We start from the raw sequence: 56583 nt of genomic DNA, 5'->3' as shown, positions 1-56583 counted from the left end.
GTGTGCCTCGCGCTTGTAGCCTTCGACCAGCACGATATCCGACGGCGCTAGCCGCGACAGGATCGCGTCCAGCGTCGGCTCGTCCTCGCCGCGCAATTCGTGCATCAGTGCCCAGCGCTTGCCCGACACGATCGCGACCTCCGTGGCTCCCGCCTGCCGGTGGCGAAAGCTGTCCGCCCCTGGCTTGTCGATGTCGAAATCATGATGGGCGTGTTTTACCGTCGACACTTTCCAGCCGCGCCGGACAAGTTCGGCGACCAGTCTTTCGGTCAGTGTCGTCTTGCCGGAATTCTTCCAGCCGGTAATGCCGAAGACGTGTCTGTTTGTCATGGCGCGATGTCCTGCAACAGACGCTCGGCCACCGCAAGGTCTTGAGGGGTATTGATGTTGAAGAACGGATCTATCTCCTGCGTTCCGGATTTCAGCATCGGAAACTCCACCTCGGCAAAGTCGTGCCGGTCGATGAAGGCAGAAACCCGCCTGATGTCCTCGTCGACCAAAAAGCGGCGCAAGGCGTCGTGAATGTCTGTTGGCCAGTGCGCGAAGGTCGGATGCCGCTTGCCGTTGGAACAGGCGACGGCGATCGCACCGGGGCGCGCGTCGACTGCCGCAACCAGCCGCTCGACAAGGTCCGGTGGCAGGAAAGGCGTGTCGCCGGCAACCGTCACCACCGCATTGCAGGCCATGGACGCCCATTCGAGGCCGGTGAGAATGCCGGCAAGCGGCCCGGCAAAACCTTCCACCGTGTCTGCGAGTACGGGCAGTCCAAAGCCGGCAAACCGTGCCGGATCGCCATTGGCGCTGAGCGCCAGCGGTCCGACCTGCGGGGCAAGGCGGGCAACGATATGGTCCAGCAGGCGGCCGCGGCCAAGCATAAGCAGGGTCTTGTCGCCGCCGCCCATTCGTCGCGACTGGCCGCCGGCCAGAATGATCCCTGCAACGTCTCGGCGCATCGCTCTATATGCCGTCCGGCGCCATGTCCGGTCCAGCGCTTTCGGCGGCGGTTTTTCGCCGGCCAACGATCCGCTCGCGGTAGAGCGCGTAGAGGCCGGAGCCGACGATGACCGTGGCGCCGATGATCATCGGCAGGTCGGGGACGTCGCCAAAGATGAACAGACCGAGCAGGATCGACCACAGCAGGGCCGTATAGCGGAACGGCGCGATGAACGAGATGTCGCCCACCCGCATCGCCATGATGATGAACTGGTAACCGATGAGCACCAGCACCGCTGCCAGCGCCAGCAGCGCCGTGTCTTTTCCGGTCATTGGCGTCCAGCCGCCCATTGGCGAAAGCAGTGCCGCGCCCAGCACCGTCATCGCAAGGGCGGTGGCGGTCGAAACCAGCAATGTCGGAATGGCCTGGGGTATCCGCTTGGTGGCGAGGTCGCGCACCGCACAACATGCGACGCTGGTCAGCGCCAGCAGCGAATAGACGCTGAAACCCTCGAAGCCTGGCCGCACGATGATCAGCACGCCGGCAAAGCCGATGGCGATGGCCAGCCAGCGCCGCCAGCCGACGCCCTCGTTGAACACAAGTGCTGCACCCATCGTCACCGCCAGCGGCAGCGCCTGCAGTACGGCCGAGACGTTGGCGATCGGCAAGTGGGCAAGCGCGACAAGAAAACTCACCGTGGCACCGGCTTCGGCGATCACACGGATCGCCACCAGCGGCTGCAGCATCGAGGCCGGGCGGGCAAGCGCGCCGCGCTGCCAGGCGAGCAGGCCGACGAAAAGCGAAGCAAAGGCGCCCCTGATCAGCATGACCTGCGCCATGTTCATCGATTCAGACGAGAATTTGGTGATCGCGTCGTTGAGGGTGAAGCCGACCATCGCCACGATCATGAACAGCGCGCCGCGAAGGTTTGGGGAAAGAGGCAATGGCGTTTACCGGTTTTGCATTGGACCAATGCCTGTAGCAGCCGGTCGCCAGACAGCAACGCCAAAGGGCTGGGCCACAGCATTTGTGGACCAGCCCTTTCCGCCTGCAACAGCGGCAGGGCTTATTTGGGCGTCAGCACTTCGGTGCCGTTACCGTCCTTGCCGGCGATCGTCCACAAACCTTGCAACGAACCGTCCTCCTTCACCTTGTAGACGACAAGGCCGATGTCCTTGCCCATCACATAGCCCGCGGAGAAGGCATCGTCGTTGCGCATGCAAATGCCGTCCGAGGACGATCCGCCCGTTTCCCAGTGGATCGTACAGGTCGTCTTGCTGGTCAGCGTGATGGTGGCTTCGCCGCCATAGGGCGATCCATCGAAATTGGTGCCGGCGACGGTGTAGGTGCCGCCGATCGACTGGGCTGCCGCCGGCACGGCCGCGAGGCCAAGCAATGCAAGAGAAAGAATGAGTTTGCGCATGGTGTATCCCCCTGTGAGCGACGATTCCGCTGCAGGGAAAGCTAGGCCGGAACATGCTGACGGTAAATCCGGCAACCGTTTGCGGGCAAGACTTTTTCCGGGGTGTGACCGAAAAATGCTCATGGTCCCTTGAGGCTGCCGGCGATCGGCCCGACCAAAGGGTCATATTTCGATTTCAGGGCCGGCGGGTAATCGATCCAGACGGTGTGGATGACGCCATCCCTGCCGAACAGGCGCCGCTCGTAGAAGATGTCCCCATCCTTCGAACCCGACAGCACCGCCCAGTCCTTGCCGGTCTTGCTGTAGGTGATCTCGTAACCTGGCTCGTTGCTCGCCTTCTCGGCCGCAACAAAACCCTTCGGCGTGTCGTCGTCGATGTTGAGAATGCCCGAGCAGGTCAGGCTGGCCCCGTCCGCGCTGAGCCATTCCTGGCCGTCGCCATTGTCCGGCTCGGGCTGGCGATCGGTAAACACCTCGTCGGGAAAGGTGCAGACCGTGCCGAAACGGTCGTTGGTATAGGTGAATGGCGCGGCGACAGCGGTGGTTGTTGCGATCACGACAGCCAACGCCAGGGTCGGGAAAAGACGTTTCATGCCATGCCTCCAGCCAACGACGGAGGCGATCTTGCACGAGATCGGCGATAAAATCAGCCGCCGGTGACGCTCATATGCCGCGACACCGAAGGGCGACTTGTGCGGCGGTCGATGATGAAATCATGGCCCTTCGGCTTGCGGCCGATGGCTTCATCGATAGCGTCGGCGACCAGTTCGTTGCCTTCGGACGCACGCAGCGGCGCGCGCAGGTCGGCGGCATCTTCCTGGCCGAGGCACATATAGAGCGTGCCGGTACAGGTCAGCCGGACGCGGTTGCAGCTTTCGCAGAAATTGTGGGTCATCGGCGTAATGAAGCCGAGCCGCCCACCAGTCTCGGCGACGTGGACATAGCGGGCAGGGCCGCCGGTCTTGTAGGGGATGTCGGTCAGCGTGAACTGGCGCTCGAGCGAAGCGCGCAGCAGCGACAGCGGCAGGTACTGGTCAGTGCGGTCGGCATCGATCTCGCCCATCGGCATGGTTTCGATGACCGTCAGGTCCATGCCGCGGCCATGCGCCCAGCGCATCATCTCAGGCAGTTCGGCGTCGTTGAAATCCTTCAGCGCCACCGCGTTCAGTTTCACTTTCAATCCAGCCGCCTGCGCCGCGTCGATACCTTCCATGACCTTGCCGAGATGACCCCAGCGGGTGATGGCGTGGAACTTGTCGGCATCGAGGGTGTCCAGCGAGACGTTGATGCGCCTGACCCCGCAATCGGCGAGCTCGGCGGCAAAGCGCGAAAGCTGCGAACCGTTGGTGGTCAGCGTCAGTTCTTCCAGCGCACCGCTTTTCAGATGCCGCGAAATCTGGCGCACCAGATGCATGATGTTCTTGCGCACCAGCGGTTCGCCGCCGGTGAGACGCAGCTTCCGCACACCCTTCTCGATGAACACGGTGCAGAGCCGGTCCAATTCCTCGAGCGACAACAAATCCTTCTTGGGCAGGAAGGCCATGTCCTCAGCCATGCAGTAGGTGCAACGGAAATCGCAGCGGTCGGTAACCGACACGCGCAAATAGCTGATTGTGCGACCGAATGGGTCGATCATGTTCATGCTTATGCGTTTCCCGTGGCCGCGAACGGCATCGTTATATACCGCTATGTGATACGATCCGGCCTGCCATTCAAGATAGACCGTCTCGATCTTTGGTAACATTCCGCCACCGACACATCCGTGTCGGAAGCGTTAAAGCGCCTTTTCCCACTGCGCGAAGCAGCGTAGGGAAGGGCGGATCGATGCGGGGTCTACCACCATGACGGCACCAAAGGAACTCAGGGTCTCGAAGGACCGCAGGCTGCTCTCCGTCACCTTTCCGGATCATCAGCCGTTCGAACTGCCGGCGGAACTTCTGCGCGTCGCCTCGCCGTCGGCCGAAGTGCAGGGCCATTCGCCCGAACAGCGCGTCACCGTTCCCGGCAAGCGCGACGTCGCCATCCTGAAGATCGAGCCGGTCGGCAACTATGCTGTGCGCATCACTTTCGACGATTTCCACGACACCGGCATTTTCACCTGGAACTACCTGCACACGCTGGGTCATGAGAAGGACGCGCGCTGGGACGCTTATCTCGCCGAGCTTGCGGAAAAGGGCCTGAGCCGCGATCGTTAGTCTTGAGCTACCGCTGTCGTCAAAACGTCACGGATAGGGAATAGCGGCGGTGAGTATTCGGAGACAAAAAGATGTCCGTCATCACTACGGTCGAACAGCTCGAAGCCCTCTACGGCCTGCCCGGCGAGGCGTCGGTGGTCAAGGAACTCGACCATATCATTCCCGAATATGCCGCCTTCATCGAGGCCTCGCCCTTTGTCGCGCTGGCGACCAGCGGGCCGGAAGGGCTGGACTGCTCGCCGCGCGGCGATCTCGCCGGCTTCGTGCGCATTCATGACCCGAAAACCCTGATGATGCCGGACCGGCGCGGCAACAACCGTGCCGATTCGCTGAAAAACATCATCAGGGATTCGCGTGTCGGTCTGCTGTTCCTGGTTCCGGGCTCCGGCACGACGCTGCGCGTCAACGGCCGCGCCCACATCTCAACCGATGCCGCCCTTTGCGCGTCCTTCACCGTCGAAGGCAAGCCGGCCCGCTCGGTCACCGTCATCGATGTCGATTCGGTCTACTTCCAGTGCGCCCGCGCCATCGTTCGCTCCGAGCTGTGGAATCCGGCCAGGCATGTCGACCCGAAATCATTGCCGACGCCGGGGCAGATCCTGGAAATCACCAGCCGCAAGAACATCGACGGCGAGACCTACGACAAGGAATGGCCGGAGCGGGCGAAAAAATCGATGTGGTGAGCCGGCAAGCCTGCTTAGGCTTCCTTCAGCACGTCGGTAACCCTGCGCATCTGCTCACCAATCATGTCGCATTGTTCCGGTGTCGATTGGCTCATCGCCTTCTCGATCAGCGCCATGTGGACCTTCAGCGCCTGCATCAAAAGGTCCGTGCCGGTTTCGGTCAGGGTCAGCCGCAGCACCCGCTTGTCCTTCTCATCGCCCTCGCGGCGTAGCAGGCCGCGGCCCTCGAGCTGCGGCAACAGCATGGTGATGTTTGAGCGGCCGACCAGCAGGCGGCGGGCCAGATCGTGCTGCGACATGCCGGGATGGCGATAGAGGTTCATCAACACATCGAGCTGTGCCGGCTTCAGGTCCAGCGGCGCCAGCTTTACCGCCAGCGCACGCTCCAGTGCATGGCAGGCGCGCGCCACCGCGACCCAGTTGCGAAAACGCGGGCTATCCCAGGGTAGCTCTTGCTTAATGTTCATGTTTGAACTATTATGTTCATGCTTGAACGGAATGGATGGATCGCCACTATGGCATCATTTGGACTGAAGGTCATCCGGGGGGTGTTTGCTGCCGCCGAGCATGTGGCGCCCCGCCTGAGCGGTCGCGCGGCGTTCGAATTGTTCTGCCGCACGCCCAATGTGAAGGCGCTCAGCGACGGCGAACGGCGCGCCGTCGAGCGCGCCGCCGATTTCATGGCCGAGGCGCGTCACCATCGGCTGAAGACCAAAACCGGCTGCATCATGGTGCACGAATTCCGGCCCGAGCCGGGCAGGGCGGTTGCCGGGACGGTGCTCGTCATCCATGGCTGGCGCTCACGCACAGAATATATGCGTGCGCTGGTCGAAGGGTATCGCACCGCCGGCTACAAGGTCGTCTCGCTTGACCTGCCGGGCCACGGCCAGTCGCAGGGGCGCCGGCTGAACGTGGTCAATGCGGTCGATGCCGTGCGAATCGTCGGCGAATGGTTCGGCCCGTTCGCGGCAGCGGTCGGCCATTCCTTCGGTGGTGCCGTCGCTGCCAATGCAGTCGCCGGCTCGGTCAGGAACATCCCGCCGCTGGCGGCGGAGCGGCTGGTGCTGATCGCGGCACCGAGTTCCTTGCCGGCGATCCTTGCCGACTTCAGCCGCATGCTCAATGTCGGTCCGCGCTCGCAGGCCGCGATGGCCGACCGGGTCGAACGCATCGCCGGAAGGCCGCTGCACGAATTCACCGGCGACCGTCAGCTTGCCCACAAACCGGTGCCGACTCTGGTCATCCACGCGCCGGACGATCGCGAAGTCTCCGCCGATCATGCAAGGCTCTATGCCGGCGCCGGCAACCATGTGCGGCTTTTCTGGGCCGACGGCCTCGGCCATCGCCGCATTCTCGCCGACAAGAGCGTGGTCGAGCGTGCCATCGGCTTTGTTGCCGGCCACAGGGAACCGGTATCGGTCCATTGACCTGAAGGTCTTATTTCTTTTTCTCGCCTGGCTCGACCGGCAGTCCGGCCGTTTTCCAGGCGGTAAAGCCGCCGAGAATGTGCTTCACCGGTGAAAGCCCCATATCCTGTGCCGTCTTGGTGGCAAGTGCCGAGCGCCAGCCGCCGGCGCAGAAGAAGACAAAGCTCTTCCCCGAGGCAAAGAACGGCTTGTGATACGGGCTTTCCGGGTCGATCCAGAATTCCAGCATGCCGCGGGTGACATGCCGGGCACCGGGGATCTTGCCGTCGCGCTCCACTTCGCGCGGGTCGCGCAGATCGACGAAGATGGTCTCTTCGTCGTCGAGCAGCCCCGCCGCTTCCTCCGGCGACACCACCTCGATCTCGGCATTCGCCTCGTCGAGCAACTCGCGATATCCCCTTTTCACCGACGCATTCCTCCCGGCCATGCGTTTTGCTGGCCGCTTGGATTTCCAGCACAACGGTCGGGTTTTGTCACGCCCGCGTCGGTGGCTGCCATCGCTTGCCACGCCGCCATGGGCCCGCCACGGTCGAGCAAAATCGCTTCGGCCGTCACGATGTTGTGAAACCGTTCGGCAACAGGCCCGCCGAAATTTATGAAAGCTTAACGAAATCGGTATGAATCAGTATAGTCACGCCTTACATCCGCCATGCGGTGGGCGAGACCGTCTAGCGGCGCGGAACGGGAACCGGTTTCAACCGGAGCGGGTGATTATTCATGAAATTCCTCGGAAACAAAGCCACCGTGATGCCGCTTGCTGTAGCGGCAACGCTGGCCTTCAGCGCGCCGCATGCCGGCGCGCAGGGGCTCTTCGACATGCTTTTCGGTGGCGGCGTGAGGCATCAGCCGCAAGGCGAATTTCCACCGCCGCCCAAGTACAAGCCGAAGCCCAATGTGTCGGCTGGCGGTGGTGGCGGCGTCAGGATCAGCAGTCCGTCCTACTACACCTACAAGGCCGACCGGCTCGTGCGCGTCGATTTCTCGGCGCTCGAAGTCGCGCCTCCCCAGGTGGCAACAGCGCAGGACGCCGCCTTTGTGCCGTCGGCGACGGGTACGGCCTTCCGCGAGGCGATTGCCGGTCTCGGCGACTATGAACTCTATGCCGAACCTGACATCGCCAAGGCGCTGATCGCTTACTACTCGGCCAATCCGGATTTCATCTGGGTGAGCGGAACCAGTCTCAACAGCCGCGCGCAGGACGCAGTGCGGGTGCTTGGCGAGGCCGCTAGCTATGGCCTTACGCCTGCCGACTACATGGTCGAAGTGCCGACCGCCAACGCACCGCCTGGCGATACCGGTGCTCACTTGAAAGAACTCGTCCGCTTCGAGATGGCACTGTCGGCGCGGGTCCTGCGCTACGCCCATGACTCTCAAAGCGGCCGCGTCGATCCCAACCGCATGACCGGCTACTATGATTTTCCAGCCAAGCCGCTGGACATGGAAGGCGTGCTGAAAACGCTGGCGCACACCCAGCAGGTGCGCACCTATCTCGAATCGCGACACCCGCAGAATCCCGAATATCAGGCGCTGCGCGTCGAGCTGGAAACGCTGCAGGCCAGTGCCGAAAACGAAATCGTCGTCGACCCCAAGTTGCTGCTGAAGCCCGGCGAGAGCAGTCCCGAACTGCCGAAGCTGCTGACGCTGATCGCACGCAATCTCGACGACGAGATGGGCGGCGACTATGGCGAGATCCTGGCCAGGCTCGGCACCAGCGAGGTCTATGGTCCGGAGTTGGTACCGGTCATCAAGGCGGTGCAGAAGAAAGCCGGCATGAAAGGCGACGGTGTCATCGGGCCGCGCACGGTCGCGTCGCTGGCCGGAACGTCCAAGGCCGACAAGCTGCAGAAAGTGCAGGTCGCGCTGGAAGAGTTGCGCTGGCTGCCTTCCGATCTCGGCAGCCCGCGGGTCTTCATCAATCAGCCGGCCTTCACGGCAAGCTACATCGACAATGGCCAGGAGAAGCTCAAGACCCGTGTCGTCGTCGGCAAGACCACGAATCAGACCGCTTTCTTCTACGACCAGATCAAGCAGGTCGATTTCCACCCCTATTGGGGGGTGCCGCAGTCGATCCTCGTCAACGAAATGCTGCCCCGGCTGCGCCGGGATCCGGGCTATCTCGACCGCGCCGGCTACGAGGTGGTCGATGCGCGGGGCAAGCGCATTCCCTCTTCCTCGGTCAACTGGGGCGCCTATGGCTCGAAAATACCTTACGGCGTGCGCCAGCAGCCGAGCGAAGCCAATGCGCTGGGCGAACTGAAGATACTGTTCCCCAACAAGCATGCCATCTACATGCATGACACGCCGCAGAAGTCGTTTTTCCAACGCGACATGCGCGCACTCAGCCATGGCTGCGTTCGCCTGCAGGATCCACGCGGCATGGCCGCCGCCGTGCTCGGCACCTCGGTCGACTACATTGCCGAGAAGCTGAAGCATGGACATTCGAGCGAAGAAGTGACGCGAACGATTCCGGTCTACGTCGCCTATTTCACCGCCTGGCCTGATATGTCCGGCAAAGTCGAATATTTCAACGACGTCTACGACCGCGATACGCGGCTGATGCAGGCGCTGGATGCGACGGCAGCGGTGCGCTCGCCCGCCAGCTAGGCTCGATCAAACCGCTGAATGAGCGGGCGACGAAAGCCGGCTTCGCGCCCGGCGATCAGCCAATAGACCAGGCCTGCGACAAGGCCGGCGGCGGCGATAATGACCATATCGGCCCAGCGCTCCGGAGCCTCGGGCACGCTCGGCCAGAGCATGGCGAAGCCGCCCGCCGCCGCCGCGGCGCCAAACAGCATGTGCATCAGGAAATTGCGCAGCGAGAAGAACTCGGCGATCAGCGCAAAGATCAGCGTCTGCAAGGCTGTCACTACGATCGTCACGAAATATATGATCATTGCGGCCGGCGGCAGGAACAACAGCGCGATGGGCGTGACGCCCACGGCGCTGAAATAGCCGGGAGCGTTGGGCAGCGAACTGAGTGCGCCGTAGATTGCCACCACCGCGACAAGCCCGACCAGCACGCTGACGAAATAGCCGGCGAGCATCATCAGGATGCGCTTCAACACGTGCTTCGCCGTTGCCATGCCCACCCCCGTGCGGCGCTGTATGGCGCGCAGTCAGCCATCAAAGATTATCTAGCGCAAGGGTATGTGGAAAACTTGGGGGCGCGGCAGCGACGCTATTTCGGCTCGGCGGTCACAGGATCGTAGCTGATTTCGACTTTCGCCTTGTCGGCCGTGTAGTAGGTGACGGTGTAGCCGCCGCTGTCCCAATCGATCTCTTTCACATAACGAAAGTCGTCGCGCTGCTCGACCTTGGCAATGATTTCCGAGAGCTTCTTGGCATTTGGCGGCGGCAGCGGTGTTTCATCGGCTGCAAAAGCCGGTTCACCGACGAGAAGAATTGCAACGCTGGTCACCAGAACGAGACTACGCATGACTGCCCTCATTTCAAGTTGGCATGGATTGCAGTGGAAACTCGCTTCCATGCGGCTTTGTTCCGCCACGGCGAAGGTGCGGCCGGCTCGTTGCACCACCGCTGTTTGGATGGCGATCCAGGATAATCCCCAACCATGGCCAATCGCTGCAACTGAAATCTGAGAAAGTCTTTTAGTTTCAACACGTAAGGACGAAAAAATCATACGCAATCTCGGGTAACCAACAGCTAACCATGGACGCTTGCGTGCTCTGCGGTCCATTAGCTGAACGTGGTAGAGCTTTTGCCAAGACCCTGCTAGACTCTGGTTCTGGCAGGGTGGCAACGGCTCGCCGGACCTGCCCGTAAATTCTCTCAGCAAAGCGGCGAAGTGTTCAAGAGCGGGTCGTTGCCTGGGCTGGACCAGAACCAGAAGGGACCGGGGCTCGAACATGGCTGAACGGAACTACACCCGTCAGCTGGCGACAATCATTTCCATCGATGCCGTCGGATTCTCACGGCTGATGGGTATCGATGACGAATCCGCTGTTGCCGCGTTTGAAGAGCGACGCGACATTATCGCTGATAGCTGTGGCACATTTGGCGGCCGCACGTTCGGCGATGCCGGTGACAGCATCATGGCCGAATTCGGCAATCCGATCGAAGCTCTGCGCGCTGCCTTCGATTTCCAGGGGCGGATCGTCGCGCTCAATGCATCGGTTGCCGAAGACATGCGGATGCCCTTTCGTGCCGGCATCAACACCGGCGACGTCATCGTTCGCCAAGGCCGTCTCTACGGCGATGACGTCAACATCGCCGCCAGAGTCCAGGAGTTTGCACCGCGCGATGGTCTCGCCGTTTCAGAGACGACATGGCACCATGTGAAAGACAAGACGGCGGCCGAGTTCACCGATCTCGGCGAGTTCATGCTGAAGAACATTGCGCTGCCGGTGCGTGTTCTGATCGCTGGCCGCAGCAGCAATGGGTCGTCGCCTGCGATGTCAGTCGCGGCCATTCCTCAATTCCATGGTCAGCAGACACCGTCGGCCAAAGGTCCGCCGGCGATCGCCGTCCTGCCGTTCCAGGGGCACGGAGGCGAGCCTGACGTCGGCTATATGGCAGACGGTATCGCCGAGGACATTATCTACGGTCTTTCCAACACAAGATGGCTCTCGGTCATCGCCAAGAGTTCCAGCTTCCAGTTTCGCGACGACACGCTGGGAACACGGGTGATCGGCAACGCACTCGGTGCGCGCTACATCGTCAGCGGCACGTTGATGCGCAACGGCGGAAAGATCCGTCTGAACACGTCGCTTGCCGATGCCTCAAACGGGCGACTGGTCTGGTCCCAGCGGTTCGATCGCGATCTGGTCGATATCTTCAGCCTGCGCGACCAGATCGGCGCAGAGATCGTTTCGATCCTCGACAAGGAGGTCGATCGGGCAGAGCAGGTGCGGACGTTCCAGGTGCCGTGGGAAAGCCTCGAAACCTGGCAATTGGTACGGCGCGGGCGCTGGCATATGAACCGGCGCACACGCGGCGACACGGAAATCGCGCTGGAATTTTTCGAGAAGGGCTACCGGGAAGATCCAAACTCGAGTGCCGTGCTAAACGAACTGGCGTGGTGGTATTTCTGGCGGGCGTGGCTGCGTTTCGGCGACGGTAGCGATTTGAACATGGTCGAGCAGTACGCGCGCAAGGCGCTGCTGATGGACAGTCTGGATGCGCGTCCGCACGCCCATCTCGGCGCCGTCGCTATCATGAGGGGAGAACCGAGATCCGCGGCCGAGCATCTTGAGGAGGCGATCCACATCAATCCGAGCTTTGCTTTTGCGCGCTCGGCAATGGGCAGTGCGCAGCTGCTGCTTGGCAACGCCGGCAGCGCGATTCCGTTCTTTCTCGATGCCGAGCGCTTGAGCCCCTTCGACCTCTACCGCTTCCACAATCTGGGAGAATTGACCGCAGCCTACTGTTTCGTCGAGGACTGGCCGTCTGCGATCGCTACCGCCGACCGCTCGCTTAGCCTGTCGCCCGGCTATTTCTACGCCCGGTTTTTGAAGATCGGTGCCTTGATGAAAAGCGGGCGGCAGCAAGAAGCCAAGCGGGAGCTGGCCATTTTTGCCACACGGCATCCTGATTTCTCCGAGCAGCGGGTTCGCTGGATACCTTTCGCGGACAAGGCGGCAAACGAATTCCTCGTCACCAATTTTGAACTGGCCAAGTGAAGTGGGTCTTTGGCTGGCCGAACGCCGACAATTGTGAAAACATTCACATACGCGCAGCCGATGCAAACCTAGGCCTTTGAGGAGCCGGCATCGCAATGACGTGGACAGCCGGGGGGCTTGAACGCGCATGATCAAGATCAAGTATTTCGATGCAGTTCGCGCGGCCCAGAAAAGCCAGCGCCCACTGTCGGAAATGCCACCGTTTGACCTTGGGCGTCTCCGCTCCAACGGTCTTGCATCGCGCATCGCCGGTTTCTTGTTCAAAGACCCACGCTGGGCGCTGGCGCTGCTGCGTCGGTTCTGGCCGAACCTGGCCTTTGGCAATTTCCTGCTGGTCACCAGGAATGCCGATGTTCGCGACATACTGGAGCGCGGTGACGAGTTCCAGACCCCTTACGGGCCGGAGATGACCGAACTGGCGCGAGGATCGAACTTCATCCTCGGCATGCAGGATGGCGAGGACTACCGGCGCATGAAATCGTCGGTGCTGGGGGCTTTCCCGCCGGCGGAGGTCGAAGCAGCCGTCAGGCCGATCGCCGCGCGCCATTCACGAGAGATCATGCAGCGCGCCAGGCCGGGCTTCGACGCGATCGCCGAATTGATGAAGATCGTGCCGGTGCGCATCTGCCGCGATTATTTCGGCCTCGAGATCGATGATGAGTCCGAATTCGCCGATTGGTCGATAGCATTGAGTGCGTTGTTCTTTTCGGATCCAACGGCGAACGCGACCACGCGCGAACTCGCGGTGGTGGCCGGCGATCGGCTGATCAGGACCATCGACCGTTCCATTGCAGCGATCAGAAATAGGCAGCCCAAGGGCGAGCAGCCGCTGCCCAGATTGGTCGCCTTGCTGGATGAGGGGCGCCTGTCGCTACCCGACCTTCATTCGATCATGCTCGGCATGATCACCGGCTTTGTTCCGACCAATGTGCTTGCCGGCGGCAATTGCCTCGATGTGGTCCTGTCGCGGCCCGACGCGCGGCAGGCCGTCGACGCGGCGCTGGCAGAAGACGATACCAAAAAGCTGGACCGGGTCATCCTGGAAGCCATGCGCTTCAGGCCCATCTGGGTCGGCCCATGGCGCTACACCGCCCGCGACGCAACGATCGCCAGGGGCACGCGACGCGAACGCCTGGTGAAGGCGGGAACGGTGGTGATGCCGGCAACGCTGTCGGCGATGTTCGACCCCGAAGCCGTGCAAAACCCAAATGATTTCGACGCATCGCGCCCACATCGCGATTATCTGGTTTTCGGCCACGGCATTCACCTGTGCATCGGCGCCGAAATCGCCAGGGTCCAGATCGGCGAGTGCGTGCGCGCTTTGTTCAACAAGCAGAAACTGCGCCGCGCGCGCGGCAGGGCTGGCCGGATGACCAATATCGGCGCCTATCCGGAAAGCCTCAAGGTCGACTTCGAACGCTCGGCGCTCTGCCGCACGGTCGATCAGTCCATGGTGACCGTGGTTTGCCCGATCACCCGCGCGGCGTCTCTGGACGCCGTACGCGACAAGGTTGCCGCGCTCGGCAATCCGGCAATCGACGAGCTCGAAAGCGCGCTCGACACGGCGGGCTCAATCCACTTCACCAGCCTGGCTGTCGCCGCCCTCGGCAAGGACGAGAAATCGGGCGTCGAGACCGGGGCGCTCGTGTTCGAAATCTCCGGCGACGGCAGCACCGACGACGTCATTGGTGCCGTCGCGCGTGTCATCGGCCACCGGCTGCGGCCGATCCTCACGGATGCGTGCGGCATGCCCGACGGCGAGGCGCTGGAGGACTTCCTGCGCAAGCACAACATCGAGATTTCGCCGTCCTTCGGCAGCGCGGCCGGTCTGGTGTTTTCCGGGACTCCGGGGCACTCGGTCGCGCGCATCAAGGCCGAGCAGGAGCTATTCGAAGCCGTACGCGGCATCGTAGAGCGGCCACGCAAGGGCACCGGCAACGCTCCCGCCGTGCTCGCTGAAGCTCGCCAGCATGTCCAGTCATTGGGAACGTTTGCCTGGGCGTTCGAACCGGCCGAAAGCCTGCTGGAAAGGCCGCCAGGCAATTGGGGCCGTGCCCTCATGACAACCTTGCTGGTGCCGCCGGTTTTCGCGACGGTGGCGGTCGTCTGGGCTGCCTGCTGGTACATGACATACAGTGTGGTGTTCGGCAGATCTATCGACATCAGTTCCTCGGAAATCTCCTTCACCGCTATAGCCGTAGCCGTCACTTCGCTTCTGTTGTCAGGACTTGGAGTGTTGGTAGCGGCGGCGGCGCTGGTGTTTTCGTGCTTGCTTGCGCTGCGACGCCGCGAGGACAAGGATCGGCCGGAAAGCACATCGATCGGCATATCTGCATTGAACGAGATCCTCGGCAAAGAGGATCACGCGGCGCAAAACCATCTGACCGCGATTTCGACGATGAAGGCCGGCATCTTGCGGCGGCTGGCGCTCAGGTTTGCCTTCTACCTGATTTCGATAGCTGCGCAGAAGGTATTCAAGCCAGGTTTTCTCAACACCATCAACACCATCCATTTCGCCCGTTGGGTGCTGCTGCCGGGCTCCAACAGACTGATGTTCTTGTCCAACTACGGCGGCAGTTGGGAAAGCTATCTCGAAGACTTCATTGCCAAGGCATCCGCCGGCCTGACAGGCGTGTGGAGCAACACCGAGGGCTATCCACGTACACGCTGGCTCTTCCTTGACGGCGCGCGCGACGGCGATCGTTTCAAGCGCTGGGCGCGGCGCCAGCAGGTGCCGACGCTGTTCTGGTATTCAGCCTATCCCCATCTCAACACCACGCGCATCCGGATCAACTCCCGGATCAGGCGCGGCATTGCTTCCGCCGTCGGCAACGAGACGCGCGACTGGATGAGCCTGTTCGGTTCGCTACCGCGTCCGGTAAGCGAGAGAACCACCGTTCAAAAGACCACCTCGCTGGTGGCCAACATCAGCTCAGCCTTTCCGGCGCCTCTCGAGCAGCAGCTGGAAACCGGCGAGATCCAGTCCATCTTCTTCGGTCCGTTCGGCCCGCTTGGCTATGCGCATATGATTGCGATCCGAGTGCCGGAAAAATTGCCGGCGTCCAAACGCAGGGCCTGGCTCGATTTCGTCATCGAGCAGACGAGTTTCGGCGAAGGCAAGCCTTCCGGGCGAGCCATGACAGTGGCCTTTGGTCCAGGCGGTCTGCGCCAGCTTGGGCTCGACGAGGGGGTGGAGGACGATCCACTAGACACATTCCCGATCGCCTTTCGCCACGGCATGGGCAATCCCGAGCGTGGGCGCATCCTGAACGACCAAGGCCGCGACGCACCGGACGAATGGGAGTGGGGCTCGTTGAAGAAGCCTGTGGACCTGGTCATCGTCTGCTATGCGGAAGAACCGGGAAGGTTGGAGACCGAGATCGCCACCGTGAAACGAAAGACGACCGGCGCAGGCATGAAGGTTGTCGCCGATCTGCCGCTCGTCGTAAATCGGGATCCAACCAACACGAACACGAAATCGCCGGATGCGGCAAAGGGTGACGATAAGTCGGAACGTCGGCCGGCATATGAGCATTTCGGCTTCGCCGACGGGATTTCGCAGCCGATTGTCCGGGGCACGACCCGTGCAAGCAGGGGTGCCGCGCCCATGCACCTGGTCGCGCCCGGCGAGTTCCTGTTCGGCTATCGTGACGAGCATGGGTTCTATCCGTCCTCGCCGTCGGTAAGCGCATCACGCGATCGGACCGGAATCCTGTCGCAGGTGCGCCGTAGCCGGCTGATTCCAGGCCTGCCGCCACCGCCGCGCGATTTCGGCCGCAACGGCTCATTCCTCGTCGTTCGCCAGTTCGAGCAGCATGTCGACATCTTCAACGAGTATTGCAAAAAGGCCGCGGCGTTGGCCGCGAGCCAAGTCGGCAACCCGGCCATCACGCAAGATTGGGTTGCCGCCAAGATGCTCGGACGTTGGCAGAACGGTAGCTCGCTGGTGCGCAACCCCGACCAACCGGGACGCGTCGTCGACAATAACTTCGCCATTGGCGCCGAGGATCCGCAAGGGCATCGCTGCCCGCTCGGTGCCCACATACGCCGTTCCAACCCGCGCGATTCGCTAGGCGAGGACCGCGAGACGCAGATCAATATCGGCAAGCGCCACCGTATCCTGCGGGTCGGCCGCACCTATGAGAAGCAGGACAGCAAGAATGGAAAGGTCGAGAAGGGGCTGCTCTTCATGTGCCTCAACGCCGACATCGAGCGTCAGTACGAATTCATCCAGCAGACCTGGGTCTCGTCGACTTCGTTCCAGGGCCTCGTCGGCGAGAAGGATCCGACGATCGGCTCGCGTGACGGCGGCGCCCGGTTCTCGATTCCGTCATGGGAGAAAGTCACGCTGCTTCAAGACATGCCGCAATTCGTCACCACGAAGGGCGGCGGCTATTTCTTCATGCCGAGCCGGTCCGCGCTGCGCTACCTGATATCGCGGCTCTGATTCGCCCGGCGGTCGCTCAGTCATCATCCTGCGAGTCGGCAATCTGGTTGAGTGCCGCAGCGTTGGTGATGCGCAGGCCGCCACGCTTGATGGCGATGATCGAGCGGCTGCGCCAGTCGTTGAGCGTCTTGTTGACCGACTCGCGTGTAGCCCCGAGGAATTCCCCCAGTTCGGACTGAGAGATCGGTATCCATCCTGCACTGTCCGCCATCACTTCGGCCAGAAAGACCAGCCGCTTCGCCAGCCTGGCCTCGATGCCGAAGAATGCCTGATCCCCGAGTTCGCCACTGACCCAGCGCAGCCGCGCACACAACAGTTCGATCATGGCGCGCGCCAACGGTGGATTTTTTTCAATGCGATCAAAGAGTTGCGTTCGGCTTAGCGAGACCAGCTCGCAGCCGGTAAGGCAAATGGCGGTGGCGGTGCGCGGGCGCCCGTCGAGCGCGCCGATCTCGCCCACAAGACTGCGGGACAGCTCGATATTGGCCACCAGCTTCTGGCCGCCCGGCGAATAGATCGAGATCTCCACCGTGCCGTTCATCACACCGTAGATGCGGTCGGCGGCATCCTCCTGAACGAAGAGATGCTGGCCGGCGGCGTAGCGTTCGACTTTGCAGCCACTGAAAAGAAGATCGAACAGGAGCGGATCAATCCGCGCAAGGCGCGGCAGATCATTGCTGTCGTTCGCGCTGGCGGAAGCCATGTTGATTTCCCATTTGCCGCAATCGCTCAAGTTTACGGCAAGAGGGGGTGAACATCAAAGCCCTGGCGTTCATTCACGCCGCCGCTGCTGCGGGCGGCGCTTTTCGCCACCCTGGAGTTCGATATTTTTCGAGCCGCAAGATTGGTGAAAGGCCGTCTGCACGCACGGTGGGAGGTGCCGAGAAGCGTGCAGACGGCCGTTGTGAAAATGACTAGGTGATCAAAAATTCTTGCACTCACCGGGTGACGCGTTTGACGCCCGGGATGGCCAACGAATTTATCAAAGACGCCAGGAGACCGATCGAAATCGAAATGTCGGCTTCCGCAGGAACCATATGTCTGCGCAACCCTCTCCACCGTCTGTGAAGGAGGTCACAGAGGCGGCGGTCAAAGGGCGCGATGGTCCGAGCTCGCGCGACGACATGTGACTTCAAACGCACGAGCTTGTTGACTTGCTTGCCGCTCGGCATTGCTTCAGTCTGAAACGGCACCGCAGTTTTCTACTTTGACAGTTCAGGAAAGTGGGGTCATGCCATGGCAGCAACAACGGGGCTCCTGATCAAGGTTCGTGGTGACGGTGCAGGCTTTGCAGCAAGCAGCCGGTCGCTTCGCCTCGGAGCGGTCGAAGTCGAGCCGATCCTGACCGTGCCGCCAAGCGCTTCCCGCGGCGATTTTGGCGCCGGTGCCGATCGCGGCGCGACCTGGCTCAAGCTCGGCGCGAAACAATCGGACAATCCGTGGGATGACGCCCACGCTCTTGTCGGCCGCGGCGAGGCTTTCGCGGCAGCCGGCGGTTCCGAGATTCTGGCCATCGAGCCCGACCTCGTTCAACAGTGGGACTACAGGGACAGCAACGGCGACCGCGGCATGGCAGCAAGCGCCAGTCCGGTCTGCGCCTTCGATGACCAGAATCCAAGCGGCGGCCAGGCCACAGTGCCCGGCGTTGTCGCCTGGAATGCGGGGGTGGCCTTCAGCCAGTTCGCGGCCGCCCGTGCCAAGGTCGGCGCCAAGCAGGCCAAAATCACCATCGCCCATCTCGATACCGGCTTCGATCCTGCGCACCGCACCTTGCCCGCCGGGCTCGTCGCGGCGCTGCAGCGCAATTTCGTCAATGACGGCACCGGGCCGAACAACGCAACCGATCACGCCCCGGCAGGCGGCCTCGCCAGCAATCGCGGCCACGGCACCGGCACGCTCAGCCTGCTCGCCGGCAACAGACTGGACGGCACATCGCCGCACTGGTCGGGTTTTACCGATTTCGTCGGCGCCGCTCCGCAAGCAAGGATCATCCCGGTGCGCATTGCCGACTGGGTGGTTCGTCTGACCACCGGCACGATGGTGCAAGGCATCGACTATGCCCGTTCCAAAGGCGCCCAGGTCCTGTCGATGAGCATGGGTGGCCTCACCTCCGAAGCGCTGGTCGACGCGGTCAATCTTGCCTACGACAACGGCGTCGTCATGGTCACCGCCGCCGGCAACAACTACACGATCACACCAAGCAGCATCGTCTTTCCGGCTCGCTACAACCGCGTGCTGGCAGCCTGTGGTGTGATGGGCGACGGTCGTGCCTACTCCGGCCTCAGCTTCGGCACCATGCAGGGCAATTTCGGGCCGGCTTCGAAGATGACGACCGCGCTTGGCGCCTACACGCCGAATGTGCCGTGGGCTGAGATCGACTGTGCCAAGATCGTCGATATGGACGGTTCCGGCACGTCCGCGGCAACGCCGCAGATCGCCGCTGCGGCAGCGCTTTGGCTGGCCGAGCACTGGGATGTCGTGAAGAACTATTCGCAAGCCTGGATGCGCATCGAAGCTGTCCGTTTCGCGCTGTTTTCCAAGGCGGCCAAGTCGACGGCCAAAATGGGAGCCGCCGAGACGCTGCAGAAGATCGGGCAGGGCGTGGTCCGGGCGGGTGCCGCGCTGTCGGTGATGCCACGGGCGGAGAACCAGCTGACGAAACTGCCGCCGGCGCAATCCTCCTGGGGCTGGCTCGATTTCATCACCGGCGGCGGCAATTCCGCGGCGCCGCTGTCGCCTGCAGCTCGCCAGCGGCGAAAGATGCTGACGCTGGAACTGACGCAGATGGCGCAGCGTGCCGCCTCGGTCGACCGGGCGATCGCCGACCCCGATGGCGATCCAGCCGCCATCTCGGCCGCAGCACGCAATCGCTATCTGGAAGCAGCACTTGACGAAGGCAATCCATCGAAACCGCTGCGCGTCTTTCTTGAAAACATGCTGGGGAGGGCAGGTGCCAGACCGGTCACCGCCACGCAGACGACGCCGGCATCGCCGGTCAAGCGCAAGCCACGCCCTTTGCCGCCGCCCAAACGGCGGCTGCGCATCTATGCGCTCGATCCGTCAGTGGCCAAGCGCCTCGATTCCGTCTCCGTCTTCCAGGCCACGCTTTCCGTTCCGTGGGACGACAAGCCGTCGACGGCCAACGCGTTGATGCCCGGTCCGGTTGGAGAATATCTCGAGATCGTCGATGTCGATCCGGCGTCCAACCGTGTCTACGATCCGGTCGATCTCAACGACAAGATCTTGCTGGCGCAGGACGGCTTCCCGCCATCGGAAGGCAATCCGCAGTTCCACCAGCAGATGGTCTATGCCGTGGCCATGACCACGATCGGGCATTTCGAGCGCGCATTGGGCCGCCGCGCGCTATGGGCTCCGCACTATCCCGCCGGTCGCAGCGGCGACATGACAATGAAGGCTCATGAAGTGCCGCGGCTGCGCATCTATCCGCATGCGCTGCGCACTGACAATGCCTATTACAGCCCGGACAAGAAGGCCTTGCTGTTCGGCTATTTCCCCGCCGGGAGCAAGGCGGGCGACGTCACCACGCCGGGCACGACGGTGTTTTCCTGCCTGTCGAGCGACATCGTCGCCCATGAAATGTCGCATGCGCTGCTCGACGGGCTGCACCGCCGTTTCCAGGAAGCGTCCAACCCGGACGTGCCGGCTTTCCATGAGGCCTTTGCCGACATCGTCGCCCTGTTCCAGCACTTTACCCTCAAGGAGCTGGTCAGCTTCGAGATTGCCAAGGCGAGGGGCGATGTCTCTGCGGCCACGCTGCTGTCCGGCATCGGCAGGCAGTTCGGCGAAGGCAGCGGCCGCGCCGGACCGCTGCGCGACTACGGCGGTGCCGCCATGGCCGACCTCGACTATGACAAGACGTTCGAGCCGCATGACCGCGGCTCGATCCTGGTCTTCGCCGTCTACCAGGCGTTCCTGGCCATCGCCGACCGCCGCACCGACGACCTGATACAACTGGCCACCGGTGGAACCGGCGTGCTGCCCGCCGGCACCTTGCACCCCAGCCTGGTCGAGCGCCTCACCGACGAGACCGCCAAGATCGCGCAGCAGATGCTGACCATGTGCATTCGCGCGCTCGACTACTGCCCGGCCGTCGACATCACCTTCGGCGAGTATCTGCGCGCGCTGATCACGGCCGACATCGACGCTTTCCCCGACGACCCGCTGCACTATCGTCTCGCCTTCATGGAATCCTTCCGCAAATGGAAGCTGTTGCCGCGCGACGTGCGCACGATATCGGAGGAGACGCTTGCCTGGAGCGCGCCCGACGATCCTTCGCCCGGCTGGCTGAACGGCTTGCTGCGCGACGTCGATCTGAGCTGGAACCAGAAACTCAATCGCTCCGAAATCTTCGCCCTCAACGAGAAGAACCGGCACACGCTTTGGAAGGCGATGCGGAAGGCCTTTGTTGCCAATCCCGATCTCTACAAGCAGTTCGGCCTGCTGCCTGACCTGCCGCGCTATGACCAGCATGGTGGGTTGCTCCGCAAGGCGCGCAAGGGCGAGACCACCTTCGACATCTTCGGCGTGCGCGCGACCCGCCGCGTCGAGCCCGACGGCTCGTTCCGCACAGAGGTGATCGCCGTCATCCAGCAACGCATTCCGGTCCAACTCGACGGCACGCCGGCACTGAGCGGCGTGAAGGCCGGCGACGGCTTTTTCTGGTTCCGCGGCGGCGCCACCGTCATCATCGACCCGCGCAAGGGGCAGGAAGAAATCCGCTACTCGATCATCAAGAACACCGGCAGTACCGACCGGCAGAAGCGCCAGTCGCAGACCGCGACCGCGAATTACCTGTCGCCGCTGCGGGCGCTCTATTTCGGCAGCGAGATTTCCGAGCCCTTCGCCATGCTGCATGCCAGCCATGGAGACGACGATGTCTAGAAGACCGGCAACCCGCAGAACACCTCGACCTGCCAGTCCTGCTGCGGCCCCCAAGCCGGCTGTCACCGTGCGGCATTATTGCCAGGGCATTGGTGACTGCCATCTCCTGAGCTTTCCCAAAGCGGACGGCTCGCTGTTTCGCATGCTCATCGATTGCGGCATCCACACATCGGTCAAGGGCGGCCCGGCTCTCATCGGCGACATCGTCGCCGACATCAAGGCCGAGACGGGTGGCAAGATCGACGTTCTCGTCGTTACCCACGAACATTGGGACCATGTTTCAGGCTTCCTCACCTCGGACGACTTGTTCAAGGATTTTTCCGTCGGCGAAGTGTGGATGGGCTGGACCGAAAACCCAGTTGATCTCGAAGCGATCGAGCTCGACAAATCCAGGGCTCAGGCCTTGAGGGTGCTGCAGGGGGCAAGCCGCAGGCTCGACGCCGAGCGCGGCCTGAGCCCGCATCTGTCGGGAGTCCGCGACGGGCTGCAATCCGTCCTCGGTTTCCAGTTCGGGGCCAAGGGCGAACGGGTTCGCGCGGCGCGCGACGCTGCCATCAAACTTTCGGCAAAGCAGCCTCCTGCCTATTTCGAGCCCGGCGCGGCGCCGCTGTCGATTGCCGCGCTGCCCAATCTGCGCATCTATGTGCTCGGTCCGCCGCGCGACAAGGCAGCGCTGCGTCTGGAGGAAAGGACGAGCGAAATGTATCCGCTTGGCCCCGGCGGACCGTTCGCGCGGGCGCTCAGTGCTGGCCTGGCGGTGAACGAAACCGGCGACGGAACCTGGCTGGACGAGCTCAGCCCCTTCGAGCGCAGCGTCGGCACTGAACTGTCGGCGGTGTTGAGCGGCAGCGCCAGCGATACGCAAGGCGACATCGGCGCCTTTGTCTGGAAGCATTATTCCGGCCAGGTAGCCGAGGCTCGACCGGAAGAGGATCCCGACCAGTCCTGGCGCCGCATCGACGCCGACTGGCTCGGCATCGCCGCCGATCTTGCCATGCAGCTCGACCGCGGCGTCAACAACACCAGCCTCGTGCTGGCCTTCGAATTCATCGACACCGGCAGGGTCTTCCTGTTCCCGGGCGATGCGCAGATCGGCAACTGGCTGAGCTGGAAGGATTTGAAATGGCCAGTGGGGCAGGGGACCGTGACGGCGGCCGACCTCATGGCGGGCACCGTCTATCTGAAGGTCGCCCATCACGGCAGCCACAACGCGACGCCGCAAAGGCAGGGCCTCGAGCTGATGACCAATGCCGATCTTTCCGCCTTCATTCCCACCAACGAGCACGACGCCGGGAAGGTACGTTGGCGCGAAATGCCCTACGACGCCATCCTGACCGCACTTGCCGACAGGACCAACGGCCGCGTCATCCGCGCCGACGATGCCTGGCTCGCAAACAAGAACGGAAAGCCGGCATTTGCTTCGCCTTCCGGCTCGATCCTGGCGGTTCGCAATGCGCCGCGCGATGCGTCTCGTGGCCCAGGTGGCCTCTGGGTCGAAGTAGACCTTGCTTGAGAAGCGCCAAAATCGACGCATCTCCGGGGTTCTTTATGCGCGTGCAGCAGTCGCTTGCGCTCGTGGCCAACAGACACTTTGCGGTCGTTGGTTAGCGTGAGACCTGTTACGCCTACCAAATTTGGCCGTAATGTAGGTGGTTTTTTCCCAATTTATCTTAAGCCTCGGGAAATGCAGGCCTTTCAGGCCTGTCTAACGGTCTTCTCAACATCGCGAAGATGCCCCAGCCGGGTGCAGAAAAGGTCAAATCATCGGCGTAGCGAGTGTATACGACCTTGTCTTGCAACGGCCGCCGAGACAGCTTTATCGAACTCATAAGGCAGCGCATTGGAGACGAAGGGAGACGATGGTGCGCCTATCGCTAGCCGCAGCCCCACCCCTTTTTTGGGTCTCTGGCAGATGAGCAAGCTAGTAAGCCTGATATCATCGCGATCAGGACCCACGGCGGCAAACGCACAAGCGCGTCGATGTGATATAAGCTGAGTGTCTCTACCGTTGGAGGTAGTAAGCTTGGCCAATTTCGAATGGACGGTCCTAATCCCGCTTGTCTCGGGCATGGTCGGCACATTGGTAGGCGGCGGCATCAGCTACGTTGCGCAAAGCCGAGCCCGAGAGGCAGAACTCTCTTGGCGACGAAAGTCTTTGGCTCAAGCGCTAGCAGCCGAAATTGTGGCCTTCCAGAGGATTGTCGCTAGACGGGATCTCCCCGGCCGGTGCAAAGCGGCGGCCGACTCCGCGAGGGCGGGGGACGAAATCGCCGTTCGGGAGTGGTTAAGCGAACAGGACGGGAAGATGGAAGTCCTCCCGATCTACCACTCGAATTTGGGCAATATCGGCCTTCTTGGTCCTGCTTGTGTGGACTTAGTGACCTTTGTTGGTCAAGTCGAGGCCATCTTGACCACGATCCGGGGGGTTCACGACGGGCTCTATGGCAATCTAAATGGTGGGCAGCTTGCCAATCTATTTGAGGGTGAACTTGAGTTGTGGCGTGTATCGGAAAAATTGGCCACGAAGGTAGTTGCCGATTTGAGAGCTATCACCTGACCGGAACCGTCAGCAAATAACTGATTGATATATGAAATTTGGTGGGCGATGCAGGGATTGAACCTGCGACCCCACCCGTGTGAAGGGTGTGCTCTCCCGCTGAGCTAATCGCCCGCTCGTTGCCCGAAGGCCAAGCGCGCCGCGATATAAGGGAGGCTGGCGGGCGAAGTCAAGGCGATGTCCGACGTTCCGCGGGCCGGAAGGCAACCCCGCCGGCAGCGTGCGGCCGTCTTGGCCAATCAGCGTCCTGCGGCCGCTTTGATCAGCCGTTCCGCCAGATCGAGTGTCAGCGCATCGAAATGCGAGATCACCGCCGACGGTTCGAATTCGCGTACATGGCGGTCGGTGTAGCCGAAATCGACGGCGACCACCGGGATTCCAGCAGCTTTGGCCGTATCGATGTCGGTCTGCGAATCGCCAACCATCAGCGCGCGATGCGGATCGCCGCCGGCCAACGCGATGGTTTCGATGAGATGGCGCGGATCGGGCTTGCGGAAAGCGAATGTGTCCTGCCCGGCTATTGCCGCAAAATGTTTCGACAGGCCGAGCGCCTCGATCAACGCCACCGAGTTGGCCTCGTATTTGTTGGTGCAGACGGCCAAGAGATAGCCGGCCGCCTCGAACCGCGCGATCGCCTCGACAACGCCGGGATAGGGGCGCGACTTGCCGGGGATGTTGTCGGTGTAGTGATCGAGAAACAGTTTCAGCAGCCGGTCGTGTTCCTCGCTCTGCAGCGATCTTTGCTGCGCGGCGTGCGCCCGCTCGATCATCACCCGGCCGCCATGGCCGACGAAGCGCTTGAAGCCGGCTTCATCGACGGCCGCCAGTTGACCGGCGGCAAGACTGTGGTTGAGGCTGTCGAGCAGGTCCGGCGCTGTATCGACCAGCGTCCCGTCGAGGTCGAACACGATGATCGGTCGGGTCATGGCCAGTCCTGTGAGGATTGCGTTGCCGGCAGGCGATAGCCGCTGCAGGCCTTTCAGGCAAGCGGGCTTGCTCGGTCCACAGCCTTTGACCGGGCCGGCAAAAATGCTAGGAGCGCCCGACCAATCGGAATCCGGGGCAACACACGGCATGGATGCGAGGCAACTGAAGGTCGAGGCCGCACGGGCAGCACTGACCCACGTGACGGATGGCATGCGACTCGGCATCGGCACCGGCACGACGGCCGAGGAATTCGTGCGGCTGCTCGCCGAGAAAATTGCCACCGGCCTGACCGTCGTCGGCGTACCGACCTCCGAGCGCACCGCCATCCTTTGCCGCGAGCTTGGCGTGCCGCTGTCGACGCTGGAGGAAACGCCCGAGCTCGACCTCACCATCGATGGTGCCGACGAGGTCGACCCGGCGCTGACCCTGATCAAGGGCGGCGGCGGTGCGCTGCTGCGCGAAAAGATCGTCGCGGCGGCTTCGGCGCGCATGATCGTCATTGCCGACCGCTCAAAAATGGTCGAGACGCTCGGTCGCTTTCCGCTGCCGATCGAAGTCAATAAATTCGGCTTGCGCGCGACCGAAATCGCGGTTCGCGCGGCGGCTGAAAAGCTCGGTCTTTCCGGCCCCGCCACATTGAGGATGACGGGGGGCCACCCTTTTGTTACAGACGGCGGCCATTTTATCCTCGATGCATCTTTTGGCCGCATTCCGGATACAAGAGCGCTTTCGAATGCTCTCCACGCCATTCCTGGCGTGGTCGAGCATGGTCTTTTCATCGGGCTGGCGTCAGCGGCCATCATCGCCGGCGGCGACGGCATCCAAACCGTCCATGCCGCCCGAAAACCAGGGAGTTCTACCGATCATGATGTTGCATAACCGGGTTCGCAGCCTTTCCGCCGTTCTGGTGGCTTCTGCTGTCTTTGCGTTTTCGTCGCCGGCGTTCTCGCAGGACGTCACTGACGCGCATCTTAAGGCTGCGCGCGCTGCGGTGACGGCGATCCACGCGACGGACCCGTTCGACAACATCCTGCCGCAGGCGGCTGCCGCACTCGAGCAGCAGCTGATCCAGAAGAACCCCGATATGCAAGAACTCATCGGCAAGACCATCAACGAGAAGGCCCTGGCGCTGGCCTCGCGCCGCGCCGATCTGGAAAAGGAAGCGGCTCTTGCCTACGCCAAGGTGTTCTCCGAAAAGGAACTCACTGAGATCGCCGCTTTCTACAGTTCCGATTCCGGCAAGAAACTGCTCGACAATGGCCCAATCGTGACGCGTGAACTGGTGAAGGCCGCTGACATCTGGCAGAACGGCCTCGCCCGCGATCTTGCAGAGCAGGTTGGCGAAACGCTGGCCGCCGCGGCCAAAGCCAAGGCGCCGGCGCCGGCTGATGCCGCTGCCCCCGCGGACGCCGCTGCCCCTGCTGATGGCTCGGCTCCCGCTGATGCCACGCAGCCGGAAGCACCGAAGAACTAATCAAAATTTTCGGCGCGGCGCGCATCGCCGCTGGACCAGAAAGCCCGGCTTCCCCCGGGCTTTTCTTTTGATGGTTTGCAGCCTACCTGTGGCGCAAGTTCATATGCTTCAGGAGCCTCATCATGGCTGGATACGACTACGATCTTTTCGTCATCGGCGGCGGCTCCGGCGGGGTGAGGGCGGCGCGCGTCGCGGCAGCACTCGGCAAACGCGTCGGTATCGCCGAGGAGTACCGATATGGCGGCACCTGCGTCATCCGCGGCTGCGTGCCGAAAAAGCTCTATGTCTATGCCTCGCAGTTTCCCGAGCATTTCACTGATGCCGCCGGATATGGCTGGACGGTGCCCGAGGCGAGCTTCGACTGGCAGACGCTGGTCGCCAACAAGGACCGCGAGATCAGCCGGCTGGAGGCGATCTACGAGAAGAACGTGCAGGGGGCCGGCGGCGAGACTTTCCATTCGCGCGCCATGCTGGTCGACAAGCATGTGGTGCATCTTCTGGGGGAGGATCGCACCGTCACCGCCGACCAGATTCTCATCGCCACCGGCGGTCGCCCGGCACCGCATCCGGCACTCCCGGGCCATGAACACTGCATCTTTTCCAACGAAGCGTTCGACCTCAAGCAGCTGCCTAAGGCAATCATGATCGAGGGTGGCGGCTATATCGCCGTCGAGTTCGCCAACATCTTTCATGGCCTGGGCGTCGACACCACGCTGGTCTATCGCGGCAAGGACATACTCTCCCGCTTCGATATGGACCTGCGGCGCATGCTGCACGACACGATGGAAAAGAAGGGGATCAAGATCCTCTGCCACGCCGTGTCCGAATGGATCCGCAAGCGGCCGGACGGACGGCTCGACGCGTTGGTCACTGGCGGCAAGATACTGACGATCGATCAGGTCATGCTCGCCATCGGCCGCATTCCCAACACCGAGAACATGGGCCTAGAGGGCGTCGGTATCGAACTTGGCAAGACCGGTGCGATCAATGTCGACAAATATTCCCGCACCAACATCGACAACATCTGGGCGATCGGCGACGTCACCAACCGCGTGCAATTGACGCCGGTGGCGATCCACGAGGCGATGTGTTTCATCGAGACCGCCTTCAAGGGCAATCCGACCGCGCCCGACCATGACACGATCGCCACCGCAGTTTTCTCGCAGCCGGAGATCGGCACGGTCGGTCTGTCGGAGGACGAGGCCGTCAAGCGCTTTGCCGACATCGAAATCTATCGCGCCACCTTCCGGCCGATGCGCCACACACTGTCCGGCCGCGATGAAAGGATGCTGGTGAAGCTGGTGGTCGATGGCGCCTCGAAAAAGGTGCTCGGCGCCCACATCCTCGGACCGGATGCCGGCGAGATGGCGCAGCTTCTCGCCATCCCTCTCAAGGCGGGGCTGACCAAGGACGATTTCGACCGCACCATGGCCGTGCATCCGACGGCGGCGGAAGAACTCGTCACCATGTACAAGCCGACCTATCGGGTAAAGGATGGCCTGCGAGTGGAGTAGGATCACTCATCGTTTTATACGGCCAGGGAGCGCATCGATGAGGTTCGGAATCATTCTTGCCGTGTCCGGTCTGCTCGCTGCCGACGCCGCACATGCGGAAGACAAACTCTACTGCAACAGCATCTCAGATGACGAAGATCTGTCGGATATATCACTAGGCGTCATCACCGGCCGCAAGGTCAACTTTCTCGCCAATGAGTACGAACACGCCGGGTGCCCATCGGCGGACCCGTCCTGCAAGAAACCAGCCTTTGTTCGGGCCAAGGACAAGGTCGTCTACGACACCGATGTTGTTGCGGGCGGTTATGTCTGTGCGGCCTTCGTCGATGGCCGAGGCAACGAGACCGATGGCTGGCTGCCGGCGGCGAGTATCAAGCCAGTCACCGCAGCACCGCACTGGATCGGCACCTGGAAGCGCGACACGTCCGCCGAAATCGACATCACGCTGAAAGCCCACAACAAGGCCGAGGTCAGCGGTAGCGCAACCCACGGGACGGGCGCTGCGACCCACGAGGGCAGTATCGGAGGCGTCATCGACCGGAAGCAGGCGGTGCAAGGGTTCGCTACAGACGGCGACAAGCAAGTCGCCTATGAGGCGGCTGGCGAGTACGATTGCGCAGTAAAGCTGCGCCAGCTTGGCCGTTATCTTTTCGTCGCCGACAACCGCAATTGTGGTGGCGCCAACGTTTCCTTCTCTGGTGTTTACGTGAAGCGCTAAACCGTCAGGCCATCGCCGGCAACTGGCATTGCCGGCGATGGTGGAGATGAGCGCCGACTAAAGCAGCGTTCCGCGCAGGATCACCAGCGCCACCGAAAAATAGATCACCAGTCCGGTGACATCGACCAGCGTGGCGACGAACGGCGCCGACGCGCTGGCAGGGTCGAAGCCGATCCGCTTCAGCGCAAACGGCAACATCGATCCCGACAGCGAACCGAAGGTGACGATGCCGACCAGCGCTACACCGACCGTTGTGGCGATCAGCGGCCAGTGCGGACCGTAGTCGTAGAAGCCCAGATACTGCCAAAGCGCGATGCGGCAGACGCCAACGACGCCAAGCATCGATCCGAGCACCAGGCCGGTCGGCAGTTCGCGCAAGGCGACCCGCCACCAGTCGCCAAGGCCGATCTCGCGCAGCGCCAGCGCCCGGATGACCAGCGACGTCGCCTGCGAGCCGGAATTGCCGCCGGAACTCATGATCAACGGGATGAACAGGGTGAGCACGATCGCCTTTTCGAGTTCGCCTTCGTAGCTTTGCATCGCGTTGGCAGTCAGCATCTCGCTGATGAACAGCGCGCAGAGCCAACCCCCGCGTTTCTGGATCATGGCGAGAAAACTCATCTTCATGTAGGGCTCGTCCAGAGCCTCCATGCCGCCGAAACGATGCACGTCCTCCGTCGTCTCCTCGATCATCGCATCGATGATGTCGTCGATGGTGACAATGCCGAGAATCTTACCGTGGTCCACGACCGGAACGGCGAGCAGGTCGTATTTGGAGATCATCTGCGCCACTTTCTCGCGGTCGGTCAGCGGTGAAACCGTGACCGGCACGCGATCCAGTGCAACGTCCATCACCAGGTCGTCCGGCTCGCCGGTGATCAGCCGGCGCAGGCCGGTCGAGCGCACCAGCATGTGCGTCTCCGGATCGATGATGTAGATCGCGTAGACGGTCTCGCGCGTCCGTTCTACCTTGCGGATGTAATCCAGCGTGCGGCCGACGGTCCAGTCCGAGGGCACGCTGACAAACTCCGTCGTCATGATCGAGGCGGCGCTGCCTTCGGGATAGCCGAGAATGGCAAGCAGCGTCGCGCGCAGCGGTGGCGCGAGGCCGCCGAGCAACTCCGAGCGTGCCGGCTCTTCCAGATCGCGCAGCAGGTCGGCGGCACGGTCGACCGACATGGCGGCGAGCAGCTTGCCTGCCTTGGCGCGGGGCAGCGCTTCGACAAGCTCCGATGCGCCGTCGAGTTCGGGCTGGTCGAAGATCTCGACCAGCCGCTCGAAAGGCACTTCACAGAGCAGTTCCGTCGCTGTTTCGCGAGGCTCGCGGTTCAGCGCCTCGACGACGTCGGCAACATGATCGTTTGCAAGAATGCGGGCGATCGCGACTGCATCGTCGCCCGCTATGGGGGAAAATTCGTTCATGGTTCACTCCTTGCCATCCGGCAGGACGTGAACCGGTCAGGTCACGTCTAGGCGGACGGCGATTGCGTTCGACTGTGACTGTCGCCAGGCATGGCGCGGTGACCTTTCTGCTCGCGGGTTAGCGCATGACCCCGAAAATCGGTTTCGATTTTCGGAAAGGATCATGCGCAAATTCTAAGTTTCTACGGCGTCCTTTGCGCGTCTGAAGTGACGCGCGGCGCTGTAGGTTGGAATTCTGCGAGCCGGCGCAACATAGGAGCGCGCCTTACCGAGTCAATCGTGAGCACGGCTGAAAATGGCGGCAGATGCGTCAAATCGCGAGACTGTGATCGCTGTCGGGTGTGTTGCAGTCACTCAGGGAGCGCGCGGGGCAGCCAAGGCCTTTGGCGTTGCTGCTATTTCTGCTTCAGCCGGCGCGAGAAACGCAGCCATTTGTCCTCGACCGGCCTCGGCTGCGCCAGGATGGTGGTGAGTTCGCGGGGCAGGCTCGGGACCAGTGGCTTCTTGGTCGCGACACCGTCGGCGATCGAAACCACGCTGTGGTAGAATTCGGCGCCCGTAAGCGATCTTGGCGGCACGGCCTCGTGCATGATGCTGATCACAGTGACGTCAGGGCAATTGTCCTTGATCGCCTGGTGGAAGGCGATCTTGCCTTCGGGGTCAAGCGCGCCTGTCGCTTCGTCGAGGAACAGCAGCCCCGGCTGCTGCAGGACGATGCGGGCGACCACCAGCTTCTGTTTCTGGCCGCCCGAAAGAACCTGGTCCCAGTTCTTTCCTTCGCGGTTTTCGTCGGCCATATGTTCGATGAAATCGCCAAGGCCGGCCCTGTGCAATGCGGACGCGACCTGCGCATCGCCAAAATCGTGCTCGGAGCCTGGCAGGCAAACCAATTGCTTCAGCGAGACCTGCTGCAGCTTGACCTCCTGAGCGGCATAAAAACTGCTGACGCCCTCTGGAAAGACGATGGTGCCGCGGCCATAGGGCCACAGGCCGTTGATGGCCTTGACCAGCGAGGTTTTGCCGCAACCGGATTCGCCCTTCAGGAACGTCCACTCGCCGCGCCGGAAGCGCAAATTCGCCGCACTCAGGAAAGGCGTCGCGTCCTCGCCCTGATGCGCCAGTTCCAGCTTCTGGATGGTTAGGCCGAAAACCGGGTTCTGGCGATCATAGCGGAAATCGGAGTGGCCGGTCTGGCTGTAGAACTCCTGGGGATGCTGGACGTTTTCGATCGCGTTGGCGAGTTCGGTGACGCGCTGGCTGTTGGCGCGCAGCGTGGCGATGTTCGGCATGACATGGATGAACCAGGAGCATTGACTGATCAGCGAATTGACCATCTCGGATCCGGTTATGTAACCCTTGAGATCGAAGCCGTTATGGATGAAGGGCACAAGGCCCGGCCCATAGGCGACAATGCGGGCACCAATGAAATTATAGATCAGCTCGAACGAATTGTAGCCTGTGTTGACGATGTTCAGCCGCGCCCAGGTGCGGTCGATGTCGACATAGAGCCGGTTGTGCATCGTCTTTTGCACATTCTCGCCCTGCGAGGCCGCGACATGGAAGCTGCGACGCAGGAAAGTGGTCAGCTCGCCCCGGTAACTGCCTTCGGATTGCTGCATTCTGACGTTGAGGCGCTCCAGCAGGCGGCCCAGCTTGACCGCGATCCAAGTGTTCAGCGGGACGTAGGTGGCGACTGCCAGGAAAGCCAGAACCGCGCTGCCATAGCTGCCAAGGAACTCCAGCCCTTTCACCTCCGCCGAATTTTCCAGCAGTTTCTGGCCGACGAAAAAAAGCGACGTGGCGACAGCCAGAACACCCATGGCGAGACCGATGGCTCCGCCGGTCATGTCCTTGATGGATTCCTGGACGCGCTGGTCGATATTGTCAGGGGCGGCATTGCCGGACGAACCGTGCTGGGCGTGGAAATGCGTATGATTGGCGTCTAGCAGCGCTTCGTTGAACCGGCTGTCCAGCCAGCCACGCCATTTGCGATGCAACGTCGTTGACACGAGGCTGCGTATGCCGGTGAAGCCCGCGTCCTTGAGCACGACCAGAGCCACGAGAATGCCGGCGTTGGTCAGCAGCGACTTGAGCGGCGTGGTGTTTGCGGCATCGTGGAAGAAGGCGATCGAATTGACCAGCTCTCCGGAGGCCTCGGCGAACCAGACGCCGGACTTGCTGGACAGCGCCGTGAGCAGCGCAATCACCAGCGTCAATGTCCAGGCTTCTTTCCAGTGATCCGAAAACCAGTAGGCCCGCATGAGCCCCCAGAAGCTGCGCATCGACGAAACCGGCGTCAGGGGCGACGGCCCTGCGGCCCCGCTAGTCATTTTTTCCGATATTGAACGTCGTGGTCTATCGACCCGAATCACGATCCCGCCCAAACCTTTTTTCTTTTGTTACGGATAGTAACACCAATTGATCATTTTCTATTAATTTTCTCCCGCCGACTGTGAACAGGCCCACGCAACGTTGCCATGAAGCAACAGGTCGAGGTGCGGAATCGGCACCTGGAAAGCGGCTTATTTCTAATGATTTCAATCTGTTGAGAAGCTACGGCGGCGATCGAATTTACCTTCCCTTAGGGAAGCTTTTCACACGATTTTGTGAACCTTTCCGCCTTGCCAGCCGGCCGATTTTCCTACCGAGGACCGGTTGGCCGGCCCCAGAATCGGCTGCCCCCGGGCACCCCGGGCTTGCCGCCGTGATCGCTCGCGGCAGTCGATTCGTCTCGACGGAAGGTGCCTGAAAGCGCCTTGGAGCGAACGCCAGCTCGTGCCTATTGAGGTGCACGCAAACCGGGTTTGACAACGCACGCGTCCGGATCGAACCTGATCCGGCGGATTTGGCTTAGAGGGTCTTTCATGTTTGCACGAGCATTTTCGGTCGCCATGCTAGCGACCTTCGCCTTGCTGCCTCAGGCACATGCTGGCAGCCAGACAATCCCGGCGAACGCCGAAGGGCAGTTCGAGTTCAACACTCCGTCCGGCAATATCGGCTGCATCTACACACCGAAAGGCGGCACCAGCACCTACCAGCCGCAGGACGGCGGCCCGGAACTGAGTTGCTCCCGCGTCGAGCCGAGCTACATCACCATTATCCTGGGGCCGCAGGGGCCAGCAACATTAATCAAGAACCCCGGCGAGCAGGGCTGCTGTAGCGATGCTGCCAAGCTGTCTTACGGAAGCAGCTGGAGCGAGGGGCCTTTCTCCTGCAAATCGTCAACCAAGGGCCTGACCTGCACCGGCAGCAACGGCCATGGATTTTTCGTCAGCAAGGCCAAGGTGACCGTAAAATAGATCAGCCTACCTTTTCCAACTCGCCCTTGGCCTTGGCTGCTGCAACCTGGCGAATGGCGTCGGCGAGCGTGTCGGCGTCCTGAGCTCCCATCACCGCATATTTGCCTTCAAGCAGGAAGCACGGCACACCTGATATGCCCATGCGCGAGGCGGTGGCGATTTCGGTGCGTACCGCCTCTACATCGGCGTCGGTCGGCAGAAGCGTTTCGACCACGGAGGCATCCATGCCGGCCTCGCGGGCGGCTTCGATCAGCACGGCATGGTCGCCGAGATTGGCGCCTTCCTCGAAATTCAGCTGGAACAGGCGGCGCACCAGCCGGTTCTGCACGGCTTCACCGGCGGCACCCGCCCAGCGGATGACGCGGTGTGCGTCCAGCGTGTTGGGCGCGACCTTGATGGCATCGAAGGCAAAGTTGATCCCCTCTGCTTCGCCCAGCGGTTCGATGCGGGCATGGATTTCGCGAATGCGTTGCTCGCTGCCGAATTTGGCCAGCATGTATTCGCGGCGGTCCTTGCCTTCGGGCGGGATGGTCGGATCGAGCTGGAACGGCCGCCAGCGAATGTGCACGGCGACGTCGCCGGCAGCCGCGATCGCCTTGTCCAGCCGCTTCTGGCCGATGAAGCACCATGGGCAGACTACATCGGACACGACATCGACGGTGACGGAGTTCAGCTCGTCCATTTTGATCTCCTGTCCCGATGTTCAGTTCGCCTTGCGCCACCAGGTTGGCAGTTCATAGCCAGATAAGGACGTTTTTTGCGGATGTTCCAGATAGTTCCAGTAGGCAATCCATTGCTGCGTGTTGTGCTGCATCGGCACCACATAGTTGCCCGAGATCAGCAACCTGTCGAGGACACGGACGGCCGCGACATAATCTTCGCGGCTGCGGGCATTGAGCATAGCCTCGAGCGCGGCGTCCACCGCCGGATCGGCAACGCCGGCAAGGTTGAAGGAGCCTTCCGCCTTGGCGTAAGAGGATCCCCAGCGCCCGAGCTGTTCGATGCCGGGCGACAGCGAGTTGTTGAAGCCGCCCGAGCCAATCAAGACCTCGAAGTCGAAACGCTGTTTGCGCGACTGGATCTGGTCGCCCTCGAGGCTGCGGATGGTGACGTCGATGCCGATCTTCTCCAGCGCGCGCTGGTAGATGGCGGCTAGGCGTTCCTCGTCCTGCGAGGCCGTCAGTATCTCGAAAGCGAAGGGCTTTCCCTCGGGATCGAGCATTACGCCGTCCTGCACGGTGTAGCCCGCACGCTTCAGCAGATCGAAGGCTGCCTTAAGCACCTTCCGGTCCTGGCCCGAGCCGTCGGTGACGGGCGGCCGCCACGTGCCGTCCATGACATCGGCGGGTACGCGGCCGGGATAGGGCGCCAGAAGGGCCTTTTCACGTTCGTCGGCCGGGTGGCCGAGCGCGGAAAGTTCGGAATTCTGCCAGAAACTCATGGTGCGCGTGTATTTGCCGCCGAACAGGTTCTTGTTGGCCCATTCGAAGTCGTAGAGCATGCCGAGCGCGCGCCGAACGACCGGGTTGGAAAACTTCTGCAGCCTTGTGTTGAACAGGAACCCGGTCACCACAGGCGGGATGCCACTGTCGAAGGTTTCGGCGACCACATCGCCCTTGTGGAAGGCCGGAAAATTGAGATCGCGCTCGCGCTTGACCGGATCGCTTTCGTCGTCGATGGCGCAGATGCCCTTTTTGAACGCTTCGAGCTTGGCATTGGCATTGAGGAAATATTCGATGGTGATCTGGTCGTAATTGTCGAAGCCGCGCTTGGAGGGGATATCCTTGCCCCAGTAATTTGGGTTGCGCTTGAACACGATGCGCTGGCCGGGCGCCACTTGCGCCACCGTGTAGGGGCCGCTGCCGATCAAGGGTTTCAGCGTGGTCCTGTCGAAAGTCTCCTTGTCGAAGGCATGCTTCGGCAGAATCGGCGTCAGCGCGATGATCAAAGGGGTCTCGCGATTGGCCTTGTCGTTGAAGGTAAAGCGCACGCTGCGATCACCGGTCTTTTCGAGTTTGGCGATCATGCTCATGCGAGCGCTGTAGGGTGGGCGGCCCTTGTCCGTGTAGACGTCATAGGTGAACAGCACATCCTCCGGCGTCACCGGCTGGCCGTCCGACCATTTCGCCTTGGGATCGAGGTGGAATTCGATGCTCTTGCGCTCGGGATCCATGTCGGCGGTGTCGGCGAGCAGGCCGTAGAGGCTGAAGGCCTCATCGTCGTTGCGTTTCATCAAGGGCTCGAAGACGAGATTGCCGTAATTCTGATCCATCATACCGCGTGCCGTGGTGCGCAGGCTTTTCAGGATGAACGGGTTGAGATTGTCGAAACTGCCGACAACGCAATAGGTGATGTTGCCACCCTTCGGCGCGTCGGGATTGACGTAGTTGAAATGCGTATAGTCGGCGGGCAGCGCCGGATCGCCATGCATGGCGATCGCGTGCTTCGGTTCTGATGCGGCCGGCTGAAGCGAAAGGGTGAGAAACGAGATTGCGGCGATCAGCCAAACAAGAACGCGGTCCATGACCGTCTCCTTACTGGGCGGCTTGATGATTCGCAGTGCACCCTAGAGCAAAGGATGTCCAAGTTGAACCATTCCGCCGCCCGATCCCACCGCCAAGAATCGCAGGCGGCGGGCTGGATTCGGCTGCCCATGCAGTGTAACACGCCGTCCGAAGTCATCCTGTTGCCTCATTTCGGCAACAGGTAGCTGGACCACACGGCGCGAAGAAGCCGGTCCCGGGATCATTTGAGAGGAAGTGCACGACATGACGAGCCTGAACAGCAACGCGTACCGCCTTTCGGTCATGGCCGCAGGCGTGGTCGGCTTTCTGGGCGCCGAACTTCCGGCTGCTTCCGCGCAGCAGCAGCAAATTCCGCAAGGCTGGTTCAAGGCCTGCACCAAGCAGGAAGATGTCGACATCTGCAATGTCCAGAACATCACCACCGCCGGCAACGGCCAGCTCATCACCGGCATCAGCCTGATCGAACTGAAGGGCAAGGTAAACCGCAAGGTGTTCCAGGTGACGGTTCCGACGGGCCGTCTGGTGCCTCCCGGCATCGGCCTTCAGATCGACACCGGCAAGGCGCAGAAGCTCGACTATGTGATCTGCTTCCCCGACCGCTGCGTGGCCGAAGTGCCGTTGACCGACCAGCTGGTCGCGTCCTTCAAGAAGGGCTCCTCGCTGACGCTCACCTCGGTCAATTTCCAGAATCAGCCAAACCCGATCAAGATCGCCTTGACCGGCTTCAGCGGCGCCTTCGACGGCCCGCCGCTGCAGCAGTCCGATATCGAGGACCGGCAGAAGAAGCTTCAGGACTTCGTTGCCAAGAACAACCAGGACTTCGCCAAGAAGCTCAAGGAAGAGCAGGACAAGGCGAAGGCCGCCAACTGATCGGCCGACCGTCTCGGAATTTAGAAAAAAGCGGGGTCATGCCCCGCTTTTTTCGTTACTGTCTCGTCAGTGTCTGGCCATATCAATGCCTGGACTGGCGTTTCGGCTCGTAGTGCCCATCAGGTTTCTTGTCGAACATCTCGCCGATCTGTGGATGCCGGACCGGTTCGCCCGACTGGTCCTCAAGCAGGTTCTGCTCGGATACATAGGCGATGTATTCCGTTTCCGAATTCTCGGCGAGCAAATGGTAGAAGGGCTGGTCCTTGCGTGGCCGCACGTCCTCCGGGATCGCCTCGTACCATTCGTCGGTATTGGCGAATTGCGGGTCGACATCGAAGATGATGCCGCGGAACGGAAACAGCCTGTGGCGAACCACCTGTCCGATCGAGAATTTGGCCGTCTTCATCTTACTCACCACCTAAGTTCCTAGAGCGCCGCGCGTCTTTGGAAGAGGCATGGACGCTCTAAGACCTTGAATTTACGCACTACGCAGCCAAAAATCGAGCCCGACTTTAGGTTTGATCCCTAGCTCTATTTGGCGCAGACGCCACATCAATTCAATCCCGAGGCGCTTGCCGCCTCTGTGAAGCTACGCACCGAACGGATCGAAAGTTTTGGCGCAGGCCTGCTACCGCCGGGCTGGCCTTCGCAAGCCGCCGGCGAACGCTGCAAAGCCGCTGCCGGGCCGAAGCCCCTCGCGCATGAAGAAGGCGCGCAGCGGCGCGAAACTGCCGAGCACGCCGAGGCCGGCGCTGCGCGCCATCTGGGCCGGAAGCATGTCCGACAACAGCGACATGTTGAGCAGATTGACCGCGCTGCTGCGCGCCAATATGTCAGGCCGCCGCTTGAAATCATAAGCTGCGAGCGCCTTGGCAGATCCCGGATCATCGCGATTTTCTCTAGCGATTCCAATTAGATCGTCGATATCCCTGATGCCGAGATTGAGACCTTGCGCGCCAATCGGCGGAAACACATGGGCGGCTTCGCCGACCAGCGCAACCCGGTTCTGCGCAAAGCGCCCGGGCGACGCCGCTGAAAGCGGGTAGATCTGCCGGCCGGGCTCAACGGACACCCGGCCCAGCATGGATTGCATCTGTTGTTCGACCTGCTGCGAAAGCGTGACATCGTCGAGTGCTGCGAGTTCCTTCGCCGTCTCCGGCCTCACCACCCAGACAAGGCTGGAGCGATTGCCGGGCAGCGGCACCTGCGTGAACGGACCGGTTTCGGTGTGGAACTCGGTCGAGGTGAAGGCATGGTCGCTGCGGTGGCCGAAATTCAGCACCAGCGCCGCCTGCGGATATGACCTGACGGATGCCGGAATGCCTGCCGCCTCCCGCGCCGGTGACAGGCGGCCATCGGCTGCGACCGCCAGCGATGCCGTCACATCGCTGCCGTCGGCCAGGACAGCATGCGCGTGGCCAGCGTCGAGGCGCCATGTCTCCACCATCGATTTTCGCCATTCGATGCCGGAATGCGCATTGGCAGCCTTGGCAAGCGTGGGATTAAGCGCACTGTTGGGCAAATTCAGCCCGAATTGCTCTTCGTCGATTTCGCTGGCGCGAAAGGTGACCACCGGGCTGCGGATCAGCCGTCTGGTCGCATCGACGATGCGCATAACCTTCAACGGTGCAGCCTTGGGCCTGAGGTCGTCGAGGACGCCCAACCGCTCGAGGATTTTCAGGGCAGGGTTCATCAAGGCCGTGGTGCGGCCATCCGGGCCGCCTGCCTCAGGCCCGACAAGGGTCACGGGAAAGCCTGCGTCGGCAAAACCGAGCGCCGCGATCAGCCCCGCCGGGCCGCTGCCGGCAACCAGTATCCGTGCTGTTTTCTGGTGCTCCAAACTCGGCTTCCAGTTTGCGATGCAAGGCGATGGGTCCGACCTGCCGGTACAGCAGCATATAGGTCAGGTCATGCGGCTTGATCAACGCGGCGATTCGGCCCATTCGATTGTCATGACCGGCAAGGATCATGATTTCAGCCATCTCGACCAAGCCGGCCGCGCCACAGCAAGCGTCGCCCGCAGTCCCCGGCTGACGGTGAACATCGTCGTCGGTGCGGGCATCCTGCTTGCCTGGCTGCTTCTCGGCGCGATGGCGATCCGCGGCGCCGAAAGCCGGGCCCCAGGCATCGACGCACCCGGCGATTCGATACTCAGATACCTGCCCCCCTTGCCGCTGCCGGATTTTCTCGACCGGTTCTTCGCGCTCTGCCTCACCCCGGTGCCGCTCGACGGAACCATCGGCGTGCAGGCCCTGGCGCTCATCGCGATGTGGTTCCTGATGGCGGTGGCGACCATGCTGCCATCCGCGGCGCCGATGGTCCGCACCTATTGCGAGATTGCCGACACGGCGCGGATCAAGGGCGAACCGGTTGTCCATCCTTTGGTTCTGGTCGCCGGCTACCTCGGCATCTGGCTCGCCGCTTCGGCGGTGTTTGCGGTATTGACGCTAACGGTCCATGCGTTCGCTTCGGGGCAAGTGCTCGACCCGCTGGTTGGATTTGCCGGTGCGGCCGCGCTGCTGGTTGCCGGGCTCTACCAGTTCAGCGGCCTGAAAGAGGCCTGCCTGACAAAATGCAAAAACCCGTTCTCGATCCTGTTTGCGAACTGGAGCACAAGACCCGTTCGCATTTTCCGGCTTGGCCTGGAGCAAGGTGTGTGGTGCCTCGGCTGCTGCTGGGCGCTGATGCTGGTGATGTTCGCCGTCGGCGTAATGAACGTGTTCTGGATGGCGCTCATAGGACTTTTCACCCTGATCGAAAAACAAACGGCGAGCAGGCTTTCAACCCGACTGGCCGGTGCGATACTGCTTGTCTGGGCAGCCGCCCTCCTAGTAGTCTCGGCATGAGGGGGAGAGAATTCGATGGCAGATCAACGCTGGGCAATGAAGGGAGAGCTCGTACTCTCCTGCAATTGCACGGTCTTTTGCCCTTGTGTGCTGTCGCTCGGCAACCATCCACCCACCGAAGGCTATTGCCAGACCTGGGCGGGTTTCCGCGTCGACGCCGGCCATTTCGGCGAGGTCGACCTGTCTGGCCTCAAACTTGGGCTGATCATGGAAATTCCCGGCTATATGAGCCGCGGCAACTGGACCGCCGGCCTGTTCATCGACAAGCGCGCCTCGGTCTATGCTGTGAAGGCGCTGACCAGGATTTTCACCGGCAAGGCCGGTGGAACCACGTCCTTGCTTTCCATCCTCGTCGGAAAATTCCTCGGCGTCGAACAGGTACCGATCACCTATGAGACACGTGACAAGACGCGTATCTTCCAGATACCGAAGATCATAGACGGGGCGGTGACGCCGATTCCCGGCAAGGATCGCGAGAAGGATACGGTGATCAGCAACTCCGAATACTGGATCGCGCCGGAGATCATCGTGGCCAGGTCCGACAAGAGCAAGATGCGGGCTTTCGGCCGCAACTGGAACTTTGCCGGCCGTTCGGCCGAAATCTGCAAGCTGGACTGGCGGGGCCCGTGAAGATCACCGACCGGATTCCAAGGCCGAAGAAGAAAGTCACATGGCCGCAGGCGCGCGCGTTCTCGGTCCATCTCCTGACCGCATCAGGCTCGTTCCTGGCGTTCCTGTCGCTAGTGGCGGCGAGCGAGCAGCGCTGGACGGCAATGTTCTGGTGGCTGGGACTGGCGCTGTTCGTCGACGGCATCGACGGGCCGATCGCCAGAAAACTCGAGGTCAAGGAAATCCTCCCGACATGGTCGGGCGAGCTCCTCGACAACATCATCGACTACGTGACCTACGTACTGATCCCGGCATTCGCGCTCTACCAGCGCGGTTTCATGGGCGAGGGCCTGTCGTTCCTGTCGGCGGCCATCATTGTCGTGTCGAGCGCGATCTACTACGCCGACACCGGCATGAAGACGAAGGAGAACTTCTTCAAGGGGTTTCCGGTGGTCTGGAACATGGTGGTGTTCACGCTATTCGTCATCGAACCGGGACAATGGGTTTCCTTCGCCGTGGTCGTGGCAGCCGGCATCCTGACCTTCGTGCCGATCAATTTCATCCATCCGGTGCGGGTGGTGCGGCTGCGGCCGATCAATCTCGGCATGACATTGCTGTGGTGTGCTTTCGGCGCGCTGGCGCTGGCGCAGGCGGCACTTGCCGCCTTCTACGACCAGATCGGCGTGCTGGGCGAGCAGGTCAGTGTTTTCACCAAGGTCGGCATCACCGTCACCGGACTTTACCTGGCTTGCATCGGCGGTATCATGCAGTTCTTCCCGACGCTCGGCGCCAAGAAGCCCGACCCCGATAAAGCCTGATCCCAAGAGAACCGAAAATGTCCAAAGCGATCCGTATCCACGCCCATGGCGGTCCGGAAGTTCTGACCTATGAGGACGCCGAACCGGGACAGCCGGGCTCCGGGCAAATCCTGGTCCGGCACGCCGCGATCGGCCTCAACTTCATCGATGTCTACCACCGTTTGGGCAACTATCCGCCGCCGGGCGGGTTCCCGTTGATACCCGGTGGCGAGGCAGCCGGGGTGGTTCTCGAAGTCGGCGCGGACGTCGACTGGCTGAGGCCGGGCGACCGCATCGCTTACGCCGTGAATGTCGGAGCTTATGCCGAACAGCGCGTGATTGCCGCCGACCGCGTGGTGAAAGTGCCGGATGGCATCAGCGACGAACAGGCGGCGGCCATGATGCTGAAAGGCATGACCGCCGAGTACTTGTTGCGCCGTACCTTCAAGGTCAAAGCAGGCGACACCGTCCTGTTTCACGCCGCTGCCGGCGGCGTCGGGCTGATCCTCGGCCAATGGGCCAAGCATCTCGGCGCGACCGTGATCGGCACCGCTGGTACCACCGACAAGATCGAACTCGCCAAGGCGCATGGCTTCGACCATGTCATCAATTATCGCGAGCAGGATTTTGTCGCCGGCGTCGCTGCCATCACTGGCGGCAAGAAATGCGATGTCGTCTACGATTCAGTCGGCAACGACACCTTCCCGGCGTCGCTCGACTGCCTGAAGCCGCTTGGCATGTTCGTCAGCTTTGGCCAGTCATCGGGGCCGATACCGCCATTCAGCATGTCGCTGCTGGCGCAAAAAGGCTCGCTATTCGTCACCCGGCCGACGCTGTTCGTCTACAACGCCAAACGCGAGGACCTCGAAGCCTCCGCCAAGGCATTGTTCGATATCGTGCTCAGCGGTGCGGTCAAGATAAAGATCAACCAGCGCTACGCACTCAAGGATGCCGGCAAGGCGCATTCAGACCTTGAAGGCCGCAGGACGACGGGAACAACCATTCTTATTCCCTGAGCCTTCCCGCTACTTGAGCTTGCTATCCCATCAGTTTCCGCTGAAATTCTTGAAGCTCTTTCAAGTCGCGTGCCGCTTTCCGATGGGAGCCGGCAGCGCATACCATGCTTGCGGGAACACAGAACATATCTGGCAAACCAGATGGGAGGCACTGTGAGTGCAAATCATGACGGCGCAAACCTGCTCGAGGTTCGCGGTCTCACCAAGATATTCGGCACGCTGACGGCGTGCGACCATGTCGATCTGAACATCGCCAGGGGTGAAATCCACGCGCTGCTCGGCGAGAACGGCGCCGGCAAGTCGACGCTGGTCAAGATGCTGTTCGGATCGCTTGAGCCCAATTCAGGCGAGATCTTCTGGAACGGACAAGCGGTCAGGATCACCAGTCCGGGTTATGCAAAAAAGCTCGGCATTGGCATGGTCTTCCAGCATTTCTCGCTGTTCGAGGCGCTGACGGCGGCCGAGAACATCGCGCTGTCGCTGGATGACGGTTCGCCGATCAGCACCATCGCCGCAAAGGCGAGGGCGCTGTCGTTCAGCTACGGCCTGCCGCTCGATCCGGAATCGCTGGTCGGCGACCTGTCGGTCGGCGAGCGCCAGCGCATCGAGATCATCCGCTGCCTTCTGCAGACACCGCAGCTCATCATCCTTGACGAGCCGACATCGGTGCTGACGCCGCAAGAAGCCGACAAACTGTTCGAGACGCTCGAACGTTTGCGCTCGGAAGGAAAGTCCATCCTCTACATTTCGCACCGGCTGGAAGAGGTCAAACGCATCTGCGACCGCGCCACCGTGCTGCGTCACGGCAAGGTGGTCGGCCATTGCAACCCGCGTCAGGAAACCGCGGCGTCGTTGGCGCGCATGATGGTCGGCAACGAGGTGCAGGCCGTGGTGCGGGCGCCAGCCGAAGGCATCGAGACGGCCCAGTCGCTGCTTGAAATCCGGGCGCTGAGCCGCAAGCCGGCAACGCCATTCTCCATTCCACTGAAAAACATCAACTTGAATGTGCGCGCCGGCGAGGTGATCGGCATTGCCGGCGTCGCCGGCAATGGGCAAGGCGAGTTCTTCGAATCCGTCTCCGGCGAGGTGCTGCAACAGGACGTCGCCTCGGTGCGCATCCGCGGCAAGGATGCTGGTGGCCTCACCGTCACCGGCCGGCGGCTCATCGGTGCTGCCTTCGTCCCGGAAGAGCGGCTCGGCCACGGGGCAGCACCTCGCATGAAGCTTTCGGAAAACCTGCTTCTGTCGCGCCACGCCACGGACGGCAAGGTTTTCGTCGGCGCTGGCGGCATGGTCAAAAGCGCTGCGATCTACAGCGCCGCCCAGCGCATCATCGAGGCCATGGACGTGCGCAAGAGCGCCCCGGATCCGGAGGCCGCGGCTCTTTCAGGTGGCAATCTGCAGAAATTCATCGTCGGCCGTGAACTCGACCGCAAGCCTAGCGTCATGGTGGTCAACCAGCCGACCTGGGGTGTCGACGCCGGTGCCGCCGCGCACATCCGCCAGGCATTGATCGAACTGGCGCGCAGCGGCTCGGCGGTTCTTGTCATCAGCCAGGACCTCGACGAGCTGTTCGAGATATCGGATGCCATCGCCGTCATGCACAATGGCGAATTGTCGAAGCCGTTGCCGATCGCCGAGGCCACATTCGAAAAGATCGGACTGCTGATGGGCGGCGCTGAGCCCGGCCATGCCGAACACGCTTTGGAGACGACATGATGCGCCTCGAACTCGTCAAACGCCCGCAGCGCTCGATGCTGTTCTCGGCGCTGTCGCCCTTCATCGCCTTCATGCTGACGATCATCGCCGGCGCCATCATGTTTGCGCTGCTTGGCGTCAACCCTTTGAATGCATTCCAGATTTACTTCATCGAGCCGATCAGCCAGATCTGGCAACTGCATGAGCTGGCGATCAAGGCAGCACCGCTGATCCTGATCGCGGTTGGCCTGTCGGTCTGCTACAAGGCCAACATCTGGAACATCGGCGCCGAAGGCCAGTTCATCCTGGGCGGCATTGTCGGCTCGATGATCCCCGTGCTGTTTCCGCAGTTCGAAGGTCCCTTGGTGCTGCCACTGATGCTGTTGCTGGGCATGGTTGGTGGCGCTGCCTATGCCGCCATTCCTGCGCTGCTCAAGACGCGCTTCAACACCAACGAGATCCTGACCAGCCTGATGCTGGTTTATGTCGCCCAGCTCTTCCTCGACTGGCTGGTGCGTGGTCCGTGGCGCGATCCGCAGGGCCATGGTTTCCCGCAGACGGTGCAGTTCAACGACTCGGCCATCCTGCCGGAATTGATGCCGGAGTCCGGCCGCGCCAACTGGGGTTTCGTCTTTGCGCTGGTTGCAGCAGTGCTGGTCTGGATCCTGATGAGCCGCATGCTGAAAGGCTTCGAGGTCCGCGTCCTCGGCTCAAGCCCCAGGGCAGGACGCTTTGCCGGCTTCAGCCTTAACCGCATGGTGTTTTTCGCCTTCCTGCTGTCGGGTGCCTTGGCCGGGCTTGCCGGCATCTCGGAAGTCTCCGGCGCCATCGGCCAGTTGCAGCCGGTGATCTCGCCCGGCTACGGCTTCACCGCCATCATCGTGGCGTTCCTTGGCCGGCTGAACCCACTGGGCATCGTTGCCGCGGGTCTTGTGCTGGCGCTGACCTATCTCGGCGGCGAGGCAGTGCAGAGCGCGCTCGGCATCTCCGACAAGGTGGCACGGGTGTTCCAGGGCATGCTTCTGTTCTTCGTGCTCGGCTGCGACACGCTCATTCACTACCGCATTCGCCTGGTCGGTTTTGCCGCGCCGAAACTTGAGGCTGCACCCAAGCTGGAGGAAGCCCGCTGATGGACATCACCGTCAACATCCTTTTGACCATTGCCACGGCGGCGACGCCACTTTTGATCGCGGCGATCGGCGAACTGGTGGTCGAGCGCTCCGGCGTGCTCAATCTCGGTGTCGAAGGCATGATGATCATGGGCGCGGTGGGCGGCTTCGGTGCCGGCTATCTCACCGGTTCGCCCTGGATCGGCCTTTTGGCTGCAATCGCGATGGGCGCCGTGTTCTCGCTGCTGTTTGCCGTCATGACGCTGTCGCTGGCCACCAACCAGGTGGCGACCGGCCTGTCGTTGACGCTGCTCGGTCTCGGCCTGTCCGGCATGATGGGAACCAGTTTCGTCGGCCAACCCGGCGAGCGGCTGCCCAACCTCGACATTCCGGGCCTCACCTCGATCCCGGTCGTCGGCAGGTTGCTGTTCGGCCAGGACCCGATCTTCTACATATCGATCGCACTGACCGCCGCCGTCATGTGGTTCCTGTTCAAGACCCGCACCGGGCTCACCTTGCGCTCGATCGGCGATAGCCACAGCTCGGCGCATGCGCTCGGCATCCAGGTCATCCACTACCGCTATCTCGCAGTGATTTTCGGCGGCGCCTGCGCCGGCCTTGCCGGCGGTCATCTGTCGCTGGTCTACACCCCGCAATGGGTGGAGAACATGAGCGCCGGCCGCGGCTGGATCGCGCTGGCGCTGGTCGTGTTCGCCTCCTGGCGTCCGTGGCGGGTCTTAGCCGGCGCCTATATCTTCGGCGCGGTCTGGATCGGCCAGCTCCATGCACAGGCATTTGGCATTCCGGTGCCTTCGCAACTGCTTTCTTCGCTGCCCTATCTGGCAACCATCGTGGTTCTCGTTCTAATCTCGCGCAACAAGCGTCTGACGATGATGAACACGCCGGCTTCCTTGGGGCAGCCATTCGTTCCGGATCGTTGACAATAAAAAAGACGGGAAGCTCCAAGGCTTAACTCAGAGAGGTAACACAATGAAAAAACTACTTATTGCCCTGATGACCACAACGGCGGCATTCTCGCTGGTAGCGACCGCCGAGGCCGCGGACAAGCTGAAAGCCTGCTGGGTCTACACCGGCCCGATCGGCGATTTCGGCTACTCCTACCAGCACGACCAGGGCCGTCTCGAAGTGGAAAAGGCGCTCGGCGACAAGGTCGAGACCGCCTTTCTCGAAAACGTGTCCGAAGGCCCCGACGCCGACCGCGCTTTTGAACGGCTGGCGCGCGAAGGCTGCAAGCTCATCTTCGGCACCTCTTTCGGGTTCATGGATCCGGAAGTGAAGGTGGCCAAGAAATTTCCAAAGGTGATGTTCGAGCACGCAACCGGCTACAAGACATCAGACAATCTCGGCATCTACAACGCGCGCTTCTATGAAGGCCGCTACATTCTTGGCCAGATCGCCGCCAAGGAATCGAAGGCTGGCGTTGCCGGCTACATCGTTTCCTTCCCGATCCCCGAAGTGGTCATGGGCATCAATTCCTTCATGCTCGGCGCCCAGTCGATCAACCCGAATTTCAAGGCAAAGATCGTCTGGGTGAATTCATGGTTCGACCCGGGCAAGGAAGCCGACGCTGCCAAGGCGCTGTTCGACCAGGGTGCCGACATCATCGTCCAGCACACCGATTCGACCGCTGCCCTGCAAGTGGCCGAAGAGCGTGGCTTGCACGGCTTTGGCCAGTCTTCGGACATGATCAAGTTCGCGCCCAAGGCGCAGTTGACCTCGCTCACCGACGATTGGGGTCCGTACTACATCAGCCGGGTCCAGGCCGCGCTCGACGGCACCTGGAAGCCTGGCAATGTCTGGCTCGGCATCAAGGACGGTGCCGTCAAGATGTCCCCTTACACAAACATGCCCGACGACGTGAAAGCGATGGCGCAGGCCACTGAAAAGAAGATCGTCGACGGTTGGAACCCCTTCACCGGGCCAATCGCCAAGCAGGATGGCACGCCATGGCTGAAGGACGGCGAAGTCGCCGACGACGGCACGTTGCTCGGCATGAACTTCTATGTGAAGGGCGTCGACGACAAGCTGCCGCAATAAGCACAAGCCGAACTATGTCAGGAAAGGGCGCCGCAAGGCGCCCTTTTTCATTCGGCGGGTTGCGAAACTGTGGAAGCGCGTCGAAATCTCTCCAGCCCGCCATCAATCGCCCGGCCGAGCCAGATCTTGACCATGCGTTGGGCCGGTCGTTCGAAATAGCGCCAGATCGCCCACGAAACCAAGAGCATGAGGGCGACACAGCCCAGAGCGGCATTCCATTTGCCGACCATCGGTGCGGCGGCGTTGATCGCGAGATAGCCGATGTTCTGGTGCAGAAGGTAGAGGGGGTAGGTCAACCCGCCCAGCGCCAGCGTCAGAGATGACGGGCCCACATGGTTGCGCAACAGAACGCCGCCGATCAGCGCCGCATGCATGATGACATTGGCGACCACGAGATTGGTCAGCGAAACGGCAACGCCATATTCGTTCAGCATCCAGTGCTGTGTCACGGCAATCGTGCTGCTGGACATCAGGAATGCGGCCACGAGCAGCAGCAAGGCTGGCAGCGAACGGCCATGCGCATGAAGATGGTGGACCAGCAGTCCAGCGGCGAAAAATGGGCCAAACTCGGTGATGAACAGGAACCGCGCTGCACGACTGTCGATGAAGAACTCGTTCAACGCCGAGATCGCCAGCCAGATGAAGATCAACGCCAGCTTCCATTTCCCAAAAACCCCGGTGAACAGCGCGAGCGTCACCCAACCGTAGAAAATCAATTCAAGGAAGATCGACCAGTAGACGCCGTCCATGAACGGTTGGCCGAAGGCCGGCGCAAACATGGACAGGTTCGCGGCATACTGGCGCAAAGAGGCTGAAAACAGCGGCGCCCCGACCGAGGCGACAATCGCGAAGGTGATGGTCATGCAAAGCAGGAAGCCTGGATACAGGCGTGCGAACCGCGCGATCGCAAACTGTTCCCATTTGCGGCTTTCCGCCGACCAGGCAATAACGAAGCCGCTGATCAGAAAGAATAAATTGACGCCGAGATAGCCGTATATGGCGACCGGCGCCACTGTCGGATAGCCCTCGGCGAGAAAGCCGCCGGCGGCCGCGCCGCGAAAGAAATAGTGATAGAACACGACAGCCAGCGCCGCCGCCAGCCTCAGAAGGTCCAGCGTCGCGACGTAGTCTTGCCGCACAGTTTTGGCGTCCATCCGACCCCCGCATTTATAGTCTCGAAACTATAATGCGGATCGCGGCCGAACGGGTTAAGGCGCGGGAACTATCGCAAGCTGTAGTAAATGCGGCGACTTGAACCGCCGTCAGACCGCTGAACCGTAGAGATCATAGGGGTCGGCGCGGTCGATCTTGACGGTGACGATGTCGCCGGCACGCAGCGGGCGGCGCGACTGGATGTGCACCGAGCCGTCGATTTCAGGCGCATCGTATTTGGTCCGGCCCTTAGCCGACGTGCCGTGCGCCTCGTCGATCAACACCGGCAGGCGCTTGCCGACCTTCTTGGCCAACTGGGTGGCAGAGATCTTCTGCTGGCGCTGCATGAAACTGTGCCAGCGCGCTTCCTTGATTTCCTGCGGCACCTGTTCCAGGCCGAGATCGTTGGAGCGGGCGCCCCTGACCGGCTCATATTTGAAACAGCCGGCGCGGTCGATCTTGGCCTCGTCCAGCCAGTCGAGCAGCATCTCGAAATCGTCGTCCGTCTCGCCGGGAAAGCCGACGATGAAGGTGGAACGGATGGCCAGATCCGGGCAGATGTCGCGCCAACCGCGAATGCGGTCGAGCGTCTTTTCGCCATGCGCCGGCCGGCGCATGTTCTTCAGCACCTGCGGCGAGGCGTGCTGGAACGGGATGTCGAGATAGGGAAGGATCTTTCCCTCGGCCATCAACGGGATGACGTCCGCGACATGCGGGTAGGGGTAGACATAGTGCATGCGAACCCAGACGCCGAGCTGGCCCAGCTCCTCCGACAGATCGAGGAACTTCGCCCGCACTTCGCGATCGCCGAACATGCTGGTCTGGTATTTGATATCGATGCCGTAGGCGCTGGTGTCCTGCGAAATGACGAGGATTTCCTTGACGCCCGCCTTGGCCAGTTTCTCAGCTTCGCGCAGCACGTCGGCCGCCGGCCGCGAGACGAGATCGCCGCGCAAAGACGGGATGATGCAGAAGGTGCAGCGATTGTTGCAGCCTTCCGAGATCTTGAGATAGGCATAGTGGCGCGGCGTCAGCTTGACGCCTTGCGGCGGCAAAAGGTCGATGTAGGGATCGTGGCTCGGAGGCGCTGCCTCATGCACCGCCGCCATCACGCTCTCATAGGCCTGCGGACCGGTGATGGCGAGAACGTTGGGGTGTCTCTCCCGGATGACGTCCGGTTCGGCGCCGAGACAACCGGTGACGATGACCCTGCCGTTCTCCGAAAGGGCGGAACCGATGGCGTTGAGCGACTCGTCGCGGGCGGAATCGAGGAAGCCGCAGGTGTTGACGACCACCAGGTCGGCACCGTCATGCTTGCGCGCGATCTCGTAACCTTCGGCGCGCAGGCGCGTGATGATGCGCTCCGAATCCACGAGGGCTTTCGGGCATCCAAGACTGACGAAACTGACGCGGGGGGCTGCGGACATTTGCGGTTTCCAATGGACACGGGCCGGAAACCCTAAGGTCCGGCCCGGAAGTCCCAATACATATCGATCTTTTGGGCTCTCGTGGGAGCTTACTTCGCGCGGCGCAATAGCACAGTTCCGCAGTCAAGCAAACCAGCGAACAGCGTTGCACGATGCGAGCCGACCACCCTTCAAGGGACCGGGCTTCAATGATGGCTCGGTCCGAACCAGGGTGCCAGGAACGCAAACTGTTCGGGGAACTGCTGCACGGCACCATCCAGAAACATCTTGATTGCGACGTAGAGGATGATCAGTAGGCCGATATAGGCAATCCAGCGGTACTTGTGCAGGAGCCTTGCGACAAACGAGGCGGCAAAGCCCATGAGCGCAATCGACAGCGCCAAGCCGATGATCAGCACCGTCGGATGGTCCATTGCCGCCCCCGCGACCGCAAGGACGTTGTCAAGCGACATTGAAACGTCGGCAATGACGATCTGCCACGCCGCCTGAGCGAAGGTCTTGCGCGGTCCCTTGCTGCCAATCGTTCCGTCCTTGTCGTAGTCGACATTGGACAGCGATTCCGTCGCATCATGTTCCTGCTCGTGGGTGACACGCAGTTCGCGCCACATCTTCCAGCACACCCAAAGCAGCAGCAGACCGCCGGCGATGAGGAGCATGGGGCCGATGGCGAGCAGCCACTGCGTGATCAGGGCAAAGAAGATGCGAAGCACGGTGGCTGCCGCAATGCCGACCAGAATCGCCTTCTTGCGCTGGTCGGAGGGAAGGCCGGCCGCGGCAAGGCCGATGACGATAGCGTTGTCGCCGGCAAGTACGAGGTCGATGGCGATGACCTGGAGCAGGGCCGAGAGGCCTGCGGCGGTGAAGATTTCCATCGGCTGGAGGCCCTTTGCTGTTCGCCGAGTGTCGGTCGTCGAATACCCAGACGCCCTAACGTGTATGGTTCGTGCGCGTCAAGGGTTTGCAGGAGACAATGTCGGACGCCTGCCTTGATAAAAGGCAAGCAACACTATCGCCGAAGGCCGCCAAAGGCCCGCAAATGCCGGGAACCGGGCTCAAAAAATTCTAGTCGTAGAGATTGTACTTCGTCCAATCGGTTTGCGGAATTTCCTCGCCGATCCGGTAACGCAGCTGCAGCACCTGCATATGGTCCGGCGCCGTCTCGCACTTGAATTTCAGCCGGTACCACTGCCCTTTGCTGCGAAAGGCAGCGCCCGGGCTTCTGATGGCATCGGCACCCATTTCCGGCGTTGCAAAGGCATAGGCAACGACGCGATCCGCTTTGTACTTGTGATCGTCGTGGCTGATCCGGTCCAGCACTTCGGCATCGCATCGCTGTTCGAGCCGGGTTTGCGGATCGAGTTTCAGCAGGCCGGCGCGCAGGGCGCCGTCCATCGCGTACGCCGGGCAAACCAGCGTCACGGACGCCAAAACCGTCAGGCAGAGCTTTTTCATGGGCGGGACAAGCAGCATATTTCACCCGAAAAATCAACCAGACGAGGCGTTCGCCCCCGATCGTAGCCAAAACGCGGAGGAGAGAGCGGCAGCCCCAGTACCAGACGCTGCTGGAAGCAGCGGCTTTTTTGTCTGGATGTGAGGTCCATCACATCCCCCAGGCAGCGTGTGTGAAATGACGTCCTTCAGTGGGGAGCCGGATGCATCGTCTGGACTGGCTGAACCAAGAGGATTCTCGGCTCATTGCAACCACCATTTAGTTGACCGCCACGCGCTCCGGATCTAGTTTTCGTGCTATACTCCCGATCGTGAAGTCGGTTCCCAAACTGGAGGCGATTATGCGGGTAAGCATCTCGATCTTCGTCCTGGCAACCGTACTGGTGTCTTCGAATTCGTTTGCAGGCCCGGTCCAGTCGTCAGAAGACATCATCAAATTTTTCGCCAATGCATCCGATCTGGGTCCATTGCGCGGAATATGTTTGGGCACCGAAGATGAGTGCAAGAGCAAGGCTGATGCGTCGATCCCAACCGGCCTAGACATGTCGATCAATTTCAACCTCGATTCTTCTGACCTGGTGCCGGAGGCGCAAGCAAAACTCGACGAATTTGCCAAGGCGCTGAAAGACAACCGCCTGAAGGCGCAAACTTTCCTCGTAGAAGGCCACACCGACGCTTCGGGGTCGCCAGTCTACAATCAAGGACTTTCGGAGCGGCGGGCGCAATCGGTGACGGCATTCCTTTTATCGAAGGGAATCGAACCGTCACGCGTCAAAGCGATTGGCCTCGGCGCAACCCATCCACGTGTCCCCGATCCATACGACCCGGTCAACCGGCGGGTCGAGATGCGGATAAAGCTGCAATAGCCCTACGGACAGCTCAACGCGACGCGCTTCAGAACACACCGCCAATCCCGATTCCGCCACTGATGTCGGGAGGAGGGGCTGCGGGACGCGAGGATTGCGACTTTGCGGACCTGGCAGTCTTTCGACTGGCTGCCCCTTTTCGCACCGGAGCCGCATCGGACGAAACCCTCGTCGGCTTGGCCCTTTGCACGACGACCGGATCCTTGCAGACTCGGCCGGAGTGCAAAAAGAGGTCACCCAGAAGTTCAACGCTGGGTTCGGTCGTCGACGCTGCCCGCTTGGTGTTCTTGTAGTAGTTGGTGAGAGCGCGGACTGAACCCTTGCCCCAACTTCCGTCAACCGTCGTCCGATAGCAGCCCAGGCGGCGCAATTCCGTCTGGATGCTGCGTGCCAGATCAGTCGCTTTGTCGGAATCCGTTTCACCGGTCGTGCCTACGATCAGCGCTTCAAGGCCGGACACCACGCTCTGCCGCGCTCCCTCGAGGCTGGCTATCTGCGTGCCGGCAGGATTGGCTGAAGCGCTCGGTGGTGGCGAAATCTCGACCGATCGTAATGTCTGTCCGACGATGAGCACTGCAGTCTGCAGGTCGTTGGAAGCAAGCTCGACCTGCAGCTTTTCCTTGGCGACGGGATCCGACAGAATGCGCGACAGGCTGGCGCTCAACTGAGCCGGATCGAGCATTTGCTGCTCGGTGAAATAAAACTGCTCGCGAAGGTTCGACTGGTCCCATGGGACCTGACGACCGAGAGTGAGGGATTCGGTTTCGTTGCGCACCCGGATCATCATGTCGGAAATGCTGAGCCCAGGTATCTCGACGTTCTTTAACAGCGCCGTGGTGAAGGGGCTGTTGGCCCCCGATCCGTCAACCGTGCCGTTGCCCGGCTGGGTTGCGAAAGCAACAAACGTGTTTTCGCCCACCTCGACCTGCGCGAGGCCATCCACGGTGCTGGCGCCTTTGCCCATCGGGTTGTTCCGGCACGCATCAAGAAAAATGAAGGTCTGCCGTTCCCGGTTGGCAAACCTCGAGATCACGTCGTTGAGCCTGACTGCGCGCGCAGTCAGTTCCCCCAAGGTCTTGGCGTCGGGTGTATCGACCGGCAGCAGATAGTTCTCACCTTGAAGCTGCACGCCGTGGCCGGCGTAGAAAATCAGCACCGCGCTGGCGGCCGCAAGCTTGCCGTCGGCTTCCCGAAAAAGCTTGGCAAACCCGTCGGACGAAAGGTCGGTTCCGATCAGCACATCGAAATTCAGCCTTTTCAGGCTTTCGGAAAGTCTTCTGGCGTCGTTTACAGCATTGGTCAGATCTGGAAGTTGGACGCTCTGGTAATCGGAATTGCCGATGACGATCGCAAGCCGTTTGCTTGGCTGTGGTGACCGTTCTTCCTCGACCGCGGCTTGAACGCAGATCGATCCGAAAAATGAAACCAGCAGAACTGCCGCGATGCGCAGATAGGGGCTGTAGGTCATGTCACGAGCTCGTTTCAGCGTGCGACAGTCTTCGAGTCGCCGAAGTGTCCGCCGACTGACGCCATCCCTCGTGCGCCGGAACTCGTATCTCCGAAGACAAGGAATTTTACACCAGAACACATGTCAAAGCCAGAAACCATCTCGAAGCCAGAACCACTCGAAGGAAGGGTGACGGGCGCGGCCTGGCTTCGATCTGGCTGTGCGCATTTTTCTCGGGCGCCGTCGAGCGCAGCCAGACATTGGCTCTGCGGCCGGAAGCCAGCGATGCAGACGAAACCATATCCTCACTGGCCATAAGATGTTATGCTCCCTGCTAACTGGAGCAATTGTTGCTCTTACATTTGTAGCAGTCAGTGATATTCTTCATAGTTCATCTCCGCATGCCTTGATACTTTAGTGATATCTCAAATAGGCAGGGAATGGGACAATGAGAGGCAGGAATTGGCTTTTGCGCCTGGGCGCCGCAAGCGCGCTCTCGATTGGCGCTATATTGATTTTCCTGCCTCCGAAGGCAAATGCCTGCGTGCTCGGCGGTGAGGGAACCTTTCTGGACGGAACCTGCGCTCTTGGCGGCGCAACCAACAGCGCGATTGTCGACACCTCGCTGGATGCGCTTCAGAATATGGTGGACGACATCGTCCAGGCGAATGTCGGCCCTGCAAGCGCAGCGCCGCCGGCTCAGTCTTCACCGTTCGGCGTTTTCGCTTCGGGCCAGCTTGCCCACACGGAGCATGACGGCTTCACGATTTCGAACAGCTTCGATGTCTTCGATGGGCCGCACTTCGACGTTGATGAATTCTCTGCTGCCGTCAGCGTGGATTTCAATGCCGCGAAGCACTACGGATTCGACAACGAGCATGGACTAAACCTTGGGCTGTTCGGCGGCTATGCATCGGCCAAAGTCGGCCTTGATGCGTTCGATTTCTTTCCTGGCGGCGAAGCTACAAACAGAAGCGGCATGTTCGGCGGCTATGGACTCTATCGGCACGGCACCAGCTATGCGCTCGTGGCCGCTTCGGCGTTCCTCGGCAATACGGACGTTGAAAGCTCAGGCAGTTTCGGCAGCTACGATACACAAGGCTATGCCATAACCGGGTCGATCGGGCGCATCTTCAGCTTGACCGATCGGGTGCGCTTCGACCTGCGTGGCGGATTGTTGGGCGTTACCTTTACCGGCGATGAATACACGGACAGCTTTGCTGTTCCATACGGAAAAAGCCGTTTGTCGTTTGGCGCAATCAAGTTCGAACCTGGAGTTTACGCCGATTTCCAGCTCGGAAACGGCATGGTCATCAGCCCTTATGCGCGAGCTGATCTGCAGCAGCGCTTCGGCTATTCGAACACGGCAAGCGTCTTCGGAGTGGAGAGTGAATTCGAAGACGCGGACTTCTCGGTGGCGCTATCCTCCGGCTTCAATCTGAAAATGACGCAATCGACCACGCTTAGCAGTGAAATTCGCGGCAAGTGGTCTCAAGAAAGTTCAACCATCAGCGGAAAGCTGGGCGTAAAGATCGCCTTCTGAATATCGGCGAGAGACCGCTCGTTGTATCTGGCGGAGGGAGTGGGATTCGAACCCACGGTGGGCTTGCACCCACGCCGGTTTTCAAGACCGGTGCCTTAAACCGCTCGGCCATCCCTCCAACTAGTTGCAATCATTGTGGTTTTCCGGTTCGCGAGGAAACCCAAAAGAGTCGGTTGCTACACACTTTGCAACTATTTGCCTTTTCGCTCGCTGCTTATAGCTGCCTGAAGTGCAACGTCAACTTGCTCCGCTGCATCAGCCTGCATTCCGGGCATGACATGCGAGTAAAGATCCAACGTTATGGCGCGCTCAGTCTACCTTCCGGCCTTTGGAAACCACCCAGGCAGATGGATGGCCTTCAATTAAGAAGGCGATGCGTTTGCTGTCCCCAATGGCCGGGTTGCACTTCCATCCGGGCACGTTTTTAGCGGGGTACACATCCCAGCTTATGTCGGAACAGAATTTATCGCCTTCGACGCCCCATCTTCCGGTCGTCCTCTTGTTGCCCTTCCGATAGATGGCCGTGCCATCCGGGTTGAAATATAGAACCTCGTTCTCGTTGCTGATCGAATTTCCCTCCAGCGCAGCCGTAATCTCTGCGCCTGTCATCGTTTCCGCAGACGCCGTGTCGACCGATAGGACAAGCACAGCTGCCGCGACCATTGTTGATGTGGGGAAATAAGCCATTTTTACCTCTCCTCTGCCTGGCCTGCTCGAAGCAGAAAATGATGCGCCCCATGCCCTGCGATGACAAGCAGACCTCCGACGCCCGCTGCCGCAGGTGGCGGGCCCTGACAACGGTTTCGGCATCCCCAGGCGAAGCGATTCCGTGGCGATCGCGGAAGCAACAGTGGCGGGGCAAGCCGGCCAATTGACAATGTGGCACAAGGCTGACCAACTGATGGCGTGTTGCCAATTTTCGGGGGATTAATGAAGAAGACCTACGAGAGGCCAATCCTAGCAAAGCGCCAGAAGCTGTCGCATGTGACGGCGCAGCAAGCTCCGTCGAAGGCTTCCGTCTAGCGTCCCGGTTTCTGAAAATTCGCATGAGTTCGATAGCAAGGGCGGTGGGACGGCCCAAAGCACGCGATTTTACGCCTCCGGTGCGGGGCGGGGTGTGCCACAATCTCGCCCGGTTCCAGACATAATCGATTAATACGGTGATAAACAATTCCTGTGCACAAGGGGATTGGGGATCAGGGCATCGCTGGCATTCGTCGAGTGGGTGCTTTGGTTCCGCTGAGGTTCTGGCTGCGGCGCCTGTGTCGAGACTGTAGGGGACAATCGAAAACATGCAGACCCCGACGCGCCCGCGTCTTCGTCGCGCTTCCACTTTCGCGTTGTTCGTGGCTTCGGCTGCCTTGCTGGCGGCCTGTACGTCGTCACCACAGCCGAAGGCGATGGTCGACAAGAAACCACGCTCCAAAGAATATTTCTCTGAATCCGAATATGGTGTGAAGGCAAGCCCTCGCGTCACCTTCAAGACGTCGAACCTGCAGCGTGGCGGCGGACGCGACCAGCTCGGCAAGCCCTACCAGGTGCGCGGCAAGTGGTATTATCCGAAGGAAGACAAGCGTTACGCCAAGAAGGGTCTCGCCTCCTGGTATGGT

The 56583-nt window shown here is 61.3% G+C and carries 50 protein-coding genes and 2 tRNA genes (2 of these 52 running past the window's edge); 26 read left to right on the top strand and 26 right to left on the bottom strand.

The annotated features are described in order from the left end of the window. The 6 genes from mobB to moaA form a co-directional block, all read right to left on the bottom strand. Positions 1-330 carry the 5' portion of a molybdopterin-guanine dinucleotide biosynthesis protein B gene (mobB, locus tag LHFGNBLO_RS23665; RefSeq protein ID WP_258601731.1) on the bottom strand. 183 nt of this gene lie to the left of the window's left edge, so only the first 330 of its 513 coding nucleotides appear in the window; it begins with the start codon at positions 328-330; its stop codon lies beyond the left edge, outside the window. Beyond that, entirely contained in the window at positions 327-953 is a 627-nt protein-coding gene (gene mobA, locus LHFGNBLO_RS23660) for a molybdenum cofactor guanylyltransferase MobA (protein WP_258601730.1), read from the bottom strand. Before mobA ends, mobB begins: the two co-directional genes overlap by 4 nt. 4 nt (positions 954-957) lie before the next feature. Next, the gene (locus LHFGNBLO_RS23655; RefSeq protein WP_258601729.1) at positions 958-1878 is read right to left on the bottom strand and encodes a DMT family transporter; all 921 of its coding nucleotides are present in this window, start codon (positions 1876-1878) and stop codon (positions 958-960) included. A gap of 122 nt (positions 1879-2000) precedes the next feature. Next, positions 2001-2357 (bottom strand): hypothetical protein, encoded by a 357-nt coding sequence (locus LHFGNBLO_RS23650; protein ID WP_258601728.1) that lies wholly within the window; start codon positions 2355-2357, stop codon positions 2001-2003. A gap of 119 nt (positions 2358-2476) precedes the next feature. Further along, positions 2477-2950, bottom strand: coding sequence for a hypothetical protein (locus LHFGNBLO_RS23645; RefSeq protein WP_258601727.1), 474 nt, complete (start codon positions 2948-2950; stop codon positions 2477-2479). Between the two features lie 53 nt (positions 2951-3003). Continuing rightward, on the bottom strand, positions 3004-3999 hold the full coding sequence (gene moaA, locus LHFGNBLO_RS23640; protein WP_258601726.1) for a GTP 3',8-cyclase MoaA: 996 nt from the start codon (positions 3997-3999) through the stop codon (positions 3004-3006). Between the two features lie 199 nt (positions 4000-4198). Between moaA and LHFGNBLO_RS23635 the strand changes: the two genes are divergently transcribed. Beyond that, a complete protein-coding gene (locus LHFGNBLO_RS23635; RefSeq protein ID WP_258601725.1) occupies positions 4199-4552 on the top strand; it encodes a DUF971 domain-containing protein in 354 nt (117 codons plus the stop codon). 71 nt (positions 4553-4623) lie between these two features. After that, positions 4624-5235, top strand: coding sequence for a pyridoxamine 5'-phosphate oxidase family protein (locus LHFGNBLO_RS23630; RefSeq protein ID WP_258601724.1), 612 nt, complete (start codon positions 4624-4626; stop codon positions 5233-5235). Positions 5236-5249: 14 nt separating this feature from the next. Here LHFGNBLO_RS23630 and LHFGNBLO_RS23625 read toward each other — a convergent pair whose 3' ends face one another. Next, entirely contained in the window at positions 5250-5702 is a 453-nt protein-coding gene (locus LHFGNBLO_RS23625) for a MarR family winged helix-turn-helix transcriptional regulator (RefSeq protein ID WP_258601723.1), read from the bottom strand. A 48-nt stretch (positions 5703-5750) separates the two neighbouring features. On the opposite strand from LHFGNBLO_RS23625, the gene LHFGNBLO_RS23620 reads away from it, so the two are divergent. Next, positions 5751-6662: an alpha/beta hydrolase gene (locus LHFGNBLO_RS23620; RefSeq protein ID WP_258601722.1), complete on the top strand. Its 912-nt coding sequence runs from the start codon at positions 5751-5753 to the stop codon at positions 6660-6662. Between the two features lie 10 nt (positions 6663-6672). On the opposite strand, the gene LHFGNBLO_RS23615 is transcribed toward LHFGNBLO_RS23620, so the two are convergent. Continuing rightward, on the bottom strand, positions 6673-7068 hold the full coding sequence (locus tag LHFGNBLO_RS23615) for a rhodanese-like domain-containing protein (RefSeq protein ID WP_258601721.1): 396 nt from the start codon (positions 7066-7068) through the stop codon (positions 6673-6675). Positions 7069-7379: 311 nt separating this feature from the next. Here LHFGNBLO_RS23615 and LHFGNBLO_RS23610 point away from each other — a divergent pair, with 311 nt between their 5' ends. Beyond that, positions 7380-9266 (top strand): L,D-transpeptidase family protein, encoded by a 1887-nt coding sequence (locus LHFGNBLO_RS23610; protein WP_258601720.1) that lies wholly within the window; start codon positions 7380-7382, stop codon positions 9264-9266. Here the strand turns inward: LHFGNBLO_RS23610 and LHFGNBLO_RS23605 are convergent. Continuing rightward, positions 9263-9745 carry a hypothetical protein gene (locus tag LHFGNBLO_RS23605; protein ID WP_258601719.1) on the bottom strand — a complete coding sequence of 161 codons (483 nt, stop codon included), beginning with the start codon at positions 9743-9745 and terminating at the stop codon, positions 9263-9265. The genes LHFGNBLO_RS23610 and LHFGNBLO_RS23605 overlap by 4 nt on opposite strands. A gap of 95 nt (positions 9746-9840) precedes the next feature. After that, positions 9841-10098, bottom strand: a complete 258-nt coding sequence (locus tag LHFGNBLO_RS33485) for a PepSY domain-containing protein (RefSeq protein ID WP_319944234.1) — start codon at positions 10096-10098, stop codon at positions 9841-9843. Positions 10099-10528: 430 nt separating this feature from the next. Here LHFGNBLO_RS33485 and LHFGNBLO_RS23595 point away from each other — a divergent pair, with 430 nt between their 5' ends. Next, positions 10529-12301 (top strand): adenylate/guanylate cyclase domain-containing protein, encoded by a 1773-nt coding sequence (locus LHFGNBLO_RS23595; RefSeq protein WP_258601717.1) that lies wholly within the window; start codon positions 10529-10531, stop codon positions 12299-12301. A 127-nt stretch (positions 12302-12428) separates the two neighbouring features. Beyond that, the gene (locus LHFGNBLO_RS23590) at positions 12429-16748 is read left to right on the top strand and encodes a cytochrome P450 (RefSeq protein WP_258601716.1); all 4320 of its coding nucleotides are present in this window, start codon (positions 12429-12431) and stop codon (positions 16746-16748) included. A 16-nt stretch (positions 16749-16764) separates the two neighbouring features. Here the strand turns inward: LHFGNBLO_RS23590 and LHFGNBLO_RS23585 are convergent, their stop codons facing one another. Then, positions 16765-17451 carry a Crp/Fnr family transcriptional regulator gene (locus LHFGNBLO_RS23585; RefSeq protein ID WP_258601715.1) on the bottom strand — a complete coding sequence of 229 codons (687 nt, stop codon included), beginning with the start codon at positions 17449-17451 and terminating at the stop codon, positions 16765-16767. A gap of 533 nt (positions 17452-17984) precedes the next feature. Between LHFGNBLO_RS23585 and LHFGNBLO_RS23580 the strand changes: the two genes are divergently transcribed. The 3 genes from LHFGNBLO_RS23580 (at position 17985) to LHFGNBLO_RS23570 (ending at position 24207) form a co-directional block, all read left to right on the top strand. Further along, positions 17985-21650 (top strand): S8 family serine peptidase, encoded by a 3666-nt coding sequence (locus LHFGNBLO_RS23580; protein ID WP_258601714.1) that lies wholly within the window; start codon positions 17985-17987, stop codon positions 21648-21650. Further along, positions 21643-23163: an MBL fold metallo-hydrolase gene (locus LHFGNBLO_RS23575; protein ID WP_258601713.1), complete on the top strand. Its 1521-nt coding sequence runs from the start codon at positions 21643-21645 to the stop codon at positions 23161-23163. The genes LHFGNBLO_RS23580 and LHFGNBLO_RS23575 overlap by 8 nt, the downstream gene beginning before the upstream one ends. Positions 23164-23673: 510 nt before the next feature. Further along, a complete protein-coding gene (locus tag LHFGNBLO_RS23570) occupies positions 23674-24207 on the top strand; it encodes a hypothetical protein (protein ID WP_258601712.1) in 534 nt (177 codons plus the stop codon). 39 nt (positions 24208-24246) lie between these two features. Here the strand turns inward: LHFGNBLO_RS23570 and LHFGNBLO_RS23565 are convergent. Continuing rightward, positions 24247-24321, bottom strand: a tRNA-Val gene (locus LHFGNBLO_RS23565). Positions 24322-24446: 125 nt separating this feature from the next. Then, positions 24447-25133, bottom strand: coding sequence for a phosphoglycolate phosphatase (locus tag LHFGNBLO_RS23560; RefSeq protein WP_258601711.1), 687 nt, complete (start codon positions 25131-25133; stop codon positions 24447-24449). 148 nt (positions 25134-25281) lie between these two features. Here LHFGNBLO_RS23560 and rpiA point away from each other — a divergent pair, with 148 nt between their 5' ends. The 4 genes from rpiA (at position 25282) to LHFGNBLO_RS23540 (ending at position 28840) form a co-directional block, all read left to right on the top strand. Beyond that, positions 25282-26013, top strand: coding sequence for a ribose-5-phosphate isomerase RpiA (rpiA, locus tag LHFGNBLO_RS23555; protein WP_258601710.1), 732 nt, complete (start codon positions 25282-25284; stop codon positions 26011-26013). Continuing rightward, complete coding sequence (locus LHFGNBLO_RS23550; RefSeq protein ID WP_258601709.1) at positions 26000-26608, top strand: DUF2059 domain-containing protein; 609 nt, start codon at positions 26000-26002, stop codon at positions 26606-26608. Before rpiA ends, LHFGNBLO_RS23550 begins: the two co-directional genes overlap by 14 nt. A 122-nt stretch (positions 26609-26730) precedes the next feature. Further along, positions 26731-28122 carry a glutathione-disulfide reductase gene (gene gor, locus LHFGNBLO_RS23545; RefSeq protein WP_258601708.1) on the top strand — a complete coding sequence of 464 codons (1392 nt, stop codon included), beginning with the start codon at positions 26731-26733 and terminating at the stop codon, positions 28120-28122. A 37-nt stretch (positions 28123-28159) separates the two neighbouring features. Next, the gene (locus tag LHFGNBLO_RS23540; protein WP_258601707.1) at positions 28160-28840 is read left to right on the top strand and encodes a hypothetical protein; all 681 of its coding nucleotides are present in this window, start codon (positions 28160-28162) and stop codon (positions 28838-28840) included. 57 nt (positions 28841-28897) lie between these two features. Here LHFGNBLO_RS23540 and mgtE read toward each other — a convergent pair whose 3' ends face one another. Both mgtE and LHFGNBLO_RS23530 read right to left on the bottom strand, forming a co-directional pair. Beyond that, the gene (gene mgtE / locus LHFGNBLO_RS23535) at positions 28898-30262 is read right to left on the bottom strand and encodes a magnesium transporter (RefSeq protein WP_258601706.1); all 1365 of its coding nucleotides are present in this window, start codon (positions 30260-30262) and stop codon (positions 28898-28900) included. 395 nt (positions 30263-30657) lie between these two features. Then, entirely contained in the window at positions 30658-32544 is a 1887-nt protein-coding gene (locus tag LHFGNBLO_RS23530; RefSeq protein WP_258609861.1) for an ABC transporter ATP-binding protein/permease, read from the bottom strand. Between the two features lie 582 nt (positions 32545-33126). Here LHFGNBLO_RS23530 and LHFGNBLO_RS23525 point away from each other — a divergent pair. Then, positions 33127-33561, top strand: coding sequence for a hypothetical protein (locus LHFGNBLO_RS23525; protein ID WP_258601705.1), 435 nt, complete (start codon positions 33127-33129; stop codon positions 33559-33561). A gap of 1 nt (position 33562) precedes the next feature. Here LHFGNBLO_RS23525 and LHFGNBLO_RS23520 read toward each other — a convergent pair whose 3' ends face one another. Together LHFGNBLO_RS23520 and LHFGNBLO_RS23515 are read right to left on the bottom strand one after the other, a co-directional pair. Beyond that, a complete protein-coding gene (locus tag LHFGNBLO_RS23520; RefSeq protein WP_258601704.1) occupies positions 33563-34243 on the bottom strand; it encodes a DsbA family oxidoreductase in 681 nt (226 codons plus the stop codon). A gap of 21 nt (positions 34244-34264) precedes the next feature. Then, positions 34265-36085 (bottom strand): extracellular solute-binding protein, encoded by a 1821-nt coding sequence (locus tag LHFGNBLO_RS23515; RefSeq protein WP_258601703.1) that lies wholly within the window; start codon positions 36083-36085, stop codon positions 34265-34267. A gap of 244 nt (positions 36086-36329) precedes the next feature. Between LHFGNBLO_RS23515 and LHFGNBLO_RS23510 the strand changes: the two genes are divergently transcribed. After that, entirely contained in the window at positions 36330-36956 is a 627-nt protein-coding gene (locus LHFGNBLO_RS23510) for an invasion associated locus B family protein (RefSeq protein WP_258601702.1), read from the top strand. A gap of 82 nt (positions 36957-37038) precedes the next feature. On the opposite strand, the gene hspQ is transcribed toward LHFGNBLO_RS23510, so the two are convergent. Together hspQ and LHFGNBLO_RS23500 are read right to left on the bottom strand one after the other, a co-directional pair. Further along, positions 37039-37362, bottom strand: coding sequence for a heat shock protein HspQ (gene hspQ / locus LHFGNBLO_RS23505; protein WP_258609860.1), 324 nt, complete (start codon positions 37360-37362; stop codon positions 37039-37041). A gap of 222 nt (positions 37363-37584) precedes the next feature. Then, positions 37585-38796 carry a UbiH/UbiF family hydroxylase gene (locus LHFGNBLO_RS23500; protein WP_258601701.1) on the bottom strand — a complete coding sequence of 404 codons (1212 nt, stop codon included), beginning with the start codon at positions 38794-38796 and terminating at the stop codon, positions 37585-37587. A 70-nt stretch (positions 38797-38866) separates the two neighbouring features. Here LHFGNBLO_RS23500 and LHFGNBLO_RS23495 point away from each other — a divergent pair, with 70 nt between their 5' ends. The 8 genes from LHFGNBLO_RS23495 (at position 38867) to LHFGNBLO_RS23460 (ending at position 47089) form a co-directional block, all read left to right on the top strand. Then, positions 38867-39802 (top strand): DUF2182 domain-containing protein, encoded by a 936-nt coding sequence (locus LHFGNBLO_RS23495; protein WP_258601700.1) that lies wholly within the window; start codon positions 38867-38869, stop codon positions 39800-39802. A gap of 15 nt (positions 39803-39817) precedes the next feature. Further along, positions 39818-40432 carry a DUF1326 domain-containing protein gene (locus LHFGNBLO_RS23490; RefSeq protein ID WP_258601699.1) on the top strand — a complete coding sequence of 205 codons (615 nt, stop codon included), beginning with the start codon at positions 39818-39820 and terminating at the stop codon, positions 40430-40432. Then, positions 40429-41229, top strand: a complete 801-nt coding sequence (gene pcsA, locus LHFGNBLO_RS23485; RefSeq protein ID WP_258601698.1) for a phosphatidylcholine synthase — start codon at positions 40429-40431, stop codon at positions 41227-41229. The genes LHFGNBLO_RS23490 and pcsA overlap by 4 nt, the downstream gene beginning before the upstream one ends. 17 nt (positions 41230-41246) lie before the next feature. Continuing rightward, positions 41247-42224: a quinone oxidoreductase family protein gene (locus LHFGNBLO_RS23480; RefSeq protein ID WP_258601697.1), complete on the top strand. Its 978-nt coding sequence runs from the start codon at positions 41247-41249 to the stop codon at positions 42222-42224. Positions 42225-42365: 141 nt separating this feature from the next. Further along, positions 42366-43943 (top strand): ABC transporter ATP-binding protein, encoded by a 1578-nt coding sequence (locus LHFGNBLO_RS23475; protein WP_258601696.1) that lies wholly within the window; start codon positions 42366-42368, stop codon positions 43941-43943. Continuing rightward, the gene (locus LHFGNBLO_RS23470; protein ID WP_258601695.1) at positions 43940-45052 is read left to right on the top strand and encodes an ABC transporter permease; all 1113 of its coding nucleotides are present in this window, start codon (positions 43940-43942) and stop codon (positions 45050-45052) included. Before LHFGNBLO_RS23475 ends, LHFGNBLO_RS23470 begins: the two co-directional genes overlap by 4 nt. Then, positions 45052-45972, top strand: a complete 921-nt coding sequence (locus tag LHFGNBLO_RS23465) for an ABC transporter permease (protein WP_258601694.1) — start codon at positions 45052-45054, stop codon at positions 45970-45972. Before LHFGNBLO_RS23470 ends, LHFGNBLO_RS23465 begins: the two co-directional genes overlap by 1 nt. Before the next feature lie 49 nt (positions 45973-46021). Then, positions 46022-47089: a BMP family ABC transporter substrate-binding protein gene (locus LHFGNBLO_RS23460; RefSeq protein ID WP_258601693.1), complete on the top strand. Its 1068-nt coding sequence runs from the start codon at positions 46022-46024 to the stop codon at positions 47087-47089. A 47-nt stretch (positions 47090-47136) separates the two neighbouring features. Here LHFGNBLO_RS23460 and LHFGNBLO_RS23455 read toward each other — a convergent pair whose 3' ends face one another. The 4 genes from LHFGNBLO_RS23455 to LHFGNBLO_RS23440 form a co-directional block, all read right to left on the bottom strand. Continuing rightward, the gene (locus tag LHFGNBLO_RS23455; RefSeq protein WP_258601692.1) at positions 47137-48243 is read right to left on the bottom strand and encodes an acyltransferase family protein; all 1107 of its coding nucleotides are present in this window, start codon (positions 48241-48243) and stop codon (positions 47137-47139) included. Positions 48244-48351: 108 nt separating this feature from the next. Beyond that, positions 48352-49668, bottom strand: a complete 1317-nt coding sequence (gene rimO, locus LHFGNBLO_RS23450; RefSeq protein ID WP_258601691.1) for a 30S ribosomal protein S12 methylthiotransferase RimO — start codon at positions 49666-49668, stop codon at positions 48352-48354. A gap of 185 nt (positions 49669-49853) precedes the next feature. Next, the gene (locus tag LHFGNBLO_RS23445; RefSeq protein ID WP_258601690.1) at positions 49854-50540 is read right to left on the bottom strand and encodes a TerC family protein; all 687 of its coding nucleotides are present in this window, start codon (positions 50538-50540) and stop codon (positions 49854-49856) included. A 190-nt stretch (positions 50541-50730) separates the two neighbouring features. Continuing rightward, positions 50731-51138, bottom strand: a complete 408-nt coding sequence (locus tag LHFGNBLO_RS23440; protein WP_258601689.1) for a DUF930 domain-containing protein — start codon at positions 51136-51138, stop codon at positions 50731-50733. Positions 51139-51458: 320 nt separating this feature from the next. Here LHFGNBLO_RS23440 and LHFGNBLO_RS23435 point away from each other — a divergent pair, with 320 nt between their 5' ends. Next, positions 51459-51983, top strand: coding sequence for an OmpA family protein (locus LHFGNBLO_RS23435; protein ID WP_258601688.1), 525 nt, complete (start codon positions 51459-51461; stop codon positions 51981-51983). A gap of 28 nt (positions 51984-52011) precedes the next feature. Here the strand turns inward: LHFGNBLO_RS23435 and LHFGNBLO_RS23430 are convergent, their stop codons facing one another. After that, positions 52012-53451 (bottom strand): caspase family protein, encoded by a 1440-nt coding sequence (locus tag LHFGNBLO_RS23430; RefSeq protein ID WP_258601687.1) that lies wholly within the window; start codon positions 53449-53451, stop codon positions 52012-52014. Between the two features lie 448 nt (positions 53452-53899). On the opposite strand from LHFGNBLO_RS23430, the gene LHFGNBLO_RS23425 reads away from it, so the two are divergent. After that, positions 53900-54973, top strand: coding sequence for an autotransporter outer membrane beta-barrel domain-containing protein (locus tag LHFGNBLO_RS23425; protein ID WP_258601686.1), 1074 nt, complete (start codon positions 53900-53902; stop codon positions 54971-54973). Between the two features lie 28 nt (positions 54974-55001). On the opposite strand, the gene LHFGNBLO_RS23420 is transcribed toward LHFGNBLO_RS23425, so the two are convergent. Continuing rightward, positions 55002-55091 (bottom strand) — tRNA-Ser (locus LHFGNBLO_RS23420). 191 nt (positions 55092-55282) lie between these two features. Further along, the gene (locus LHFGNBLO_RS23415) at positions 55283-55660 is read right to left on the bottom strand and encodes a hypothetical protein (RefSeq protein WP_258601685.1); all 378 of its coding nucleotides are present in this window, start codon (positions 55658-55660) and stop codon (positions 55283-55285) included. A 605-nt stretch (positions 55661-56265) separates the two neighbouring features. Here LHFGNBLO_RS23415 and LHFGNBLO_RS23410 point away from each other — a divergent pair. Next, positions 56266-56583, top strand: partial view of a septal ring lytic transglycosylase RlpA family protein gene (locus LHFGNBLO_RS23410; RefSeq protein WP_258601684.1) — the 5' portion only. Its footprint extends 924 nt past the window's final position; 318 of the gene's 1242 nt are visible here — the first part of the coding sequence; it begins with the start codon at positions 56266-56268; the stop codon falls past the right edge of the window.

This window comes from Mesorhizobium sp. AR10 (assembly GCF_024746795.1).
Lineage (GTDB): Bacteria > Pseudomonadota > Alphaproteobacteria > Rhizobiales > Rhizobiaceae > Mesorhizobium.
This window is presented reverse-complemented; position numbering and strand designations above follow the sequence as displayed.

Bases quoted from the DNA above. Each gene is read 5' to 3' on its own strand.
- mobA (WP_258601730.1), bottom strand. From the start codon at position 953: ATGCGCCGAGACGTTGCAGGGATCATTCTGGCCGGCGGCCAGTCGCGA.
- LHFGNBLO_RS23650 (WP_258601728.1), bottom strand. From the start codon at position 2,357: ATGCGCAAACTCATTCTTTCTCTTGCATTGCTTGGCCTCGCGGCCGTG.
- LHFGNBLO_RS23645 (WP_258601727.1), bottom strand. From the start codon at position 2,950: ATGAAACGTCTTTTCCCGACCCTGGCGTTGGCTGTCGTGATCGCAACA.
- moaA (WP_258601726.1), bottom strand. From the start codon at position 3,999: ATGAACATGATCGACCCATTCGGTCGCACAATCAGCTATTTGCGCGTG.
- LHFGNBLO_RS23635 (WP_258601725.1), top strand. From the start codon at position 4,199: ATGACGGCACCAAAGGAACTCAGGGTCTCGAAGGACCGCAGGCTGCTC.
- LHFGNBLO_RS23630 (WP_258601724.1), top strand. From the start codon at position 4,624: ATGTCCGTCATCACTACGGTCGAACAGCTCGAAGCCCTCTACGGCCTG.
- LHFGNBLO_RS23625 (WP_258601723.1), bottom strand. From the start codon at position 5,702: ATGAACATTAAGCAAGAGCTACCCTGGGATAGCCCGCGTTTTCGCAAC.
- LHFGNBLO_RS23620 (WP_258601722.1), top strand. From the start codon at position 5,751: ATGGCATCATTTGGACTGAAGGTCATCCGGGGGGTGTTTGCTGCCGCC.
- LHFGNBLO_RS23610 (WP_258601720.1), top strand. From the start codon at position 7,380: ATGAAATTCCTCGGAAACAAAGCCACCGTGATGCCGCTTGCTGTAGCG.
- LHFGNBLO_RS23605 (WP_258601719.1), bottom strand. From the start codon at position 9,745: ATGGCAACGGCGAAGCACGTGTTGAAGCGCATCCTGATGATGCTCGCC.
- LHFGNBLO_RS33485 (WP_319944234.1), bottom strand. From the start codon at position 10,098: ATGCGTAGTCTCGTTCTGGTGACCAGCGTTGCAATTCTTCTCGTCGGT.
- LHFGNBLO_RS23595 (WP_258601717.1), top strand. From the start codon at position 10,529: ATGGCTGAACGGAACTACACCCGTCAGCTGGCGACAATCATTTCCATC.
- LHFGNBLO_RS23590 (WP_258601716.1), top strand. From the start codon at position 12,429: ATGATCAAGATCAAGTATTTCGATGCAGTTCGCGCGGCCCAGAAAAGC.
- LHFGNBLO_RS23585 (WP_258601715.1), bottom strand. From the start codon at position 17,451: ATGGCTTCCGCCAGCGCGAACGACAGCAATGATCTGCCGCGCCTTGCG.
- LHFGNBLO_RS23580 (WP_258601714.1), top strand. From the start codon at position 17,985: ATGGCAGCAACAACGGGGCTCCTGATCAAGGTTCGTGGTGACGGTGCA.
- LHFGNBLO_RS23575 (WP_258601713.1), top strand. From the start codon at position 21,643: ATGTCTAGAAGACCGGCAACCCGCAGAACACCTCGACCTGCCAGTCCT.
- LHFGNBLO_RS23560 (WP_258601711.1), bottom strand. From the start codon at position 25,133: ATGACCCGACCGATCATCGTGTTCGACCTCGACGGGACGCTGGTCGAT.
- rpiA (WP_258601710.1), top strand. From the start codon at position 25,282: ATGGATGCGAGGCAACTGAAGGTCGAGGCCGCACGGGCAGCACTGACC.
- LHFGNBLO_RS23550 (WP_258601709.1), top strand. From the start codon at position 26,000: ATGATGTTGCATAACCGGGTTCGCAGCCTTTCCGCCGTTCTGGTGGCT.
- gor (WP_258601708.1), top strand. From the start codon at position 26,731: ATGGCTGGATACGACTACGATCTTTTCGTCATCGGCGGCGGCTCCGGC.
- LHFGNBLO_RS23540 (WP_258601707.1), top strand. From the start codon at position 28,160: ATGAGGTTCGGAATCATTCTTGCCGTGTCCGGTCTGCTCGCTGCCGAC.
- mgtE (WP_258601706.1), bottom strand. From the start codon at position 30,262: ATGAACGAATTTTCCCCCATAGCGGGCGACGATGCAGTCGCGATCGCC.
- LHFGNBLO_RS23530 (WP_258609861.1), bottom strand. From the start codon at position 32,544: ATGCGCAGCTTCTGGGGGCTCATGCGGGCCTACTGGTTTTCGGATCAC.
- LHFGNBLO_RS23525 (WP_258601705.1), top strand. From the start codon at position 33,127: ATGTTTGCACGAGCATTTTCGGTCGCCATGCTAGCGACCTTCGCCTTG.
- LHFGNBLO_RS23520 (WP_258601704.1), bottom strand. From the start codon at position 34,243: ATGGACGAGCTGAACTCCGTCACCGTCGATGTCGTGTCCGATGTAGTC.
- LHFGNBLO_RS23515 (WP_258601703.1), bottom strand. From the start codon at position 36,085: ATGGACCGCGTTCTTGTTTGGCTGATCGCCGCAATCTCGTTTCTCACC.
- LHFGNBLO_RS23510 (WP_258601702.1), top strand. From the start codon at position 36,330: ATGACGAGCCTGAACAGCAACGCGTACCGCCTTTCGGTCATGGCCGCA.
- hspQ (WP_258609860.1), bottom strand. From the start codon at position 37,362: ATGAAGACGGCCAAATTCTCGATCGGACAGGTGGTTCGCCACAGGCTG.
- LHFGNBLO_RS23495 (WP_258601700.1), top strand. From the start codon at position 38,867: ATGCGGCTTGATCAACGCGGCGATTCGGCCCATTCGATTGTCATGACC.
- LHFGNBLO_RS23490 (WP_258601699.1), top strand. From the start codon at position 39,818: ATGGCAGATCAACGCTGGGCAATGAAGGGAGAGCTCGTACTCTCCTGC.
- LHFGNBLO_RS23480 (WP_258601697.1), top strand. From the start codon at position 41,247: ATGTCCAAAGCGATCCGTATCCACGCCCATGGCGGTCCGGAAGTTCTG.
- LHFGNBLO_RS23475 (WP_258601696.1), top strand. From the start codon at position 42,366: ATGGGAGGCACTGTGAGTGCAAATCATGACGGCGCAAACCTGCTCGAG.
- LHFGNBLO_RS23470 (WP_258601695.1), top strand. From the start codon at position 43,940: ATGATGCGCCTCGAACTCGTCAAACGCCCGCAGCGCTCGATGCTGTTC.
- LHFGNBLO_RS23465 (WP_258601694.1), top strand. From the start codon at position 45,052: ATGGACATCACCGTCAACATCCTTTTGACCATTGCCACGGCGGCGACG.
- LHFGNBLO_RS23460 (WP_258601693.1), top strand. From the start codon at position 46,022: ATGAAAAAACTACTTATTGCCCTGATGACCACAACGGCGGCATTCTCG.
- LHFGNBLO_RS23455 (WP_258601692.1), bottom strand. From the start codon at position 48,243: ATGGACGCCAAAACTGTGCGGCAAGACTACGTCGCGACGCTGGACCTT.
- rimO (WP_258601691.1), bottom strand. From the start codon at position 49,668: ATGTCCGCAGCCCCCCGCGTCAGTTTCGTCAGTCTTGGATGCCCGAAA.
- LHFGNBLO_RS23445 (WP_258601690.1), bottom strand. From the start codon at position 50,540: ATGGAAATCTTCACCGCCGCAGGCCTCTCGGCCCTGCTCCAGGTCATC.
- LHFGNBLO_RS23440 (WP_258601689.1), bottom strand. From the start codon at position 51,138: ATGCTGCTTGTCCCGCCCATGAAAAAGCTCTGCCTGACGGTTTTGGCG.
- LHFGNBLO_RS23435 (WP_258601688.1), top strand. From the start codon at position 51,459: ATGCGGGTAAGCATCTCGATCTTCGTCCTGGCAACCGTACTGGTGTCT.
- LHFGNBLO_RS23430 (WP_258601687.1), bottom strand. From the start codon at position 53,451: ATGACCTACAGCCCCTATCTGCGCATCGCGGCAGTTCTGCTGGTTTCA.
- LHFGNBLO_RS23415 (WP_258601685.1), bottom strand. From the start codon at position 55,660: ATGGCTTATTTCCCCACATCAACAATGGTCGCGGCAGCTGTGCTTGTC.